Source organism: Ruegeria sp. SCSIO 43209, from assembly GCF_019904295.1.
Lineage (GTDB): Bacteria > Pseudomonadota > Alphaproteobacteria > Rhodobacterales > Rhodobacteraceae > Ruegeria.
Genome location: NZ_CP065359.1, coordinates 2,151,314 through 2,205,896 on the forward strand (window position 1 = coordinate 2,151,314; position 54,583 = coordinate 2,205,896).

A 54,583-nucleotide genomic window follows, 5' to 3' on the forward strand; every position below is an offset into this window, starting at 1 on the left:
CCGGTGCGACCGTCGCGCAGCGATGAAAACTCATCCTGCATCGCCTCGACCTGAGGCAGAATTTGTTCAGCGAGCCGCAGCAGCCGCAAACCAGCTGCCGACAACTTCATCGGCTTGGATCGACGTAAAAACAGCTCGACCCCGGCCTGATCTTCCAACCCCTTGATCTGGTGACTTAGTGCGGATTGCGTGATGTTTAGCTGATCAGCTGCACGCGCAAGCCCACCGCATTCGTGGATGGCTTTGATCGTCCGTAAGTGGCGAAATTCGATATGCATTACTCACGTGACTCATGTTGTTGTTGAACAATATGAGTTTGTCTCACAATGCATCTGATGGCACAAGGGCATAAATGACAGCTACGAGGCCACTATGACCAAGCCTGAGATTTCATTCGAGTTCTTCCCGCCGCAGACTCTGGAGGCCTCGTTTCGCCTTTGGGATACGGTTCAGACCTTGGCGCCGCTGAACCCACGGTTTGTATCGGTGACCTATGGTGCTGGTGGTACAACACGTGAGTTGACGCGTGATGCAGTTGCAACCTTGCACAAATCCTCGGGGCTGCCTGTTGCTGCGCATCTGACTTGTGTCGATGCCTCGCGTCAGGAGACGCTTGAGATTGCAGACACATTCGCGCGCGCAGGCGTTCAGGATATCGTTGCCCTGCGTGGCGACCCCCCTAAAGGTCAAGACCGGTTCGCCCCCCACCCTGATGGTTTCGCCAACTCGGTAGAATTGATTTCTGCACTGGCCGAGACCGAGATGTTCAGCATCCGTGTCGGCGCTTATCCGGATAAACATCCAGAAGCAAGCAATGCCCGCGCTGATGTGGATTGGCTAAAGGCCAAGCTGGATGCGGGCGCGGACGAGGCGTTGACCCAATTCTTCTTCGAGGCTGAAACCTTCTTCCGGTTTCGCGATGCCTGCGAAAAAGCGGGGATCGACAAGCCTATCGTACCGGGCATTCTTCCCATCGAGAACTGGAAGGGTGCGCGTAACTTTGCAAAACGCTGTGGCGCCCACATTCCCGACTGGATCGAGAACGCATTTGACAAAGCAATCCGGGACGATCGCGAAGATCTTCTGGCGACGGCGCTATGCACCGAACTCTGCTCGGACCTGATAGAAGGCGGCGTGGACAAACTGCATTTCTATACGCTCAACCGACCTGAGCTTACTCGGGATGTCTGTTTTGCCCTGGGCATTACACCCCAGACCGAATTGCAGAACGTCGCCTGATCCTACAGTTTTTGCGTTTGCCCTGTATCGCCGGGCGTGGCGGTCGTCTGATATGCTCATTTGCGACAACCGCTGCGCAGGCGACAATCTCGATATGCACCCATCAACTGTTGCCCTACCTCAGTCTAATTCCTGAAAAAATTTGACAAAAATGTGATCAATGGCAATCTGACCCCGTTGTAGTTTTAATGAGTGTTTTGAGTATGAAGCCAGTGAGCAAGGTACAGGCTCGGGCCGAAGCATTGCAGGTTCTTGGTCTGCCCCCAAATGCAAACGCAAACGAGATTCGTGAAGCCTGGCGCAAAATCGCGTTCCACGATCATCCTGATCATACCGACGGTGATTATTCCGGTTTTTCGGATGCTAAATCAGCCTATGATTTTTTGCGTAAAGAAGGGATGACACGCAAAAACGGTTTAGATTCTTCTACACCGCGTCGTCCTCGTTTGAAGAAACGCGTAATCGAACTGGCCGCAGATGAAATCAAAGCTTGTCACGATCTGTTAAAACCTGAACGCGCGCTGAAGGATTTATCGGAACTGGGTGAACCGGACGCCGCCAAAAGCGCCCGCGAATCTTCGGACCATGTTCCTGATGCAATCGGATGCTTCGGGCGCGATCTTACCTACTTCGTCGCATCGTCAGTCTGCGAAGGGTCTAACCGCGTTGCATTGCCAACCTCGGTCCTTTCCGGCTACCGCAAGTCAGAAACAGAGATTCTGACCTTTCGGTCCAAAGGCTCGGGCTCCGGTGAGATTGTCATTCCTGACCCGATACGCGAGAGAAAATTTCCCGGTGCCAAGAGTGTAACAATACGGTTCGAAGCGGATCAACACATGCGGGATATGTTCGAGTTGGCGGGGTGAGAGAACCCGCCAGCGAAAAAAGCCCGGCCTTAGTGGCCGGGCTTTCTTTCATTCATCGGAATCAGTTGGAAATCGGGCCTTCTGATGTGAATTTCGGGATCACGCTGGTCGAAGCGGCATCCCCTTCGATTCCGGGCCAGTTGCCTTCTGCCAGGTCGATGTTGGCCGGAACATCCTCTTCCCAGAAACCAACAACAACATCAGTGATGTTCAGATAAAGCTTGTCATCGACGATACGCCACAGATTTGGGTTGCCCGGAACCTTGCCGCCTTTCGACACGCCGTATGCACAATGGCCATCATATTGCGGTGCGTAAAAGGCCGGGTTTTCCAGAAACTTGTCACGGTTCTCTTCGGTCGCAAACGCCCAGGTAACACCATTATAGTCTGCGGTGATGTCGGCCCGACCGCGAACGGCCTCGGGTTGCGACTGGCCTACAGGAACCTGATCCAGGCTGCGGTAAGCAACAACGTCGTATCCCGATACGGCAAATCCGGTGCCATCAACATATTGTTCTCCGGCGAACGCGGGCACGGCAAAAGCCATCGTCGCGGCAAGGGTCAGCGCAAAGCGTTTCATGTGATTGGTCCTCATGTCCTTACGGTTTCTGGTCACCCGAACTGCGGGTCTGGTCAAACAATAGGTAATTTTGGCCCGGCGCGAAGACCCCCTCGCGCCGCTGTGAAAACCAGAGGGGTTTTGTGAGGTGAACGAGGTGCAATGTTACAAATATCTCGCCACATCCGGGGTTGGACTTTGAGTTTTGCAATATTAGCTGTGGAGGCGGCGCGTTTTGGCCAAATGATGCAGAAAGGCAAAAGATGAGCGAACAATCCACTTACACACCCCCAAAGGTCTGGACTTGGGACAGCGAAAGCGGAGGACGCTTTGCCAACATAAACCGGCCCATAGCTGGTGCGACCCACGAAAAGGATCTTCCGGTCGGGAAGCACCCGCTTCAACTGTATTCGCTCGCCACCCCGAACGGCGTCAAGGTTACGGTCATGCTGGAGGAGCTTTTGGCATTGGGCCATTCCGGGGCCGAATACAATGCGTGGCTGATCAACATCGGTGAAGGTGATCAGTTCAGCTCGGGCTTTGTCGGGGCCAATCCTAACTCGAAGATACCGGCGCTGTGGGATCATTCAGGTGAAACACCTGTGCGCGTTTTCGAGAGCGCCTCCATCTTGCTGCATCTCGCCGAGAAATTCGGTGAGTTTCTGCCCGCCAGCGGTGCCGAACGGACAGAAGTGATGAACTGGTTGTTCTGGCAAATGGGCAGCGCGCCATATCTGGGCGGTGGCTTTGGCCACTTCTACGCTTATGCGCCTGAGAAATGGCAATATCCGATCGACCGTTTCGCGATGGAGGCCAAACGCCAGTTGCATGTGCTGGAACTGGAACTTGCCGATAAGCCTTATATTGCAGGTCAGGACTATACGATCGCCGACATGGCGATCTGGCCGTGGTACGGGCAGCTTGTTCTGGGCCGTCTATACGATGCGGCAGAATTCCTGGATGTCGAAAGCTATGAAAACGTGATGCGGTGGGCCAAAGCCATCGATGCTCGCCCCGCCGTTCAGCGCGGCCGGATGGTCAATCGTGCGTTTGGAGAGCCGCATACGCAGTTGCACGAACGCCATGACGCCAGCGATTTTGAGACGCGCACGCAGGATAAACTGGAAGCGGCAGACTAACGTCCTGCGCTACTTCAATATTGGGGGCCGCTCGGGATCACTGCCCGGCGCGGCCCTTTCCATTTGGGGCGCTTGAGGCTGGGGCAAATCGAACCGCAGCCCAACCTTTGCCAAGGCAGAAGTAGCCGGATCCTGCACTTCAAAAAAGCCAACATCCAGCGCTCCGGCCTCGATCCCCGAAAAGGTCAATGCCTCGGATACGGCGCGTGCAAGCGCTGGCTGCGCGCCTTCGACCGCCGAAACAAAACCCAACAAATGACCCTGCCCCCCATCCTCGGTCCTTGTTCCAACCAGAAACGCCGCCGCAGCCAGACCTGCAGCCGTCGCCAGCTTTGCATCAAGCGCGGTTAACAGAACATCTGGCAAACCGGAGGGCGGATGGAATTCGGCAAGTCGCTGCTGCACCTCCTTAGGACCATGCTGCAGCGTGTCAGACAACCAACCGAGCGCTTCAGCGGGGATCAACATCGACGACGGTGCAACATCAAGGTTCAGACCCAGCCCGACCCCCTGCCCCGACAACACCCCTGAAAGAACACGACCCGACAGAGCGACATAGGGGACCGGTCGACCCGCAAATGCCGCCATTCGTTCCTCAAGATCAAACACCAGAACAAAACGACCATCCGCCACATCGAACAGCTCGGGCGAGATGTTTTCATCCTTCGCTTCCTCGGTCAGCATCAGGAAAAGCTCGCTATCGGCCAGTCTTTCGAAAAAGCGTAGTCGAGCGTTGTCGTCTTCCGGGGCCGCCTGCATGGCGTTATGTGCAGCATCCAAAGCTGTGGCTTCAGTCATTCAGAACCTCATTCACCCGTTTCTGTAGCACCGGCAACAGCTCGGCCTCGAACCAGGGGTTTTTCTTCAGCCAAGCCGTATTGCGCCAGGACGGGTGAGGCAAGGCAAAGACGCGCGGTGCATGGTCTCGCCAAAGACTAACAGTCTCGGTAACCGGTGTTTTTACGCCAAGATGATATTTATGGGCATGACCCCCGACGAGGATCGTCAACGGTACTTCTCCCAACGCAGCCATCACCTTGTCATGCCAGGTGCGCCCGCATATCGGCGGCGGAGGCAGGTCGGCCTTGCGCTCATTGTATCCGGGGAAGCAAAACGCCATCGGCACGATGGATACGCGCGAACGGTCATAAAATGCGTTCTCATCCAGTCCCAGCCAATCCCGCAACCGGTCACCCGAAGGGTCGGTGAAAGGCTTCCCTGAAGCATGGACGCGCGCGCCCGGTGCCTGACCTGCGATCAAAATGCGCGCACCGGGGCGAAACCAGACCACCGGGCGCGGCTGGTGCGCAGTCGTGGTCTGCGCGAACCTATCCGCGCACAAACGGCAGGCTTGGATGTCCTCAATCAGCGAATTCATCGGATCAACAGGCTTTTGCAATGTTCATCGATGAAGATAGGCATCATCTACCCTCGAGCCAATGAAACCGTCCTTGCAACACATCAATGTCATGAACTCGGATGCGCATTGATCATTTGTTTCATATTTCGACATAATGTGGCCAACATGGATCGGTAGCACACCGATCCTCAAACCGTCAAAACCCCGAGCGATCTGCAGGCCGCACATGCTGGAATTCGAAAATGTCAGCAAGTCTTTCTGGACCGGAACCCGCCGCAAGGTGATTCTGGATCGGGTCTCGTTCCGGGTCGAGCTTGGAACATCTCTTGGCGTGCTGGCCCCGAACGGAACCGGCAAGACCACGTTGATCAACATGATGGCAGGGCTGGAAAAGCCCGACGAAGGCGTGATTCGGCGCGACTGCCGCGTATCCTTCCCCATGGGCTTTGCAGGAGGTGTGGCCAAGCGCCTGTCCGCGCTGGAGAACGCACGCTATATCGCGAAGATCTACGGCATGGATCCCGACTATGTCGAAGCCTACTGCAAATGGCTGTGCAACTTGGGTGAGTATTTCGACCAGCCGCTCGGCACCTATTCGTCTGGAATGCGGGCCCGGTTTACCTTTGCGCTGATGTTGGCCCTGGATTTCGATATGTATCTGATTGACGAGGGGATGCCCTCGACAACCGATGTCGAGTTCAACAAGAAGGCGGGCGACATTCTGAAAGAAAAGCTGCGCACGACGACCTTGGTGATCGTATCGCACAACCCTTCGCTTCTTGAAAAATTCGCGCGGCAGGCTGCGGTTCTGGTGGACGGCCAGCTTTATATGTTTGAAACCTTGGAAGAGGCAAAGCAGCTCTATGACTACCAAACCCAAGGCTAGAAAATACAACCCCGAGCGCACCGCACGCGGTTCCGGCACTGCCGAGGCGCGCTCGGATGCCATTTCGCGCATCCGCAAGGCGACGCAGGGCACCGACACGGCTGGCGACGCCCAGCAACCGGGCACCGAGTTGGACGCGATCAAACGCGAAGGCCTGACAGGGCGGCAACTGCGCGTCGCGCGGCGATTGGCGCATAAGAACGGACTGGCGGCGACGTCCGACTACGATGCGGTCCGGTTGTTGCGCAAGAAAGGGATTGATCCATTTCAGCGCACCAACCTGCTTGATCTGGCTGCTCCTTCTCAGGACAAAACGACCGGTGATGACGCGGCGCAGGACAACATAAAGATTCACCTGCCTCAGACGACGAAGGACTCGCAGAAGAACCTGCCGGGGCCGGAACTCAGCCCGGCTGAACGCCGTGAATATGAAATCGGGCAGATCCAGAAAGATATCGCCCGCCGACGCCGCCGCAAGCTTGCCGGGCTATTCGCACGATTGGCGGTTTTCGTGATCATTCCAACCTTTGTCGTGGGCTACTATTTCTACCGCGTGGCGACGCCGATGTATGCCAGCGACTCGGTGTTTTCGATCCTGCAGGCCGATGGCGGCGGCGCCTCGTTTGGCGGATTTCTGGCAGGCACGCAGTTTGCTACGGCGCAGGATTCCGTGGCCACGCAGGAATTTCTGGAATCCAAGGATGCGTTGGAGCGGTTGGAGCGGGATGTCGGGTTTACTGAGTTTTTTCGGCAGGACTGGATCGATCCGATCCAGCGTTTGCCGGCCGATCCGACGCTTGAGGAAACCTACAAGCTTTATAAGCGTATGATCACAATCGGATATGACCCCAGCGATGGCGTCATCCGAATGGAGGTCGCGGCTCCAAGCCCCGAGATCGCGGTCGATTTGTCCAGGCGGCTTATTTCTTACGCCGAAGAGACCATCAATGGCCTGACCGAATTGAAACGCGAAGACCAGATGCGCGATGCCCTGGCGAGCTTTGAGGCCGCACAGGAGGCGCGCAGACAGGCGCAGGAAGACCTGATCGAACTGCAGCTACAGGGCGCGATACTGGACCCGCAAAGCGTGATCGCCAGCTTGCGAGCGCGGATAGATCAGTTCGAATTCGAGCTGCAGGATAAAGAACTGCAGCTGGCCGCGCTGCTCGACAACACGCGGCCCAACCAGGCCAAGGTCGATGGCACGCGTGCGGATATCGCACGGCTGCAAGCGGTCCTTGATGAGTTGAATGCCGAAATGCTCGACGTCTCGGCGGGCGATAATTCGCTGGTGCGTCTGAGCGTGCGAATCCAGATGGCACAGGCCGATCTGGCGGCCCGTGACATGATGCTGCAAACAGCAATGCAGCAAATGGAAGCCACACGGACCGAGGCCAACCGAAAAGTGCGGTATCTGACCGTCTCGGTGAACCCGGTCGCCAGCCAGGAACCCAGCTATCCGCGCAAGTTCGAAAATACGATTTTGGCATTCCTGTTATTTGCTGGTATCTACCTGATGATCTCGCTTACCGCGTCGGTCCTTCGTGAACAGGTATCCTCGTAAGACTCATGAAACATGTAAAAATCGCCGACCTGACGGTTGGCAACGACCTTCCGCTGACCATCATTGCCGGCCCTTGCCAGCTTGAAACCGCCGATCACGCCCAAATGATCGCCGGCACCATGAAAGAGGCATGCGACGCCGCAGGTGCGCAATATGTGTTCAAGGCCTCGTATGACAAAGCTAACCGGACCTCGCTGTCCGGCAAGCGCGGCATGGGCATTGATTCCGGGCTGCAGGTGCTGGAAGATATCCGCAAGACCATGGGCATACCGGTACTGACCGATGTCCATACCGAAGCGCAATGCGCGATTGCGGCTGAGGCCGTCGATATTCTGCAAATCCCTGCGTTTCTGTGTCGTCAGACGGACATGCTGCTGGCGGCGGGCAATACCGGCAAAGCGGTCAACGTAAAAAAAGGGCAGTTTCTTGCCCCGTGGGAAATGCCGAATATCGTCACTAAGATCGAAAGCACCGGCAATCAGAACATCCTGCTGACCGAGCGTGGAACTTCGTTTGGCTACAATACGCTGGTCGCGGACATGCGATCGCTGCCGCAGATGGCGCAAACCGGATATCCGGTCGTCATGGACGCGACCCATTCGGTGCAACAGCCCGGCGGCCAAGGTGGTTCCTCGGGTGGACAGCGTGAGTTTGCGCCAGTGATGGCGCGCGCCGCTGTATCTCTAGGCGTCGGGGCTGTTTTCATAGAAACCCATCAGGATCCCGACACCGCCCCCTCAGATGGGCCGAACATGATCCCTTTGGATCAGATGGGCCATCTGGTTGACACATTGATGCGATTTGATGCGCTGGCCAAAGAAAACCCAATTCAGATTTAACGATTGAGATTTGTGATGACCAAGCCTTTGCCTGAGGTGACCCCAAACACCTGGAGCTTTCTACGCGATCCGATGATCAAGCCCACGGGCTTTCGCGAATATGACGCGCGGTGGAAATACCCCGATGAGATCAATCTGCCAGGCATGACGGCCCTGGGTTTGGGTCTGGGCACACAGATGCTCAAACGCGGGATCGAACCCGTGATTGCAGTGGGAAATGACTATCGCGATTATTCCCTGTCGATCAAAAACGCTCTGATCGTTGGACTTATGCAGGCGGGTATTCAGGTGAAAGATATCGGCCCAGCGCTCAGCCCGATGGCGTATTTCGCGCAATTCCATCTGGACGTACCGGCGGTTGCGATGGTCACGGCAAGCCATAACCCGAACGGTTGGACCGGCGTCAAAATGGGCTTTGACCGCCCATTGACCCACGGCCCTGACGAAATGTCGGAACTGCGCGACATCGTCCTGAACGGGGAAGGTGTTGCACGCCCGGGCGGGTCATATGAATTCGTCGATGGCGTGAAGGAAGCCTATATCGATGATCTGGTCGGTGACTTCAAAATGTCGCGTCCGCTGAAAGTGGTTTGTGCCACCGGCAACGGCACCGCCGCCGCCTTCGCGCCCGAGATTTTCGAAAGGATCGGGGTTGAGGTTGTGCCCAGCCATACACGGCTGGATTACACCTTCCCCAATTACAATCCGAACCCGGAAGCCATGGAAATGCTGCATGACATGGCCGACACAGTCAAATCCAGCGGCGCGGACCTGGCGCTAGGGTTTGATGGGGATGGCGATCGTTGCGGTGTTGTGGATGACGAAGGCGAAGAGATATTTGCCGATAAGGTCGGCGTCATCATGGCCCGTGATCTGGCCAAGCTGCATCCAGGTTCGACCTTTGTAGCCGATGTGAAATCCACTGGGCTGTTCGCCAGCGATCCCGAGTTGCAAGCGCTTGGGGTCAAAGCCGACTACTGGAAAACCGGCCATAGCCATATGAAGCGCCGCGTCAAGGAAATCGGTGCGCTGGCTGGGTTTGAGAAATCGGGACACTATTTCTTGGCCGAACCGGTCGGGCGCGGATACGACTGCGGAATGCGCGTGGCGGTGGAAATCTGCAAACTGATGGACCGTAACCCGGATCAAAGCATGTCGGACCTGCGCAAGGCGCTGCCCAAGACGTGGTCAACACCCACCATGTCTCCTTACGCAGCGGATACTGAGAAATACGAAATCCTGCAGCGCTTGGTCGAAAGACTGGTCGCCAAAGCCGATGCGGGCGAACGCTTTGCGGGGCGGGCTATCAAAGAGGTCGTGACCGTCAATGGAGCCCGGGTCATTCTGGACAATGGCAGTTGGGGACTCGTCCGCGCGTCATCCAATACACCCAATCTGGTCGTCGTCTGCGAAAGCAGCGAAAGCGAGGATGAAATGCGCGCGATCTTCGCAGATATCGACGCCGTCATTCGAACTGAACCCGGCGTGGGCGAATACGATCAGACAATCTAAATAACACTATGAAGGGCACCCATTTCGGCGCCCTTTGTTATCGCGCTTAGATCAATCCCCGCCAAACAGCTTGAGCAGGCCTTTCTTGGCCTCATCCTCAAGCTTGTTCTTCAGCGCGTCTTCGATGTGATCGGAATCCGTCACCGTGGTATCCAGTTCTTTACCAACCTTTTCTAAAACCTTCTTCTTTGCGTCGTCTTCCAGTTCTTTAACTTTGCCTTCGGCTGCCGCCTCAATGACTTTGGTAAGGTCCGGCTTGATCGACGGGTCGCTCCACGGACCTTTAATTCGGACGGGTACCGATATCCCCTGCCCTGAGTTGGCGCGCAGGGCGACCGGTGTGAACAGATAATCGATATCGCGAGCTCCTAAGCCGATGCGGCCCGTACCGTCCGCCCGGAAATTATCCAGCTGCATCAACAGGTCCTTGTTGGTCAAGTCGCCATTCTTCATCGTAAAGCTGGCCGTAAGGCTGTTGAATACGGTCGTACCACCCGATCCCTTTCCCCGCCCCATAAGGCGGTCAAGATCCAGCCCCGAGATAACGCCCCGCCCGACCTCGATATCTCCTTTGCCGCTGAGCGATCGCATGATCTGATCTTCGCTCTGTCCGACGCCCAGAAATTCAAGATTGCCTGAACCGGTGCCCGAAAGCCGTTTGATATCCCCAAGCGTTTCGAGCGCTTCGTTGATATCGATATTGGCGGCTTTCAGATTTCCACCAACCGACAGACCGTTGCGATTATTGGCGACCACCTGGCCGTTCAATTGCCCCGAGAACAGCGAGGCCGGGTGCATCTGCAATACAGCCCGCGACCGATCAAGGCTGAGTGTCAGATCACTTTTGCCAAAGGTCATACCCGGAACCGCAATCGAGGTGGCTTGCAAGCGGATCTTGCCATTTGCCAGCGCCAGAAACGACGCATCAATTGGGGCTTTTGACCACCCTTCCGTATCTGAGGTGCCGTCAGAAGCGTTGCCTCCGCTTACCTTCGATAAGTCGAGATCACCTGCGTTCAGACGCGCAGTCATCTGGGGCGGATTTGAAATCTGGATATCAGCTTCGCCCTCAAGCCGGTTTTGATCCAGAACCGCGATCATGTTGCGCAATGAAATCCGCCCGTCCCGGGTATAGGTCATCTGCCCGGATACGCTCGCGACCTGTCCTAGTCCCTCCGGAACGGTGACTCCTCCCTGACCAAACGCGGCCAGCATCCTTTGGGTGTCCTTGGCCGTGACCGTCGTCTTGCCATCCATTTCGCCGGCCAGATTCACCCGGCCCGAGAACTGAATATCTCCGCCAGGCGCGGTTAGGCTCAGCTGCAACGGCGTGACAGCGCCGCTGGAAAATGCGGGCAAGTCGGGGATGGTAAGGTCCACTGCGACGCTGCCTCCGGGGACGGACATACTGGCTTGCATTTCCATTGGGGCCGTTACGTCAGGCCAGCGGGCCGAAAGATCGACATCGGCAAAATCCATACTAACCGCGCCATTCTCAAGATAGATTAGGCGCGCATTGGTCAGTTCCAACCGCTCGAGCGTGATGGGTCGGCTTTCAACGGCTTGCGCCGTAGCGCCCGTTTGCGAGGAGTTACCTGGCTGATGCAGCTCCCAGTTGCCGCGCCCATCGGCGCGTTCAAGGCGTAGAACCGGGCTATCGGCCAACACCCGTTTGATCCGGATATTCCCAGACAACAACGCCGAGGCATCGACCCCAACCGCGAGGCTTTGGGCGCTTAGCATCGGTTCCGGCCCGGCCCAAGGCGCATTGCCAAATGTCACAGGGCCGGTTTCCATCCCCAATACCGGCCAAAATGACAGTTTGACGTCACCGGTCAACGCGAGATCGCGGCCTGTTTGCGCCTTGACTTGTTCAGCAAGTATTGTCGCCAGTTTTTCGCCTGGCATCAGCAGCAAGGCACCAATGACCAGCCCGAAGGCTGCAACTATGAGAAATAGAAAACGAATGAGCCACTTCATGGGTCTGCCTTTCCGGCCTTTCTGCTCTGTTTCAAGTCAGCCCCGAGCGGGCGGGATTTGCAAGGGGAAGCTTTCCCCTCTATATGCCCGGCCATGAGCACGAACCCACCGAACCTCCGCCCCGATCTAGCCCCAGAGGCCCGGATCGCCGAGACGCCCCGCCGTGGCCAACCGACCCTTGGAATGGTGTCGCTGGGTTGTCCAAAAGCGCTGGTTGACAGCGAACGCATCCTGACCCGGTTGCGGGCCGAGGGGTACGGTATTTCGCCGGACTACACGGGTGCTGATGCCGTTATTGTGAATACCTGCGGGTTTCTGGACAGCGCCAAGGCCGAGTCGCTGGACGCAATTGGCGAGGCATTGGTTGAAAACGGCAAGGTCATTGTGACCGGCTGTTTGGGGGCTGAGCCTGACTATATCCGGGAACACCATCCGCGCATTCTGGCGGTTACAGGACCGCATCAGTACGAACAGGTGCTGGACGCAGTACATGCAGCCGTACCACCCGACCCAAACCCTTATGTCGATCTGCTGCCCGCTTCGGGCGTCAAACTTACCCCGCGCCACTATAGCTATCTCAAGATTTCCGAGGGCTGTAATCATAAGTGCAAGTTTTGCATCATCCCCGACATGCGCGGTAAACTCGCAAGCCGCCCGGCCCATGCAGTGCTGCGCGAGGCCGAGAAACTGGTCGACAGCGGCGTGCGCGAACTGCTTGTGATCTCACAGGATACCTCGGCCTATGGGCTGGATCGTAAGTATGACGTGAACCCATGGAAAGATCGGGAGGTGCGCAGCCATATCACCGATCTGGCGCGTGAACTCGGCCAATTCGATGCGTGGGTCAGGCTTCATTACGTCTATCCCTACCCCCATGTGCGCGATTTGATCCCGCTGATGGCAGATGCGGGTAGCAATGTGCTGCCGTATCTCGACATTCCATTCCAACATGCGCATCCCGATGTTCTGAAACGCATGGCCCGCCCTGCCGCAGGGGCAAAAACTCTGGACGAGATTGCCAACTGGCGCGCTATTTGTCCGGATATCACTTTGCGGTCCACGTTCATCGTCGGCTACCCCGGAGAAACCGAGTCAGAGTTCCAGACGCTTCTGGACTGGATGGACGAAGCGCAGTTGGATCGTGTCGGCTGTTTCCAGTACGAAAATGTCGATGGCGCCCGCTCGAACGACCTGCCGGATCATGTCCCGGCCGAGGTCAAGCAAGAGCGATGGGAGCGTTTCATGGAGAAAGCTCAGGCCATTTCTGAGGCCAAGCTGGCAGCAAAGGTTGGGCAAAAACTCGATGTCATCGTAGACGAGGTGGATGAAGAGGCCGCGACCTGCCGCACCAAGGCCGATGCTCCAGAAATCGATGGTAACTTGTTTATCGACGAAGGCTTCGAAGGCCTGAAACCCGGGGATATCGTCACGGTCGAGGTAGATGAAGCCGGAGAATACGACTTGTGGGGGCGTTTGCACCCCTCGGCGTAACGAAAGGCGTCTGTCCCTAGAACAAGCCGATCAAAATCACGATCCACGCCACTCCGGCAGCGACTGCAGACAACGCCACCGCTGCACTTGCTGCATCCTTGGCTTGCCCCGCCAACGCGTGGTGCTCGGTCGAGGTGTGATCGACGGCACGCTCGATGGCCGTATTAAATAACTCGGCCACCAAGACCAGAATGCCCAAAGCAAGGATCAGCGCCCGTTCTGCCGTACCTAGAGGGAGTGCAAGCGCCAATAAAGCCGAAATCAGGTTGGCCCAAACCCACCCACGAAACGAATACTCTTGCCGCCAGGTTGCAGCCAGGCCCTGCCAGCTCCAGCGGGTACGATCCTTTAGGTGGTCAAAGAATTTGCGCATGGGGTTTCCGATCAGTCGTCCTGCAAGAAGACGTCCGCGACCCACAGCAGAAAGGCAAGAAAAAACCGCCTCGAAGGCGGTGTTCTTTTTAGAGGTGCGCAGGCGGCCCTGCGATCAGAACCGCCTGCTTAATACTTATTGGGTGACCGGGTTACATACGGTCTGGCCTGCTTCGGTTGTGGCCAGTTCATAGCCTGCCGAGCAACTGGGTGTACCAAACTTGTCATAGTCGGGCTGGATGTAAACCGGGGTCGGTTCCTCTTGCTGCGAGCACGCAGTCAATACAACGGCCGTGGCGCAGATAGCAGCAAATTTCAGTTTCATGTCCATCAATCCTCTATTACTTTTCTGATATTGCCCAGTTTTTCGGGGCCGGTATCAGAATAGGACCAAGAATTTCATATGGCAACCGAATCGATAACGCATTCGTGAATAAAGGCGAAACCACGCTGGAAGGCGGGTTTTCATTCGCAGTCTACCTTTTTTGACAAAGAGCCTTAAACTTTGACTTCGACATCAGCCAAAGACGGAGTAGCCACATGTCAGACGCCCCGATCATCGCCCAGAAATCGCCCTATCCGGTCGAAGTGACCGAAGGAAAAACCTATTTCTGGTGCGCCTGTGGCAAGTCCAAGCGGCAACCATTTTGCGACGGTTCGCACAAAGATACGTCGTTCGAACCCGTAAAATATACGGCTGAGGCCAGCAAAAAGGTGTTTTTTTGTGGCTGTAAGCACTGCGCCAACCCGCCGTTATGCGACGGAACGCACAATAAGCTCTGAAGGTCAGGTCAAGTCGTTCAAAACCTGAGCATTGGCACAAAAATCAGGCGCTTTCTCAGCCAGTCCTTGTTGTGCAGCAAGCCATATCTGACAACGTTCGTCGCATATTGCGCCCCGGCATCGGGTCACCATCTGAGCGTAGTCGGCAGGTGTCAGTTTCCCTTCGGCCATTGCTTCGGTCAGAGAAATCCCTAAGGATCGCGCGACCGAGCGTGTCAGCCAAAAGTGCTTTTCGATCTCGCCCAGTGATGTTCGATTCATTTGATCACCTTTGCTTGCTGACCCTCAAGGTGGCGAACCTGTGTCGGTTTGGGCAGGTGCAGGGCGCGCTTTCCGCCGTTTCGTTCTCGTTCAACCAGTCTGGGCATGCCCGCGCCCATTCGCACCCGCGGCAGAGCTGAACCATATCTGCCCATTCCTGTTGGCTCAGGTGCCCGTCGCGATGTGCGGTGGCAAGGTCGGCTCCCGTCGCCTGTGCCATTCGCAATACAAGGCGAAGATGGGTCATGATCCGTCCAAGTCGTGGCACGGTACCCCCTTTGGCGTTACGGCTTGAGCCTGTTCAGCAGCTCGTGATTGCGGCAGTATTCAGGTGTGTCGGGCGCTGTCAGGTTCTTGGCCAGAAACGCCTTGCAATGGCCCGGATTCGGGCATTCCGTACACCGCAATACCGCGTCCGAGATTTCGTCGAACTGTAAGGCCCCTTCGATGGCAACTTCTTGCAAATCTACGCCCAGCGTCGTGGCCATCCGATCTACAAGGTCGGCGTGACGTCGCAGCGTTTCACGATCAGACATGCGGTTTCCTTTTCCATTCACTCTATGGAAAGGGTAACGCATGCCCCGCACAGTGCCCTTGACTCAGGTCAATGCCCGGTTGCCAGCTGGTCCAGATAGGCCCGCGTGGCGTCCTGCACGCGGCGAAAGCGGTCCCCGCCCAGCTTCTTGCCACCGTACCAGCGTGTCACGATGATTACGTGATCCGTCAGCTCGGCCCGCTCCATCATCCGCAAAATGACCATTGCCGCGCCAGACTCTCCGTCATCGGCCTTGAGCGCACCGTTTGGCAAGATGGCCGCCCACGTGTTGTGAGTTGCCTTCGCATATGCCTTGTCGGATTTCAGTTCCGCCAGTACCGCATCGACATCAGCACGACTGGTGACCCCCGCGCCCGTCACAGCATATTTCGACCCGCGATCACTGAGAACGACACCCAATCGGGTTAAGTTGACCATTATCGTAATCCCAGTTCCCGCGCCGTTTGCAACACAACTTCGACCCGCTGGGCATTGGGAGGGTGCGTGGCAAGGAAACGATCACCCGGATCAGGAATGCGTTGGAAGAAAGCCATCCCGACCAGCGGATTATACCCCGCCGCGTAAGTGATCTGTGTCCCCAGACGATCCGCTTCCAATTCGAACTCACGCGTGTAGTTCTGCACCCCGACCTCAGCACCCAGCGCCTGTGCGCGCTCAATCCCTGCATCGTCCGCGCCCTGATTGCGCGCGAGTTCACCGAATATCCGCGCGCTCTCTTTGGCGTTCTGCGCCTGCCGGGCGATGTGACCCAAAATATGGTGGGCGGCCTCATGGCTCATGACAAAGGCCATCTCGTCCGCGTTCTGCGTTGCATCGATCATCGGCTGTGTAAAAACGACTAGCGGCCGCCCATCCTTGTCCAAGGTCTGAAACGCATTCGCTGGGGCCTTTGACGAGAGATCAACCAAAATCACAAAATCACAATTGGCAGTCCTCGATTGGCGGCATTCCCGGCTTGCGGTCGTTCCGACAGCCCGGCTGACCTGCTCGAATACGCGCGCCTTGTCCTTTTGTTCTGATGACGATGGCTGCCATTGATCGGCCGGGATCGCGATAACAGGCGACATATCGCAAGCCGCCAACAGCATCACCAGCAACAGGGCAAGACGGCGCATTCACATTCCTTTCGGTCACTCTGTCGGCAGACAAGCATAGCGCGGCATTTAAGGCCGGGCCACAGCCGATTACAGCTTGCAGCGGGTTGCATTGCGATCTTATGCCCTGCACTCTGCACATATGTTTTCAATTGAACACGAATTCGACTCGACGGTGATTACGCTGGTGGACGAAGGCGCAAAGCCTTTGCAAGAGGATGTCGTCATCAACAACTTCGCTGAATGCGTCACACTTGAGCAGTTGGACCCGCGGACCGATCAGATTCAGAAGATTACCCTGTCACCAGAGCAGGTACGCGATCTGGCCGCTGCGCTGGATTTGCCCGAGGGCGTTTATCAGATACGTGAGTCCGAGAGCACCAAAGACTAATGGTTCCTTTTGGATCTTGCGTCTGATCACAAGCAGCAATTCAGATTGAATTTGTCGCCTTTTGATGAGCAGTTTGCCCTTGAAAGAGAACAGTATGCCTCCGACATACAGACTGCCATGTGAAGGAAGTTAACATATGACCCTGAAGAACCAAGCTGCGCTGGATTTTCTGCACGCGCGCCGGTCTCGTCCGGCCAAAACACTGGTAGCCCCGGCCCCGACCCGGGAAGAGCTGAGGCCGCTGCTGACTGCTGCAGCGCGCAGCCCGGACCATGGAAAGCTGGAACCCTGGCGTTTTGTTGTTGTCGAGCATGGGGCCATGCAACGCCTTGCATATCTTACAGAAACTTGTGGTCTCGCCTTGGGAAAATCGCCCGAAGATATCGCCAAGGCGCGCAGCCAATTCGAAATGGGCCATTTGGCGGTTGCTGTTATTGAGGTGCAGAAACCTTCTGACAAGATACCGGCAATTGAACAGACCTATTCAGCGGGTGCGGTATGTCTGGCTCTGCTGAACGCAGCGCTGGCCGCAGGTTGGGGGGCCAATTGGTTGTCCGGCTGGCAATCTCATGATCGCGAGTTTTGCGAACAGGGGCTCGGCTTGGCCGAAAACGAGAAGATTGCAGGCTTTATCCATATCGCAACCGAAGGTACGACCCCTCCCGAACGACCGCGCCCCAATGTCGCGGCACTAACCCAATGGGTATCCGAATGATCATCATCCAGTCGTTTCTACAGGCGCTGGGACAGATCGGCGACCCAAGATTCCGCAAGGTACTTCTGTTGGGTGTTGGCCTGACATTCGCGTTGTTGGTGGCTGCCTATGCCGGATTTTTGTGGCTGATCAACGCGCTGGTCGGCGATCAGGCCACCTTGCCAATACTGGGTGAGGTGACATGGCTGAACGACCTGCTAAGCGTGTCGTCATTCCTGCTGATGATGGTGCTGTCGGTGTTTCTGATGGTCCCCGTTGCGTCAGCCATCACCTCGATGTTTCTGGATGAGGTCGCACAGGCGGTTGAGGATAAGCATTACCCCGGTCTGCCGCCGGCTCAGCGCATCCCCTTTGGCGATGCGCTAAGGGATACGCTCAGTTTTCTGGGTGTACTGATTGTTGCCAACCTGTTGGCATTGATCCTCTATGCACTCTTCACGCCATTCGCGTTGTTTATCTTTTGGGGTATGAACGGGTTTCTTCTGGGGAGAGAATATTTCACCCTGGCTGCGATGCGCCGACTGGGGCGCGAGGGGGCGCGAAAGCTGCGCGCAAAGCACGCGACAACCATTTGGGTCGCCGGTATTCTTATGGCGGTCCCGCTCTCTGTGCCATTGGTCAACCTGTTGATCCCGATCCTAGGAGCGGCGACCTTCACGCACATTTATCACGGTCTATCGGGTAGCCGAACCTGAGCTACTCGCGCGGTTCCAGTTGGTTCAGCCAATCGAAATCGCGCACGCTGATTACGCCGGAGATAATGATGCCTGCAATGATCGCCCACAGCACCACCGATATCCCGGTGGTAATCCACAGCTTCTTCTTCATGTGATGGACTTCCGGCGCACCCGCATGAGTGCCCGGAACAATATCCCCCAGATCCCCCTGCGTTTTGATGCGCACAGGCAGAACAATCAGCAAGGTCAGAAACCAAATTACAGCGAAAAGAACCAGAGCGGCGGTAATGGTCATCGACTTCAGACCTGCTCCAGCTCAACGAGGCATCCGTTGAAATCCTTCGGGTGCAGGAACAACACCGGTTTGCCATGCGCTCCGATCTTGGGTTCACCCGATCCCAGAACGCGCGCACCGGTCTCTTTCAGATGATCGCGGGCCGCGATGATATCCTCGACCTCATAGCAGACATGGTGGATGCCGCCGGATGGGTTCTTTTCCAGAAACCCGTTGATCGGGCTGTTCTCACCCAGCGGATACAGCAATTCGATCTTGGTGTTGGGTAGTTCAATAAAGACCACGGTGACCCCATGATCCGGCTCATCCTGTGGAGCGCCGACTTTGGCGCCAAGCGCATTGCGATACTGGGCCGATGCGGCCTCCAGGTCGGGAACAGCAATGGCTACGTGGTTAAGGCGACCAATCATGGGACTCTCCTTCCTTCTGCGTTGCAGCGGTTATGGGGGCAGTATACCCAAAGGACAAGTGCGCCAAATCGTCGTTAACCCTGTATTAGCCAGAAGTTCCTAGCGTGAGGCATCTGCTAAACAGGAGTTCTGCCATGGACGATTCGGGACCTTTCGCCTCTCCAGCGCTGGCCACCAAGATGCGACCGCTGCTGGGCCAAACAATCCTTGTGGTCGAAGACAGCCGCTATGCATGCGATGCAATACGATTGATGTGCTTGCATAGCGGTGCGCGTATCCGTCGTGCGGATTGTCTGAAATCAGCGCGGCGCCATCTGCAAATCTATCGTCCCTCGGTCCTGATCGTCGATATGGGTCTTCCAGACGGGTCCGGCGCTGACCTGATAGCCGAAATGACCCACGCTGTACCCCGCATCGGTGTCATTCTCGGGCTGTCTGGCGATGACAGCATGCAGGTTATCGCCAGACGCGCAGGTGCAGATGGGTTTCTGGCCAAACCCCTGACCTCGGTCGCTTATTTCCAGACCTCGATACTTGAACTTCTGCCCGAAGATCGCCGCCCAGGAGGTCTGGATTCCGTCAGGGATAACATCGTTCAGCCCGATCCGCTGGCCTATCGGGACGACATGGCCCATATCGCCGACGTGCTTACCGGCCCCACTGATCAGCGCACATTGGATTATGCGGTACAATTCCTGCAAAGCGTTGCGCGAGACGCCGAAGATACTGTGCTTGCCGAAGCAGCCCGGGACCTTGCCCAATCTCGTGCGCGGGGGACACCGGTCACCGCCCAGGCTGCACGGATTGCGGGTCTGGTTCAGGATCGGCTCGAACGGCAAGAGGCGATCTGAGATGCTGACCGCTTACTTTATTACCGCATCGATCCTTTGCATCTGGGTCTACCGCCTGACACGACAGACGGCCAAGAGCATCCGCAATCGTCGGGATGCCGCAAATCCACTGGATTGAGTTGAGCTTGTTTTGAGACCACCACGCAACTCAGATTTGCGTGGCGCGGCGAATACACCGACTGTATTGCACTGCCCCAAACGTAAACCGCCCGCTCAGGGCGGGCGGCTAGATTTAGTCTTGCGGGATGATCCTGAGACCCAGTTCCATCAACTGATCCGAGGTCGGATCGGATGGCGCATCCATCATCAGGTCTTCGGCGCGCTGGTTCATCGGGAACATCATGACCTCGCGGATGTTGGCCTCATCCGCCAGCAGCATCACGATCCGGTCGATCCCTGCGGCACAGCCGCCGTGCGGCGGGGCGCCGTAGTGGAAGGCATTGAACAGTGCGCCAAAGCGGGACTTCACTTCGTCCTCACCATAGCCCGCCAGTTCAAAGGCTTTCAGCATGATCTCGGGTTTGTGGTTCCGGATGGCACCCGAAACCAATTCGTAGCCGTTACAGGCCAGATCATATTGGTACCCGCGTACGTCCAGAGGGTTGCCCTGCAAAGCTTCCATCCCGCCCTGCGGCATCGAGAAGGGGTTGTGTTCGAAATCAATCGCACCGGTTTCTTCGTCCTGCTCGTAGATCGGGAAATCGACGATCCAGGCAAAGGCAAAGCGGTCTTTCTCGGTGAGATTCAGTTCATCTCCGATCACGTCACGGGCCTTTCCGGCCACCTTTTCAAAGGCTTTTGGCTTACCACCCAGGAAGAACGCGGCATCACCGACGCCCAGACCCAATTGCTGACGGATCGCCTCGGTTCGTTCGGGGCCGATGTTCTTGGCCAGTGGACCTGCGGCCTCCATACCCTCGCCCTGATCACGCCAGAAAATGTAACCCATACCGGGCAGACCTTCTTTCTGGGCAAATGCGTTCATACGGTCACAGAATTTGCGGCTGCCACCGCTCGGCGCTGGGATAGCGCGGATTTCGGTGCCTTCCTGCTCCAACAGCTTCGCGAAAATCGCGAAGCCAGAACCGCGGAAGTGGTCAGAGACCACTTGCATCTTAATGGGGTTCCGCAGGTCAGGCTTGTCGGTGCCGTACCATAGGGCTGAGTCCTTGTAGGAAATCTGCGGCCACTCCTGATCGACCTTGCGCCCGCCCCCGAACTCTTCGAACACACCAGTCAGCACGGGCTGGATGGTGTCGAACACATCCTGCTGCTCGACAAACGACATCTCTAGATCGAGTTGATAGAAATCGGTGGGCGATCGGTCTGCACGCGGGTCTTCATCGCGGAAGCAGGGTGCAATCTGGAAATATTTGTCGAAGCCCGACACCATGATCAGCTGTTTGAATTGCTGCGGGGCCTGCGGTAGGGCGTAGAACTTGCCCGGATGTAGTCGCGAGGGGACCAGAAAGTCGCGTGCGCCTTCGGGCGACGATGCGGTAATGATCGGTGTCTGATATTCACGGAATCCCTGATCCCACATCCGGCGGCGCATAGATGCGACAACGTCCGAGCGAAGGGTCATGTTTTGCTGCATCGCCTCGCGTCTTAGGTCGAGGTAGCGATAGCGCAGACGTGTTTCCTCGGGGTATTCCTGATCGCCGAACACCATCAACGGCAATTCGTCGGCAGCACCAAGAACCTCCAGCTCACGCACATAAACCTCGATCTCGCCTGTCGGCAATTTCGGGTTAATGAGATCAGCGTCGCGGGCTTTGACAGTGCCGTCGATGCGGATGCACCACTCGGACCGTACCTTTTCCAGTTCAGCAAATGCCGCACTATCGCCGTCGCACAAAACCTGGGTCACACCGAAATGGTCGCGCAGGTCGATGAACAGTACGCCGCCGTGATCTCGGACACGATGCACCCAACCGGACAGGCGGACGGTTTCACCGACATTGGCGGCGGTCAGAGCGGCGCAGGTGTGGCTGCGATAGGCGTGCATGGATCATATCCCTTCGGGCGCAGAATTCGTCGCGCCGATACACCCCGTCAGGCTTGGAAAGTCAAGGCGGGTCGCGCCGTCAAAACGGCCTTTGCACGTTGCCCGAGTAGAAATAGACGCCCAGCCCTGCCGCAAAGATAATATTACCGGCAATTGCGTGCAGAAGAACTGCATAAAAGAATGATCCGCGCTTGCGGTAGGCCCAGGTGAACAGGAGGCCTCCGACGAAAGTCATGATGGCTACTACCCAGCTCCAGTACATGAGGTGCGCAAGCGAAAACAGGCCAGCGTTCAAAAGGTATGCGGCCCGCCCTTCAGGTAGGATCGCGTGATAGCGTCGGAAAAAGAGAGAGCGGAAAAGCAGCTCTTGTGGCAGAGCGGACAACAACGGGTAGCCGATACAGATGAATATCAACATCTCTGGCCGATGCAGCAGCAAAACAAAGGCTGCATCCGGTCGCGCCCACAGCACCAGGGCGGAACAGAAGGCAGCCATGAACAGGGTAAATGCAAAGACTTCGGTCCACGACCAGTTTCGCCAGCCATACCGAAGCTCCGCCCAGGAAAAACCGGGCGTATCCTGCAGCAGCAGTATGCCCAGTCCGGTAAACGCAAAAAGCGAGGGGAACATCCAGTTTGGCGGGAACATTGTCGCGATGGCTATGGGAACCGCCACAAAGAAGAGCACAAACTCAATCCTGAGGCGTGAGTTGGTAACAGGGGTCTCCACCCATTCGGTATTTTTGCTCAAGGTGCCACAAGCTCCGCACGGATCAGCCCGCGAAGGGAATTTCCACAGTGGATAGATTGCGCGTTTTTTAGATCGGTCAAGGTCAGAACGGATTCGGTAACTTCTTTATTATCCAACAATTCCTCGCGCAAAACCCCGGGAAGCAATCCGCATTGCAGTGAGGGCGTCAGTCGTCTGCCGTCGGGCATGGTCAGGAACAGGTTCGTGATAGTTCCCTCGCAAAGCTCATCCCGTTCGTTCAAAAACAAAAGCTCATCAACACTTAACGGCAAGCCCGCCCGCGCCATGTCATAGACGGCCCGTCGGGTCGTTTTGTAACCCAGCCAGATATCCGATGATGATAGTCTCTGTTTGGCCAAATCCACACGCCAGACGGGCGGATTGGCAGTCAATTCTCCGGACGTCAGTTCAAATTTGCCATCCGCGTCCAAGGTCAAACGGCAGCGCAATGCAATCTCACCCAAACTCGCATCCAAAATCGTCCAAGCGGCGGTTCGGTCAAAATCAATGCCGAACTTCTGTGCTGTGTGCGCCATGCGGGCCAAATGACGATCAAGCCTGACGAACCCCTGCCCCGGCCTGTAGGCCAAAGTTTCGATCAGACGGAAATCAGGCTCAGTTGGTGGGCGAAGCGGGCTTTCCATAGCGCCTCCTCATATTCCGATGGCGCGGTGCTGTCCCAGACCAGCCCGCCGCCTACGTTAAGGGTCGCCTTGCCGCCTTCAACCATGAGGGTCCGGATGGCCACGTTGAATTCCGACCGACCGTCCGGGGCCGCCCAACCGATGGTTCCGCAGTAAACATCGCGAGGCCAAGGTTCCAGTTCGGACAGGATCTCCATCGCGCGAATCTTTGGCGCTCCGGTGATTGATCCGCACGGGAACAAGGCGGTCAGAATATCAGAAAGGCCTACGCCAAGGTGTAACTGCGCCTGCACAAGCGAGACCATCTGATGGACAGTCGCATAGGTCTCAACCTTGAACAGCTCGGGGACTTTCACCGATCCGGCCAGCGCGACCCGGCTAATATCGTTGCGCAGCAGATCGACGATCATCAGATTTTCGGCCCGGTTCTTTTCATCCGAAGACAGGAAAGCGCGTCGACGCTCGTCTTCGACTGGGTCCTCGCTGCGCGGTTGAGTTCCCTTCATCGGGCGCGTTTCGATCCGGCCCTCGGCGTCGGTTCGGAAAAACAGTTCGGGCGAGCGGCTCAGCAGATCAGGCAGCCCCTCCTGCTCAACCAAGGCGCCGTGGCCGACGGGTTGACCAGCCGCAAGCGCCGCATAAAGCGCGACGCTGTCTCCGGTTACATCGAGATCAATTGGGAAGGTCAGATTTGCCTGATAAATGTCCCCCGCACCAATCGCCTCATGCACTGTACGAAAGGCCTGCGTATATCGCGCCTCGTCCCAGCGGGGCTGAAACGCAGTGACACTGCCCGACGCCTTTGGCAGTCCAACGCGATCCGGTGCGTCAAACACACCGAAACACAGTAGTGGCAGGCGTCGTCCTTCTGGCAGCCGGTCTGCCAGACGTGGTTCTAGCACGTAGCCCAGCTCATAACTTGCGTACCCTGCCAGCCAGACCCCATCCGCGCGCGCCTGATCCAGCGCCGCCAGAGCCTGGGGCACCTCCGCCGCGTTATCCGCGCGAATAATCCGGGACGGACGCTCAAACCGGGTTCCGCGCCCAGCTGGTCCTTGATCGAAACGAATACGCAATTGCATCCTCATTTGCCGTGCTGCGCGGTATAGAGAATAGCGCGCCAAGGGAAAGAGGGGAAAGCGGCAATTTCAAACCCGTTTCCGATACCTCTTGCACCTTTTCGCGCGGTCCCTATAACGCAGGACAATTTGGGCGCTGGGGCGGTGCCCTGACTCGCGGACAATTGAAGGGGCCAAGCCATGCCGAGAAGAACCGACATCCAGTCGATCATGATCATCGGGGCAGGCCCCATTGTTATCGGTCAGGCCTGCGAGTTCGACTATTCCGGCGCTCAGGCATGTAAGGCGCTACGCGAGGAAGGCTATCGGGTCATTCTGGTGAACTCGAACCCTGCAACGATCATGACCGACCCGGGGCTAGCCGATGCGACCTATATCGAGCCGATCACGCCCGAAGTTGTCGCCAAGATCATCGAAAAAGAACGCCCCGATGCCCTACTGCCCACTATGGGCGGACAGACCGGCCTGAACACCTCGCTGGCGCTGGAAGAGATGGGCGTGCTGGATAAGTTCAACGTCGAGATGATCGGCGCCAAGCGAGACGCGATCGAAATGGCCGAAGACCGCGCCCTGTTCCGCGAGGCGATGGATAGGTTGGGCATCGAAAACCCCAAGGCCGAGATCGTGACGGCCCCAAAGGATGAGAACGGCAAGAAAGATCTCGACGCCGGTGTGGCACTGGCGCTTGAAACCCTCGAAACAGTTGGTCTGCCCGCCATCATCCGCCCCGCCTTTACGCTGGGCGGCACCGGCGGCGGTGTCGCATATAACCGCGAGGATTATATCCATATTTGCCGCTCGGGTATGGATGCGTCCCCCGTCGGTCAGATCCTGATCGATGAAAGTCTTCTGGGGTGGAAAGAATACGAGATGGAGGTGGTGCGCGACACCGCTGACAACGCCATCATTGTCTGCTCAATCGAGAACGTTGATCCGATGGGCGTGCACACAGGTGACTCGATCACCGTGGCCCCTGCCCTGACGCTGACCGACAAAGAATACCAGATCATGCGCAATCACTCGATTGCCGTGCTGCGCGAAATCGGCGTCGAAACCGGCGGCTCGAACGTGCAATGGGCGATCAACCCGGTTGATGGCCGCATGGTCGTGATCGAGATGAACCCGCGTGTGTCCCGCTCTTCTGCGCTGGCCTCGAAGGCGACCGGTTTCCCGATTGCCAAGATCGCCGCAAAACTGGCCGTTGGGTACACGCTGGACGAGCTAGACAATGACATCACCAAGGTCACCCCGGCCTCGTTCGAGCCGACCATCGACTATGTTGTCACCAAGATCCCGAAATTTGCCTTTGAGAAATTCCCCGGTTCCGAACCCTACCTGACCACCGCGATGAAGTCGGTGGGTGAGGCCATGTCCATCGGCCGCACCATTCACGAATCGATGCAAAAGGCTCTGGCCTCGATGGAGTCGGGTCTGACAGGCTTTGATGAGATCGAAATCCCCGGTCTGAACGTCGGAGTCTGGGAAGAAGCCGACGACAAGGCCGCCGTGATCAAGGCGATCAGCCAGCAGACCCCCGATCGTCTGCGCACAATCGCGCAGGCCATGCGTCACGGCCTGACCGACGATGAGATTTTCGGCGTCACCAAGTTCGACCCGTGGTTCCTGGCCCGCATTCGCGAGATCATCGAGGCCGAGCGTCAGGTGCGCAAAGATGGTCTGCCGGTTACCGAGGACGGTATCCGCAAACTGAAAATGCTTGGATTCACCGACGCGCGTCTGGGCAATCTGACCGGCCGTGACGAAGACAACGTCCGCCGCGCCCGCCGCAATCTGGGTGTGAACGCCGTCTTCAAACGCATCGACACCTGTGCGGCTGAGTTCGAGGCGCAGACCCCCTATATGTATTCGACCTACGAAGCCCCGATGATGGGTGAGGTCGAATGCGAGGCACGTCCAAGCGACCGCAAAAAGGTCGTCATCCTTGGTGGTGGTCCGAACCGGATCGGCCAGGGCATCGAGTTCGATTACTGCTGCTGCCACGCCTGTTTCGCGCTGACCGAAGCCGGATATGAGACCATCATGGTCAACTGCAACCCCGAGACGGTCTCAACGGACTATGACACCTCGGACCGTTTGTATTTCGAGCCGCTGACCTTCGAACACGTCATGGAAATCCTGACGAAGGAACAGGAAGCCGGTACGCTGCATGGAGTGATCGTTCAGTTTGGCGGGCAGACCCCGCTGAAACTGGCCAATGCGTTGGAGGCTGAAGGTATCCCGATCCTCGGTACCACGCCCGACGCGATCGACCTCGCCGAAGATCGTGAGCGTTTCCAGGCGCTGGTCAATGAACTGGGCCTGAAGCAGCCCAAGAACGGCATCGCCTCGACCGACGAAAAGGCGCTGGAGATTGCCGAAGATATCGGCTTCCCGCTGGTCATCCGCCCCTCCTATGTTCTGGGCGGCCGCGCGATGGAAATCGTGCGCGATATGGATCAGCTACGCCGCTACATCAATGAGGCCGTAGTGGTCTCGGGCGACAGCCCGGTTCTTCTGGACAGCTATCTGGCCGGTGCGGTCGAACTGGACGTGGACGCGCTGTGCGACGGTAACGACGTGCATGTTGCAGGCATCATGCAGCACATCGAAGAAGCGGGCGTTCACTCGGGCGACTCGGCCTGTTCGCTGCCGCCTTATTCGCTGTCGAAAGAGATCATCGAACAGATTAAGGATCAGGCGTTCAAGCTGGCCAAGGCGCTGAATGTCGTCGGCCTGATGAACGTGCAGTTCGCCATCAAGGATGACGAGATTTACCTGATTGAGGTCAACCCTCGTGCCAGCCGCACCGTGCCTTTTGTGGCCAAAGCCACTGACAGCGCGATTGCCTCTATCGCTGCGCGTGTGATGGCCGGTGAGAAACTGGCGAATTTCCCGAAACGCCCTCCGTACAAAACTGTCGATGACACCAAAATCGCTGACCAGATGACGCTGGCCGACCCCGACATGCCGTGGTTCTCGGTAAAAGAAGCCGTTTTGCCTTTCGCCCGCTTCCCCGGCGTTGACACCATCCTGGGCCCTGAAATGCGTTCGACCGGAGAGGTCATGGGCTGGGATCGCGACTTCCCGCGCGCTTTCCTGAAAGCACAAATGGGGGCCGGTATGGTGCTGCCCAGCGCAGGTCGTGCGTTTATCTCGATCAAGGATGCTGACAAAGGGCCGGATATGCTCGAAGCAGCGCGTGTTCTGGTTGAGCAAGGCTTTGAGCTTGTTGCGACCCGCGGCACACAAGCCTGGCTGACTGAAGAAAGTGTGCCGTGCGGCGTGGTCAACAAAGTGTACGAAGGCCGCCCGGATGTGACCGACCTGATGAAGGACGGCGGCGTGCAGCTGGTCATGAACTCGACCGAAGGCGCACAGGCGGTGGAAGACAGCCGATCAATCCGGTCGATCGCGCTGTATGACAAGATCCCCTATTATACCACAGCCGCAGCAAGCTATGCCGCCGCGCTGGCGATCAAGGCGCAGGCCGAAGGCGATGTTGAGGTAAAATCGCTGCAGGGCTAAGCCCCGGCAACGGTATGAATGAATGGACCCCGGCCTCGGCCGGGGTCTTTTTTCTTCCCCTCCTTGCCCATCGCCCACATGATGGGCGGGGAAGGAGTGCTCATGGACCTCTACACCACATACGGAAGCAACGACCTGCCTCGGGCCATCCGCTTTTATGATGCGATCTTCGCGGTTCTTGGCCAGCCGCGCCTGCCCGGTTGGATTGATGGCTGGGCCGGATGGGGTTCCGACCCCGACAGCGGCACCGGGTTTTGGATCTGCAAACCTTTTGACGGAGCCCCCGCCAGTACCGGCAATGGCACGATGATCGCCTTTCCCGCCAGAAGTGCCGATCAGGTCCGGCGTTTCCATGCCACGGGTTTGAAAAACGGCGGTGCAGATGAAGGCAAACCTGGTGTCCGCCCCCATTACGAGCCCGGATTCTATGTGGCCTATCTGCGCGACCCCGATGGCAACAAGCTATCCTGTTTTTACTACCATTATGATCCAAAGGAGGATGCGGGCGGTTGATCAACCAGCAGCCAGACGTCGCTTTTCTTCACGGTTGAAAAACAACATGTAGAAGACAGGTGCGGCAACCATGGTCAGGATCGTGGCAAAGGCCAGACCGCCCATGATTGTGACTGCCATGGACACAAAGAACGCATCCGTCAGAAGCGGTGCCATACCCAGAATCGTCGTGATCGCCGCCAACATTACCGGGCGCAGACGCGAGACAGAGGCTTCAACAATCGCAGGACGCAGGGCTTTGCCAGTGGCGCGGACCAGATCGATTTCTTCGACCAGTACAATGCCGTTCTTGATCAGCATCCCTGACAGACTTAACAGCCCCAACAGCGCTGTGAAGGTGAAGGGCAGGCCTGTTCCAAGCAGACCGATAACCACGCCATTTACGGACATCGGGACCAATAGCCAGATGATGACCGGTTGCCGGATAGCATTGAACAGCAATACGGAAATCAACACCATAATCAGCAAGCTCAGCGGCAACTGCCGCCCAAGGCTGGCCTGCGCGTCGCCTGAATCCTCGAACTCGCCCCCCCATTCCATACGATAGCCGATCGGCAGTTCCATCGCTTCAATGGCACTGCGTACTTCGGAGTGGACCTGCGCGGCGGTCATGTCAGGGGGGATGTCCGCGCCAACGGTGATGGTCAAAACCCGGTCGCGGCGATGAACCAGCGTATTGAGCGCCTTGTATTCGAACCCATCCACCATCTGCTCGATTGGAACGAAACGTTCCGACTGATCGGAGTAAACCACCTGATCGACGATCGAATAGTCCCCATCCGCCGGACGGCGCAAGATGATCGGGATCTGGCGGTCGCGCTCGCGCAAAACGCCGCCCGTGATGCCATCGGTCGAAAACTGCAACGTAGCCGCAATGTCTTCGCGCGATACGCCTGCTGTTTGGGCGCGCTCCGTGGCATAGATCGGCTGCACGGCCAATTCCTGCTCACGCCAGTCGTGATGCACATGTAGCGCATTCGGAGATGCGGCTGACATGCGCTGTACCGCTTCTTCGGCCAGTTGACGCAGAACAACCGGATCACTACCCGAGAACCGAGCCTGGATTGGATCGCCGCCACCGGGACCAAAAATCAGGCGTTTGGTGCGGAACTCGCCTTCGGGGAACTGGGCTGAACCGAACTCCTCAAGATCGGCTTGCAAGGCAGGAATGTCGTCCAAAGACTCGGTGCGGATGATCATATGTCCATAGCTTGGGTTTGGCTTCTCGGCAGCGTAGGTCAACATGAACCGCGTGGCACCCTGCCCGACGAATGTGGCAACCGAGACGACGTCATCACGTTCGGCCAGCCAGTCCTCGAATACGGCCATATCTTCCGCCGTGCGGGCGATCGGCGTGCCTTGTGGCAGCTTGTAGTGCACGAAGAACAACGGCGTGTTCGAGTTTGGGAAGAATTGCTGTTTCATCAGTCCAAAGCCCGCAAAACAGACGACTGTGACCCCGATCAACCCGGCCACTACCAGCCATCGGAACCGAAGCGCCCAGTTCAAGATTGCACCGTAGACGCGGAACAGGATGCCGCCATAGGCATCCACCTCACCCACTTTGCCCTGCTTGAAGAAATAGTGCCCAAGCAAAGGTGTCACCGTGATGGCCAGAACCCAGCTCAGCAGTAGTGAAATGCCGATCACGGCAAATAACGAGAACAGGAATTCCCCGGTCGCGTCAGGACTGAGCCCGATCCCGGCGAAAGCCATGATCCCGATCACCGTCGCGCCCAGAAGTGGGATCTGCGTTTTTGACGCAACCTCTTCCGCAGCATCGCGCGAGGATTTTCCCCGCAACATCGAAATCTGCATTCCTTCGGCCACCACGATGGCGTTGTCGACCAGCATCCCCATGGCGATGATCAGAGCGCCCAGCGAGATCCGTTCCATCTCGATCGAGAACATCGACATGAAGAGCAAAGTACCCACAACGGTCAGCAACAAGGTGGACCCAACGACAATTGCGGCGCGCCAGCCCATGAAAATGCCCAGAACCGCAACCACGATGTTGACTGACATGGCGAGGTTCAGCAGGAAGGCGTTCGAGGCCTCATCGACAACAACATGCTGCTGATAGATGGGCAGGATTTCGACACCAAAGGGGATTTCGGAATCCAGTTCGGCCAGTTTGGCATCTGCACGCTGCCCGACTTCGACGATGTTTTCAGTGGCCAGCCCAGCGATACCCAGCGTGAAAGCTTCAGCGCCGTTGAATCGGATCATGATATCGGGATCATTCTGCCGCCCGCGATAGACATCTGACATATCAAACAGATTGATCACCTGCCCCTGCGATCCAACCGACAGGCCGGCGATCGCCGACACGCTGTCCGAGCCCTCGGCCGTCAAGATCGTGGTGCGGTCACTATTGGATCGCAGCGAACCCGAGGCGTTGACAGAGTCCGCGTTTGCGATAGCTTCGTTGATCGCCTGCAGCGGAACGTTCTGATTGACCGAGATCGACAGGTCCGGCTCAATAAAGATCGCCTCATCCGGCAAACCCTGAACCTCGACATCTGCAACACCGCTTACCGTCAGCAATTCGCGGCGAAGGAAGGTCGCCAGTTCGTGCTTCTCGGCGTCAGAAAACCCTTCTGCCGTAACGGCATAGAACAGGCCGAACACATCCCCGAACCCGTCATTCACATAAGGCGCACCCACGCCCGAAGGCAGACCGCGTGCTGCATCGCGCACCTTGGCGCGCAGACGGGTCCAGATGTCGGGCAACTCACTGCCGTCATAGGTGGATTTAATCTCAACCTCGATCAGCGACTGTCCCGGCTGGTTGACCGAGGTGATGACATCCACCTCGCCCATCTGCTGAATGGCAGATTCCAGCGGTTCTGAAACCTCCAGCGCCACCTGTTCGGCAGTCGCACCGGGATATTGCGTGGCGATCACCGCCTGTTTGATGGTGAAGGCCGGGTCTTCAAGGCGACCTAGCGACGTGAAACCCCAAATGCCGCCGAACAGGGCAATCAGGATGAACAGCCACGTATAGAGAGGCCGGTCGATCGAAGCGCGTGCGATGCTCATGAAACCGCCCTCAGTTCGAGAAGCCGACAAAGCGGCGGACAGTTTGACCATTGGTCAATGCACCCCCACCCGCGACGACGATTTCTTCGCCATCGGTCAGGCCGGTCAGCACGCGGACATCGCCGCTCTGCGTAGGTTCTACAGTCACGGGAACCCGGCGGACGGTGCCTTCGTCGGCGCCAGCCGGCGAGAAGACCAGAACGCCCAGCGCGCCGCTGGCATCAGCAACTACAGCCGTTGGCGGGATGATGATACCGGTGCGTTCATCCTGCACCTGCACCGTGACGGTTACGGAGGAACCGGGAAGAATCTGCAATCCCTCCGGCGGTGTCAAACCGAACTGGATGCGAAAGGTCTGGCCCACGCTTGAGGATTCAGCATCGAATTCCCTTATTTCCAGCGGAAAGATCTCATCGCTGACAGGGAACTTGGCAGTAATCGTGATGTCGTCCTGCTGTCCGGACCGCTGAAATAGGATTTCGGGCACATCCACCTCGATACGCAGTTCAGACATATCGTGAATCCGCACGATCGGAGTACCCGCAGAAACAGTTGTAAACGCCTCAACTGCACGGCTTGAAACCAGCGCGTCGAACGGAGCGGTCAGCGTCGCATGCTCCAGTTCATATTCTGCATCTCGAACAGCAATCGCAGCCAATTGCGCAGCTGTTTCGGCATCATCGACGGCAACCTGGCTGGCTGCGGTTCCACGCAGACGCGACAGGCGGGCGAGTGTTCGATCCGCCTGATCTTTTTGCAAGCGCGTCCGGTCGCGCTGCAGTTCGAACGGTTCCTGATCGAGACGGGCAATCAGTTCACCCTTGGGGATCACAAAACCTTCGGTCACAGGCATCTCGACGATCTGCCCCGCGACCTGAAACGCCAGATCAACGGTCTGGCGCGCGGCGATCCGCCCAAAGAACTGGCGCGAAAAGCCGGGTGAAGTTTCGCTGACCTGCATCAGTTTCACAGGCTTAGCGGGCTCTTGCGCCATGGCAGGCGCAGTCAACAAGGACAGTGCGAGGCAAACAGAGGTCAGGAGTTTCATTTCGTCAATCCCTCGGGAATTCCGGTTTTCAGAATGTTGTCACGGATTTTGTGAGCCAGCCGTGCGAACTCGGCGGTTTCTTCGGTGTTCAGACCCGATGCGCTGTGGAAAAGCTCACCCGCCACGGCCACCAGCATATTGCGGGCCTCTTCGCCCTGTTCGGTCAGCACCAAAAGCCAGGCGCGACGGTCTTCGGGATCACGCTGTCGGGTCAGGTGCCCCGCCAGTTCAAGTGCATCGGCGGTCGCCGTAATCGTTGACGGCACTGTCAACATATCTGCGGCCAGCACTCCCATACGTTTGGGCACATCGAGCTTGATTAGCATGTGGCATTCCTGATGGCTCAGGTCTGTTTCGATGCTGTCAAAGCTCTCTTCCAGTTTCCAATAAAGCGCGTAGACCCCCATCATCGCCTGAATCTCAGGGCTGAGGCGTCCTAACCGCATGCTGATATCGTCTGACATGAATCTTTTCCGTGCGAGTCGCGGCGAAATATACTTCGAATTTTGAACTATTCAAGTTATGAAGCGAGAGGCGATACATTCCCTTGGGTCAACACATCTTGATCAATACTAATAGGGACTGCATTTTGTGCAGATCATGAACTCAGGGCCAGCCATGTACACTCCTGCCATCACCGGGACTGGTGTCTATACACCAGAAAACATCATCACCAACGCCGAATTGGTGGAAGCGTTCAATGCCTATGCCGACCGGATGAACGTCGAAAACGCGGATGCGATTGCAGCGGGCGACATGGAACCGATGCAGCATTCCTCGGAAGAGTTCATCCTGAAGGCCTCAGGGATCGAAAACCGGTATGTGATGGACAAGACCGGTGTTTTGAACCCCGAGATCATGCATCCCGCGCTGCGCCAGCGTAGCGACGACGAGCCTGGGATCATGACCGAGATGGCGGTGGATGCGTGCCTTAAGGCGCTAGCACAAGCGGGGCGCAGCGCCGAGGATGTCGATTTGGTGATCTGCGCCGCTTCGAACCATGAACGTGCTTATCCTGCAATTGCGATCGAGATTCAGCAGGCACTGGGGATCAGCGGATTCGGGTTTGACATGAACGTGGCCTGTTCCTCGGCCACATTCGGCATTCAGGCGGCGGCGGATATGGTGCGCTCGGGCTCGGTCCGGGCGGCGCTGGTCGTCAACCCCGAGATCTGCTCGGGTCATCTCGAGTGGCGCGACCGGGATTGCCATTTCATATTTGGCGATGTCGCGACCGCGACGCTGATCGAGCGAATCGAAGACGCTCAAGGCCCACATTTCGAGATTGTCTCGACCCGGTGCGCAACTGTGTTTTCCAACAATATCCGCAACAACAACGGCTTCCTCCGCCGATCGCGCCCCGATGGTCTGGTGGATCGCCGCGACATGCAGTTCATGCAGAATGGTCGCAAGGTGTTCAAAGAGGTCCTGCCCATGGTCAGCAAACATATCAGCGACCATATGCAGGCAGAGGGCATCAGTAGTGATGATCTCAAACGCCTCTGGCTGCATCAGGCCAACAAGACGATGAACGACTTCATCGGTAAGAAGGTTCTGGGGCGTGAGCCCGAACCGGGTGAGCAACCCAACATTCTGCAGGACTACGCCAATACCTCATCCGCCGGGTCGATTATCGCCTTCTCAAAGCATTCCGATGATCTGGATGCGGGCGATGTGGGCCTGATTTGTTCGTTCGGAGCCGGGTATTCGGTGGGTTCCGTGATCGTCAAACGGCATCAATAAGCGCGCGCCTTAACTGCGCTGCTGGAATCGCTGCAAGACCAAACCGCTTTCTCAAGAATTATTCAGACGGGCTCAACCGCTCCTTCATCTCTGACCGACACATCGAGATCCGGATGCCCTGCGCATCCGAGTGATGTAGTTATGGGAGCCCGCTGTTATGGGAAATAATACTCGCGTTGGACTGGCCGCCTTGGTCGCCGCACCTTTCATTGGGGTCATGGCGACCGGCGCGGCAATCGCAGAACCGCAAACCTGTACAGTCAACACCGCGCGTGTTGCCGCCAATGAAGGCGATTTTGACACGCTCTGCAGCTGTTCGCAGGTAACGCGAGGGTTTGTATCACATCTGCAAAATCGTTCTGATTTTGCTTCGATCCTGCAGAACACTTCGGCGCAATGCCCCGGTCTGACTCAGTTGTTGAGCGATCTGCCCACTGCGTCGATCTCTAACACGAATGCCGGGGAAGATCGCAGCAGCGATCCATCCTCCAACTCGGGTGACGCAAACGGAAGCGGAAGTTCGGACAACAGTGGAGGTAGCCCAGGCAACAGCGGAGGAAACTCTGGCGGCAGTAGTGATCCGGGTGATGACGGAAACAGTCCAGGCGACGGTGGAGGCAAAGGTGGCCACGGCGGCGGCGACAAACCTGGTAAAGGAGGCGGCAAAGGCGGTCACGGCGGAGGTGACAAACCCGGTAAAAGCGGTGGCAAAGGTGGTCACCACGGGGGTGACAAGCCCGGAAAAGGCGGTGGCAAGGGAGGTGACAAGCCCGACAAAGGTGGGGGAAAGGGTAGTAAGTAACCCGAAACCAAGACAGAAATGAAAGGATCTGTGCCGCGTGAGTGGCCCAGGTCCCATTATTGGCCGCGAATGGGGACGACTTACCGAGATAGCGCTCTCCCATTTGCCCTGTGCGGGACAGTCAGCTAACGCTTTCTTCTTCCAGGTGTAGCTTCATCTCAATCAGCACCTGCTGCAGCATACTGGTTTCTTTCAACAGTCGCTTCGCCTCGTTCACCGTGATGATGCCATCTTCTATCGCCGACTGATATTCCGTCATCAGCATGGCAAACCGCTGGCTCAGCGCAATGACATCGGAATTTACCCCGCCCGTACGTGGGCTGTCCGAGTTTCGTCCATCGTAAGAAAGCGTGATATTCTTCAAATCCGCCAATGCCGCAGTCACGTGCGGATAGGCAGCCGCGTTTTCCAACCGGGCAACAGCATCCACCGGCATGAACCGGTCAGCATGTTCTGCGTTGTCTGAATAGTACCTGCCCAGCGTGGCTTTGGATTTCCCGGTAATCTCGCACGCGGCTTCGATTCCGACATCCTTAACCAATGCCTCGGTATGCTTTTTCAGATAGGCCCCGATATCTGCCATTTTGCTACCCTTGTTACCTGCGCCCTGCCCCCTCTGCCTGTCCATGCTGGGGGAAAGGGTAGGGAAATTTCCCATATTCGATTCATAATTGAAATGGCAATAATTGACTATCCCTCAGATATGCAGGGATTTTGTGAGTGAGTGGCGGCCGTTCGAGCCGGTAAAGAGTGTATGCGGGGCAGGTTTTTAGCCTTGCATTGTATAGGCCACTTGTAGGCCGACGACGCCACTGTCGCGAAGGCGAGGTAATCCATCCCCAAGAGCATTTGCTCAACCTCAGCTGTAGCGATGGTGGCGTCGATTTACCTCCATGAGACGGCTTGCCCAGGCAGCACATGCGAATTAGACCCACGGCATGGCAAAGCTCTATTTCAACTATTCGACTATGAACGCGGGCAAATCGACCGTGTTGCTGCAGGCCTCGCATAACTATCGCGAACGCGGCATGGATACCTACCTGATGACAGCCGCCATTGACGGACGCGCCGGTGAGGGGCGGATCGCATCAAGAATCGGAATCTCGGAACGAGCGGACATGTTTCGTCCCGACGACAATGTGTTTGCCATGATCGAAAACCGCCTGACACAAGGGGGCATCGCCTGCGTATTCATTGATGAAGCCCAGTTTCTTTCGGAAGAGCAGGTCTGGCAACTTGCGCGCGCCGTAGATGATCTGAAGGTCCCAGTGTTGACCTACGGGTTGCGGGTGGATTTTCAGGGTAAACTATTCCCCGGGTCAGCAGCATTGTTGGCTCTGGCCGATGAGATGCGCGAAGTACGCACCATCTGCGAATGCGGGCGCAAGGCGACGATGGTGATTCGTCAGGATGAAAACGGAAACGCCATCACTGAAGGTGCGCAGGTCCAGATTGGAGGGAACGAGACTTATGTCTCGCTCTGCCGCAAACACTGGCGCGAGGCGGTGGGTTCCTAAACCGGGTTGGGTAACGTTCGCCCGGCCACGAACGCCGCGACATTGTCCAACGCCATGTGACCCATATCGGTGCGCACCTCTTCGGTCGCGGTGCCGAGGTGGGGCAGCAGAGTCACATTTCCCATGTCACACAAGGCCTGCGGCACCTTGGGCTCGAACTCGTAGACATCCAGTCCAGCGCCAGCAATCCGACCAGCATTAAGCGCTTGGATTAAGGCGGCTTCGTCCACAACTTCACCGCGCGCAATGTTTATCACAATGCCCGAGGGCTTCATCGAAGCCAAAATCTGCGCGTTGACCAAGTGTCGTGTTTCAGCTCCTCCGGGGACGGCTATGACAAGAAAATCCACTGCCGCAGCTAATGCACTGAGATCCGGAATATACTCTGCTTGGAGGTCCAGCTGCTTTGGATTGCGTGATTGATAGGCAACGGTCATGTCGAATCCGAAATGACACCTCCGGGCAATGGCCTGACCTATGCGGCCCATTCCGATGATGCCCACCTTTTTGCCGGTCACATGTTGGCCTAGCATCTGTGTAGGATGCCACCCCTGCCACTGGCCTGACCTGACCAACCTTTCCCCCTCACCTGAACGGCGGGCCGTCGTGAGCAAAAGTGTCATGGCAACATCGGCGGTGGCATCGGTGACGGCACCCGGCGTGTTGGTTACCGCTACCCCGGCAGCGTGCGCGGCGTCCACGTCGATATGATTGTACCCAACTCCGAAATTTGCCAGCAGTTTACAGCGAGGCTCTGGCACCTTAGCAAAGATCTCTGCCGAAAACTGATCGCCCAACGTTGGGACCACAACGTCAAACTCAGTCAGCGCCCGCAACATTTCTTCATGCGTCATAGGCGTGGTTTCACTGCGGAATTCCACATCGAATTCGGCACGGGCGCGCACTTGCACAGCCGAAGTCATCGGTCGGGCAATCAGCAGTTTCATCAATGCATCCTTCCACCGATGGGCACAGCGCCATCGGGGCCTATCAACACGATCTCACCGTTTTCGTCGGGAAGACCCAACACCAAAACCTCGGACATGAATTTACCGATTTGGCGCGGGGGAAAGTTGACCACGGCCATCACCTGCTTGCCCACCAGCGTCGCCGGATCGTAGTGCGCGGTGATCTGGGCCGAAGTTTTGCGCTCACCGATCTCATCGCCAAAATCGACCCACAGCTTGATCGCGGGCTTGCGGGCTTCCGGGTACGGCTCGGCGCGTATCACCTCACCTACACGAATGTCGACTTTGAGAAATTCGTCGAATGAAATCTCACTCACGAGACAACTCCTTAGATCGGTCGGTTGCAGCTTTGACGGCACGATGTAGCAGGTCTGGGAAACCCTCTTCTTCATGCATCAACACCTCCAGTGCGGCCTGAGTGGTGCCGTTGGGAGAGGTGACGTTGACCCGCAATTGAGACGGATGCTCGTCAGCGGCCATCGCCAACGCCCCTGCCCCAGCGACGGTTGATTTGGCTAGCTTCATCGCCAGTTCCGGCGGTAAGCCGTGCGCTTCGCCAGCTTGCGCCAGTGTTTCGATTAGGTGGAATACATAGGCCGGGCCCGAACCGCTGACCCCGGTGACGGCATCCATCTGCGTCTCATCATCCAATCGAACCGTCTCACCAATGGCCGAAAGCAGGTCTTCAGCCAGTAGGATATCCGCGTCCGAGGTGTTGGCATTCCCAATCAGCGCCGTGATCCCCTGCCGAACCGCCGCAGGCGTATTTGGCATCGCACGGATGATCGGCGTATCTGCCCCAATGACGTTCTCGAAAGTGGCCAGCGATGTACCCGCTGCGACCGATATGAAAAGACTGTCACCATTGCCCAGAGCTTGAATGGCTGGCAGGGCTTCGCCCATCATCTGTGGTTTGACCGCTACGAGTACAACTGCGGGTGCCTCGGGGAGAGGAGTGTTGATGTTGACGCCCTGCGCCTTCAGCCAATCCGAGGGAAATGGATCGATCACCCAGACCGATGCGGCAGGAAGGCCATGTTCCAACCAGCCTGCAAGCATCGCTGAGCCCATCTTGCCGCATCCCAGAAGCACAAGCCCCTGTTCCGCAACTCGCGAGATATCCATGATTGCCCCTCCCCTATGGTTCGGGGCAAAGCTTTACGCGCGGCCGTAGGCCTCTGCAATGGCGACTTGCATCGCCTCTTCGGGGTCTCGGTTTCCCCAGGTCACCAGTTGGATCGCGGGGTAATAGCGCTCGGCGCTCAGTACCGCTGCGGTGATCATGGTATCGATCTGTTCCGGGCTGGCCGTCTGACCACCGGCCAGCACCAAGCCATAGCGATAGACCATCAATTTCTGATTGGCCCAGTAGGTAAACGCCCCGGCCCAACACTGATCATTCATCTTGTTCAGTAGCGCATAAAGCTCGGTTTCGCGCTCGGCCGGAGGCTCCATCTCAAAGGAACACACCATGCGGAGCGTTTCATCGTAATTCGACCAGGCCAAAGTTATCGAATATGTGCGCCACTGTCCTTCGACAGCCATGGCAATCTGATCATCCCCGATCCGGTCAAAATCCCAGTCGTGATGTTCTGCAAGATGTTCAACAATGTCGATCGGATGAAGGTCTTCTTCGAGATACTGCTCGGAAAGGGCCATAATGCCACCTCACTAATCTCTAGCATTTTGGGGCTGGCAGCGCCCCAGCGCTAGTTGCCTGCTCTACAAGCCGGGCTTCCCCAGTCTGCCTGTACTAAATATGGTGCGATGTGAGCACAGCTCTGGCAACCCTATTTATTGGGGATAACAGCAATAAGTTGTGGACAGTTGGCAACGCCGATCAAAATATTGGCATTGGATGCAGCTTTGTCTTGATAAATTTCTGCAGAGCGGCAAAATGCACAACACCGCACAATCCAAGTTCGGATTGCGCGGCGGACGCTTTTACCCAAAATCTTAAATTCCTGCGGACGTTACTTGTCCAGCTTCGCCTCGAGCGCGGCAATTCGCTGTTCAAGTGCACCGTTCTCTTCGCGCGCTTTCTGCGCCATGGCACGCACAGCATCAAATTCTTCACGGGTTACGAAATCCCGGTCGGCCAGCCAGCGGTCCATCATGGATTTCATCGCATTCTCGGCCTCTTCTCGTGCCCCCTGCGCCACACCCATGGCATTGGTCATCAGTTGAGACATATCGTCCAGAATCTTGTTACGGGTTTGCATGGGCTTTCTCCGATTTCGCGATTGCTCTCTATATGGGTAAAGATTGGCCCGGGCTCAAGGTTGACTTGCCACGCAAACCCCGGGCAATGAGACGCACATGCAGGCTGTTTTGAATTTCCCCGATCTGTCACCCGAAATTTTCTCGATCTCTCTGTTCGGGATGGAGTTTGCGCTCAGGTGGTATGCGCTGGCCTATATCGTTGGCATCCTGATTGCTTGGCGCATGGCGCTGATGGCGCTTAGGCGGCCTGTGCTTTGGGCTGATGACACACCACCGATGCAACCCGATCAGCTTGAGGATTTGGTCACCTGGATCATACTGGGTGTAATTCTTGGTGGTCGATTGGGGTTCGTCCTTTTCTATCAACCCGCATATTATTTTGCGTATCCACTGGAAATTCTGATGGTTTGGCAGGGTGGCATGGCCTTCCATGGCGGCCTGTTGGGCGTGGTGATCGCCACGTATCTGTTCGGCAGGCGCCACGCTACACCGATTCTTTCGCTGGGTGATCTGGTTGCCTACACAGTGCCGCCCGGGTTGTTGCTGGGACGATTGGCGAATTTCACTAATGCCGAGCTTTGGGGTCGACCCAGTGAATTGCCATGGGCGGTGATCTTTCCCGGAACCACGGCCCAAGATTGTCCCGGCGTTATTGCAGGGATGTGCGCTCGCCACCCTTCGCAACTGTATGAGGCAGCACTCGAGGGTCTGATCCTCGGGGCGGTTCTGATATGGCTGGCCTACCGGCGCGGCGCGTTTCGAAACCCAGGTCTGGTAATGGGCGTATTCCTGGCTGGCTACGGCGCATCGCGGTTTTTTGTCGAATTCTTCCGTCAACCCGATGCGCAATTTGTATCGCCCGGTAATCCGCTAGGGCTGGCATGGCATGTTGGCGGATATGGATTGACGATGGGGCAACTCTTGTCGCTTCCAATGATTGCACTTGGCCTTTGGTTCGCATTTCGGGCACAACGCAGATCATGAACCTGAAGGATCGTCTGCTCCTGCGCATCCAGAATGATGGCCCTATGACCATCGCTGACTACATGACCGAGTGTCTGATGCATCCGGAACATGGATACTACACAACCCGCGATCCGCTGGGCGCTCAGGGCGATTTTATCACAGCGCCTGAAATCAGTCAGATGTTCGGAGAGCTAATAGGACTGTGTCTGGCGCAATGCTGGCTGGTACAAGGCAAACCCGAAAAGTTTGTTCTGGCCGAGCTTGGCCCTGGTCGTGGCACCCTGATGGCAGACATCCTGCGCGCCACTCAGAGTGTGCCTGGCTTTCACAAAGCGGCCGAGATCGCGTTGCTCGAAGCTTCACCTGTTTTGCGCGACGTACAAGCCAAGGCACTGCAAGGGTATGAACCTCAGTGGATCGAGGCAATTTCTGATTTTGAAGATCTTCCTCTGTTTCTGGTGGCAAACGAGTTCTTTGACGCCCTGCCCATCCGCCAGTTCCTGCGCGAAGGCAAAGGTTGGCGCGAGAGGTTAGTTGGCAAAAATGGTGCATCGCTTGCGTTCGGTCTTGGTGCGCAATCGGCACAAGCTGCGCTCAGCGAACGTGTCGAGGATACGCAGGACGGAGATCTGGTAGAACTGTGCGCTGCTGCCAGTTCCATTATGTACTCTGTTGCCGGGCAGATCGCTCGCAACGGCGGAGCCGCGCTGATCATCGATTATGGTGACTGGCGCTCGCTTGGCGACACATTGCAGGCGTTGCAAGCGCATGAACGTGTCGATCCCCTGGATCAGCCCGGTCAGGCGGATCTGACCACACATGTCGACTTTGAGGTCTTGGCGAAGGCGTCTCATGCTTCGGGCTGCGCATATACAAAACTGACCCCGCAGGGGGTGTTTCTTGAACGGCTCGGGATCACCGCGCGCGCGCAATCGCTTGCCGCCCCTCTCAGCGGGTCACAGCTTGAGGCGCTGGTCTCTGCACATCGACGGTTGACGCACCCCGACGAAATGGGAAACCTGTTCAAAGTACTGGGCCTTTATCCGCCAAACGCCACGCCGCCACCGGGACTCGAACCATGACACTGGAAATCATTACCTCAGACATGCTGTCCCCCGTACGACACGGGTTCTTCAGCCGCCGCGGTGGCGCATCTTCTGGTATCTTCGAAGGACTCAACTGCGGAACTGGGTCGACAGATTTGACTGAGGCCGTAGCTTTGAACCGTCGGCGCGTCGCCGACGCGATGGAAGTGGCACCTGAGGCGATGATCGGTGTGCATCAAGTGCATTCACCGACCGTGATTGCAGTCGATGGGCCGATGACGGGTGACAAACCCAAAGCTGACGCGGTTGTCACATCAACGCCGGGTTTGGCGCTTACAATATTAACCGCTGATTGTCAGCCGGTGCTGTTCGCGGATCCTGACGCAAATGTGATCGGGGCCGCACATGCCGGTTGGCGCGGCGCGTTGGACGGTGTGCTGGAATCAACACTGGACGCGATGGAAGCGCTCGGAGCCAACCGGGATAACACAGTTGCCGTAATCGGCCCCACGATTTCACAACGCGCTTACGAGGTCGGCTCAGAGTTTCTGGACGACTTCCTTGCTGACACGCCAGAGAACGCGCGTTTTTTTGCAAATGGCAAAGGTGACCGGATGCATTTCGACCTGCCCGCCTTTGGCCTGCATCGTCTGCGCGAAGCTGGTATCGGCCAGGCCGAGTGGGTCCGTCACTGCACCTACTCCGACCCCGACAGGTTTTATTCCTACCGGCGATCGACCCATGCCAACGAGGCCGACTACGGCAGATTGATTTCCGCTATCAGGTTGTAAATCTGGCCCAGATTAAGGCAGCTTTGCCCAGTTTCCGCCACATTTCTTGTGTTTATCAGAGTCAGAATCGTCTCAAATTTTCGCCAATGCACAGACGGTTACCCCAAGTGGGGTCGTCATGGCATGGGCGGAAGCAACTAAGAGGTACCTGAAACCTTCAATTTGTCCTCAATTCAACCCGGATCAGCCTTATAGGCGCCGCAAATCAGCGTCACATTGGCTTCATAAACGGGAACAGGGCGACCGCCCTATCGAAGCAGGACAATGGATATGAAATCGAAATCACGCTTTCTCAGCGCCGTTTTTGCGGCTGTCAGGGATCAAGAACCAGAAATGCCCTGGAAGCGGGTTTCAAGTCACTCAGTCAGAGTTGCACGCCGTCTGGCGGCGCGACGCTGACACAGCAACCCCAAGAGACCAGCTGCCGGTCTCAGAGGGCAAACGCATACCGGATGAAGCTCCGGTTCGGTGTGTGGGGTCGCAATCAGGACTGCGACCAGGGTTCGGAGCGCGTGTGTGCAGGCAATTGCAGCCTGCGGTTTACGAGTTTGTCTGGGGGGTCAAGAACTTGACCAAAACACTGGTGTTTTCTGATGCGGCGCTGTGCATTCGCGGCGACCGGCCTGTGTTTACCCATCTGATTACAGACAAAGAACAAGGTCGTCCGGCGATATTGCACGGGGGTTCAAGCCGTCGGACGGAATTTAGAGGGGACGGAATACCATGACTATTCCAAATTCTCTGGCCCGCGCTGCCAGAAACGCGGTCGAGACGTCAGCGCTATTGCGCGATGCGCCTCGTCCCGCGACAAAACAAAAAGCACAGCTTCGACGCTATGAAGTGTGCAGTCTGCTGAAAAACGGGGATATTTCACAGACACGCCATATCGCGCCAGCTTTGCCGATGTTTGAAGATGCATTTTGTGCGTTCACGCGCGGATCGTTGGTCGAGACGCCGCAAGGCCAGATGGCGATCGAAGATCTGCTGCCGGGTGATGATGTCCTCACTCAGGACGGATCATCGGAAACCGTGCTTTGGAAAGGGTCTGTCACGCTGATACCCGGACGCGAGGATACGCGCGGGCGAACCCGGCCGCTGACACGGATCATGGCCGACACGTTCGGGATGCAAAAACCGATGTCGGGCGTCATCACGGGCCCCGCCGCACGTCTGCTGGGTACGCCTACGCACATGCGTCATTTGAACGGCGGGCAGCCCATGCTGACACCCGTCAGTGAGTTTCAGGATGGAATGGGTATCATTGAAACGCTGCCGCCGACTCCGGTCGAGCTGTTTCACATCTGTGTCGCCCGACATTCCGTGATTCGGGTCGATGGCCTGCAATTCGAGACCTATCATCCGGGCATCAACGCAGTCCGAATGATCAGTCACTCTTTGCGTTCGATCTATTTGAATCTATTCTCACATATCGAATCATTGAATGATTTTGGGCCGTTGCTCTTGCCAAGAGCCGGCGATGGTGAAATTGACGCTATGACAGCGTGAACTGGTTAACTATTACTGCAAGCGTGGGGCATTATGCAGATTTTACTGAGTTGGGTTTTAACCCTTGCACTGGCAGCGATGCTGCCACCCTGTCCTGTGGATCAAACAAGAGGTAGGTTCAGGCCGTCCGGTTCATCCGGTCTTCCAGTACGTCAAATGGTACGCCTGGCTCGTCTTTTGCGCCTCGGATAACAAGCGAAGTCTTGACGCTGGCCACGTTTGGCGTGGTCAGCAACTCGCCTGTCAGAAATTGCTGAAAACTGCTGAGATCCGGTGCGACGCACTTCAGGATGAAATCAACCTCGCCATTCAGCATGTGGCATTCGCGAACCAATGGCCATTCCCGACACCGGTCTTCAAAAGCGCTGAGCTCGGATTCGGCCTGACTTTCAAGTCCGACCATGGCAAAGACCTGCACTTCAAACCCAAGCTCGCGGGCGTTCACCTCGGCATGATAGCCGCGAATGTACCCCGAATCTTCCAGCGTCCGCACCCGTCGCAGGCAAGGAGGAGCGGATATTCCTACGCGCTTGGCAAGCTCAACATTGGTCATACGGCCATCGGCCTGCAGTTCCGCAAGAATTTTGCGGTCGATTTCATCCAACCGGGTCGTGACCATCGAATGCTCCTGAGTTTTTCAGTTGTTATATCAGCAGCCCCGAGAGGCGCAATAATATTTCACAGCCACGCAATTTTCGTTATTTCAGATACATAATTGGCCGCAATGCCAATCATTAGGCACATCACGGACCTGCAATATGAAGGGGCTTTAAGCCCTGCCCTGCGGTCGCTATATCGATCCGCACCGGACAACATGTCCGCCGAGGCAGTTTGAGTGAGGATACCATGGCCGAAACACGACACACCAAGGTTCTGATCATCGGGTCGGGACCTGCAGGATACACCGCGGGCGTTTATGCAAGCCGGGCCATGTTGGAACCGATCCTGGTGCAGGGTATCGAACCCGGTGGACAACTGACCACCACAACCGAGGTGGAAAACTGGCCGGGTGACACCGAGGTTCAGGGGCCAGACCTGATGGTTCGGATGCAGGATCACGCCAAGGCAATGGGATGCGAAGTGATCGGCGATATCATCAGCGATCTCGATCTAAGCCAGCGTCCCTTCACAGCCAAAGGCGACAGTGGCACCGTCTACACCGCCGACGCGGTGATTCTGGCAACGGGCGCACGAGCCAAGTGGTTAGGCATTCCCTCGGAAGAGAAATTTAAAGGGTTTGGCGTATCAGCCTGTGCCACCTGTGACGGCTTCTTCTATCGCGGTCAGGAAATCGTTGTGATCGGCGGCGGAAATACTGCCGTAGAAGAAGCGCTGTTCCTGACCAACTTCGCAAGCAAAGTCACTCTGATCCACCGCCGCGATGAGTTGCGAGCTGAAAAGATCCTTCAGGATCGGCTGTTCAAGAACGAAAAGATCGAGCCGCTTTGGTTTCACGAACTGGATGAGGTGATCGGAACCGATGCCCCACTGGGTGTGGAAGGCGTCAAGGTCAAGAATGTAAAGACCGGCGAAATCACGGAGATTCCGTGCAAAGGCGTATTTGTCGCTATCGGCCACGCCCCGGCAAATGAGCTGGTCAAAGATACGCTGGAAACCCACATGGGTGGCTACGTCGTGACCAAGCCGGGCACGACGCAAACTTCGGTTCCGGGAGTTTTCGCTGCCGGAGACCTGACCGACCACGTATACCGTCAGGCTGTGACAAGCGCCGGTATGGGCTGCATGGCCGCGCTGGATGCAGAACGATTCTTGGCGGAGAACGACTAAGATGATCACAGAATTCTCCGGCCTCGTCTGGAGAATTCTGTTCCGCACCCAATCGGGTGACCCGCTCTCATCGGCCCGTGCCCCCGAAGGACGGTTTCATCATTCTGGCCAATTCGCGCTTTACGCGTCGCTTAGCGCTGAAGGGGCCGGGATCGCCATTCGGCGCTATGTCTCGCAGTGCGACCCTCCACGGACGATCCATCGCTTGAAGATATCCAAGGCGCAAGTATTGGATTTGCGGGGGCAACCTTCTGCCTCGATCGTCTGGCAAGACATGCGGGCAACCGGCATACCCTCTCCAACATGGCGATTTTCGGACAAGGCCCGCACATACGGCGCGGATGGACTGCTATACAGTTCGCGCTCGCGTCCTAAACTGAGCCATTTGGTGTTGTTCAACGCAGAACACCAGATGATACAAACCGCAGGTGCCCCCTGCGACTGGTTCCCCGAAAGGTGACCGCGCCTATCTTGACCGGCACCCGGCACCGTATCAGGATCAACCATAGTAACGCGAAGAACAGGTGAGCTTTTGGAAAACGTTCTTTGGCGCGGCGGATGGATGAGCCGGCTCAGAATCGCAAGCGGCCTCGTGCTGTTTGTCTTTGCGTTCTTTCATTTCATCAATATCGGCCTTGGTCTGTTTCACACTGATTTGCTGCACGGGATGCAGGGCGGACGTAAAGCTGTCAGCCGTAATGAGATCGGCAGCGTCGTGATATATGGCGCATTGCTGATGCACATGGGACTGGCGCTTATCTCACTCGCGCAGCGCCGGACGCTCAGAATGCCTTTCAGCGTCGCGCTTCAGGTTATTCTTGGCCTGTTGATCCCGCTGCAGCTTATCTCACATTTGGTTCAGACCCGATACGCGCATGAGATTTTTGGGGTGAATGATGAAATGGGTTACATCATCATTCTGATGTGGCCCAGCACCGCGATCTGGTTCCAAAGCCTATTACTTCTGCTGGTGTGGGTCCACGGATGTATTGGGCTGCACATGTGGTTACGGTTGACCACATGGTGGCGCGCGATGGTTCCATATCTGATCGGTCTCGCCGTCTTTGTACCGGGCTTCGCCTTCGCAGGCCTTCTGACCGAGGGGCGGCGTATCTGGGCCGATTTTGCCGACCCCGATCTACGAGAACAGTATGTCGAATACTATAACTGGCCTTCGCAAGAAGAGTTTCAGTCTTTGTTTTCCGTCACAGACTATGCGCAGTGGGTATTCTGGGCCGCGCTTGCACTAACAGGCTTGGTCTATCTCGGGCGCAGGCTTTGGCGGCGGCGGCATTCGGTGCGGGTGCGCTATGTCAACGGTCCAGAAGTTGTTTCGGAGAAGGGCATGACCCTTTTGGAGATGTCGCGCGCAAACGGCATCCCACATACCGCGCTGTGTGGCGGCAAGGGGCGCTGCACGACCTGTCGCGTTGTGGTTGAAGATGGCGCCGATCAGTTGCACCCACCAACCGAAGTTGAAGCCCGCAGCCTGAAAGCGATCAGCGCGCCAGAGGGGACCCGCCTGGCCTGCCAGATGCGGCCGTCCGACCCGCTCACTGTATTTCGTGTTTTCCGCCCCGACGGCGCGCGTGATCGTGCGCATGCGAGCCAGGGGCAAGAACGGCAGCTGGCGGTTCTGTTTCTGGACATGCGCGGGTTCACCGCCCGCACAACGGGGCAATTGCCGTATGATATCGTTTTTCTGTTGAATCGTTTCTTTGACGCAATTGTCCCAGCAATCACGGCACAAGGCGGGGTTGTCGACAAATACATGGGCGATGGGTTGCTGGCGATGTTCGAAACAGCCAACGCCGCAAGTTCGGCAAGTGCCGGTCTGAGGGCAGCGGCCGGGATCGGACACGCATTGGAGCGTTTCAACCAGCAGCTCCAAGCAGAAGGCAGCCAACCTGTGCGCATTGGTATGGGTCTACATCTTGGTGATCTTGTGCTGGGCGAAATCGGAGCGGCTAAACACGCGCCACGCACCATCATTGGAGACGCTGTAAACGTTGCCAGCCGTTTGGAGGCTGAAACCAAAGCACTGGGGGTCGAACTCCTTGTATCGGACAAGGTTTTGGACGCGGCTGGATTACAATGTGATCCCCGCGATCTGCGGGAATTCAGCCTGCGCGGTGTCTCTGAACCTGTCCCCGCCCTGCCCGTCAGGCACGCAGCCGACCTTGAGTCGCAAACCTCACCACTGGAACAGATTGCCTGAGAATGCGCCTAATGAGCCTGAGCGGCGGGATTTTTTCAATAACCTGAAACAAAAAACAGAAAACCGTTCCATTTCGAGAAAAAACCACGCATTTCATCCTTAGTTTTTGCAAGTCTATGGACTTCACCCTCAGGCCGAGGCACATGCCCTGCAAACACCCTTGAAACAAATGCCAACAGAACTGCGATAAGAGTTTTCCGATGACGATGTTAAGCAATCTGGCCCCTATCTCCGAACTGTATGTTTCCTACGAGTCTGCGCAGAAACTCAAGATAGAAGCCGCTGATCTGACCAGCTGGGATCTTAAGCCCCGGCAGATTTGCGATCTGGAACTGCTTATGAACGGCGGGTTCAATCCGCTCAAAGGTTTCCTGAGCGAAGCGGACTATGACAACGTGGTCGAAAACATGCGCCTCGCCGATGGAACACTTTGGCCAATGCCGATCACCTTGGATGTTGATGAGGATTTTGCCGCATCGATCGAGCTGGGCCAGGATATTGCCCTGCGCGATCAGGAAGGCGTGATCCTCGGCACCATGACCGTGACCGACCGCTGGACACCAGACAAGGCGCGTGAGGCGGAAAAGGTCTTTGGCGCTGATGATGATGCGCACCCGGCTGTGAATTACCTGCACAATGTAGCGGGCAAAGTTTATCTGGGCGGCCCGGTCACTGGCATCCAGCAGCCCGTGCATTACGATTTCAAAGCCCGCCGCGACACGCCGAACGAGCTACGCGCCTATTTCCGCAAAGTGGGCTGGCGCCGGATCGTTGCGTTCCAGACCCGTAACCCTTTGCACCGTGCGCATCAGGAATTGACCTTCCGTGCTGCAAAAGAAGCACAGGCCAACTTGCTAATTCATCCCGTGGTTGGCATGACCAAACCGGGCGATGTGGATCATTTCACCCGCGTGCGTTGCTACGAAGCCGTGTTGGATAAATATCCGGCCTCGACTACGTCGATGTCGCTGCTGAACCTTGCGATGCGCATGGCTGGCCCGCGCGAGGCAGTCTGGCACGGGTTGATCCGCGCAAACCACGGCTGCACCCATTTCATCGTCGGTCGTGACCACGCAGGTCCGGGCAAAAACTCTGCCGGTGAGGATTTCTACGGCCCCTATGATGCGCAAGACTTGTTCCGAAAATATCAGGACGAGATCGGCGTCGAGATGGTCGATTTCAAACATATGGTCTACGTGCAGGAACGCGCGCAATACGAGCCGAATGACGAGATCCTGGACAAGGACAACGTCACGATCCTCAACATCTCGGGAACTGAACTGCGCCGCCGTCTGCGCGAAGGGCTGGAGATTCCTGACTGGTTTTCGTTCCCCGAAGTTGTTCAGGAACTGCGCAACCGCTTCCCGCCGCGCTCGCAACAGGGATTCACCGTGTTTTTCACCGGTTTTTCAGGCTCGGGCAAATCCACCATTGCCAACGCCTTGATGGTCAAGCTGATGGAGACCGGGGATCGTCCGGTTACCCTGCTGGACGGGGATATCGTGCGTAAGAACCTGTCTTCGGAACTGGGCTTTTCGAAGGAACATCGCGATCTGAACATCCGCCGCATCGGTTATGTCGCGTCTGAGATAACCAAGAACGGCGGTATTGCCATTTGTGCTCCTATCGCGCCTTACGCAACTACCCGTCGTGCTGTGCGTGAAGAGATCGAACAATTCGGTGCATTTTGCGAGGTGCATGTCGCGACCAGCATTGAAGAATGCGAGCGCCGAGACCGCAAGGGTCTGTACAAACTGGCACGTGAGGGCAAGATCAAAGAGTTCACGGGGATTTCCGACCCTTACGACGCCCCTGAAGACCCAGAGCTGCGCGTCGAGACCGAGAATGTCGAGGTTGACAACTGCGCACATCAGGTTCTGCTTAAGCTGGAAAGCATGGGGCTGATTGCAGCATCCTGATCACTTAAGACGAAAAAATACATCAAAGGCCCTCAGATTTCTGAGGGCCTTTTTCGCAGGTGCGGGTCTGGTTCAGTCGGGCAAATTCACCTGCCCGCGCATCAGGACATGGCCGCGCCCGGCAACTTTGATCCCCGTCATCGCATCCGAAGGTCCAACGCGTGTCACGGTCGCCTGACCGGGGCGGCCCATGTCATGGCCCTGTTCGGCGATGAATGTCTCTTTGTCCATCAGTCCGTGTTTCCAGAGATAGGCCGCCATCGCACCGGTGGCCGATCCGGTGAACGGGTCCTCGGGCGGGCTGGGGGGCGCCATCATCAGGCGCGAGAATGTGTCGCCCGTAGTCGTTGCGCCTTTCAGTGTTACAAGAAACGGTTCAGCCATGTCCGACCCCGAGAAACCGGCCTTTTCGGTAATATGACTGAGCAAAGCAACATCCAGCTTGGCAGCGCGCAGCGCCTCGTGATCGCGCAGGACCGTAATGCAAAAGGGCAGACCGGTTGAAACGAACTGCGGTGGAGAAATTACCAACTCTTCCGGCAGGCTGATGGCGGTGGCAACCAGATCTGCGGGCACATGATCGCCGAATCGCGGGGCGACCTGCGTCATTTCGATGTCATCACCATTTAGTTTGATCGATACAATCCCTGCTCCGGTCTCAAGCGTCAGAGCATCACCCTGAAACAACCCCCGTGATCGCATCGCCGCAACGGTTGCGATGGTCGGGTGCCCGGCGAAAGGGATTTCCCGGCTGGCCAGGAAGTACCGGACCCGGATATCGGCCACATCGGATGGCCCGGTAAATGTGCATTCAACCAGAGACGTTTCGCGCACATATGCCATGCAAACCGCTTCCGACAGCCCTGCGCCCCTATGCACAACTGCGCAGCCGTTGCCACCAAAGGCCTGATCGCTGAACGCATCCACCCAATCGAAATCATACCAGCTCATCGCGCACTCCTGCGTTTCGATCAGCGGCACGATCACCGCTGAGGCAGAAAATGTCACGTCAATTCGGCGGAATGTTCGGTGGCCTAGTGAACGGCCACCGGGGACAGGTCATGTTCGCGTGCCAGTACAAAGGCCAGCTTGCGGTCGGCAACCAGTGCCAATTGCTGCCCATCGGAATCGTGGACAGCATACAGCTGATCCAGATCGCCTGCCTGCTCTCGCAGATCCTGCGGAAGGTCTGCCACATCAACGGCCTTTACATAGACAATCCGATTGCCTTCGGCGTTGATCTCAATCGGTGTATTCATTGCTCTTACCCCTTCTTGATGTTGATTGTCTGAACCACGGTTTCAGGCACGGCGCGGGTCAGGTCCACATGCAGCAGACCGTTTTCCATGATCGCCTCGCCCACCTCGACCCCGTCAGCCAGCACAAACATGCGCTGGAATTGACGCGCCGCGATGCCACGGTGCAGGAATATGCGCCCCTCGCTGTCGTCGCGCTGACGGCCCCGGATCACCAACTGGCGATCCTCGATGGTAATCGACAGGTCCTCTTCCGCGAACCCGGCCACCGCCAAGGTGATGCGATAGGAAAAATCCGAGGTCTGCTCGATATTATAAGGCGGGTATCCTTCATTTCCGGCCTTTGCAGACCGTTCCAAAAGGCGTTCCAACTGCTCGAACCCCAAAAGATGCGGGTATGAGCCTAAGGTAAGTTTCGACACGTATTTTCGTCCTTCATTGTCAAAGCGACGTATTCTGCGGTCCCGATGTCGGCAACCGCGTGATATAGAATATGGGAAGATACAGGGATGTCCACAAGGTCTGGCCGGATAAACCCTGACACACTATCTTGTGTTAGAAGCACCACTTGAAACACTGAGTCGTCCATGAACGCACCCACCGATCTTTCGATGAAAACCGATGAAGTCCTGCGGGTGGAATTAGAGGTCTTTCGACGCCAGCACCGTGATTTGGACGAAGCGATCGAGGCCTTGCAGGCCAAGGGGACCTCGGACCAATTGACGATCAAGCGGCTAAAAAAGCAGAAACTGCGCCTGAAAGACATCATCCGTCTGATCGAAGACAGATTGACCCCCGATATCATCGCCTGAGACGCGCGTACCGCATTGCCACATATGCGGATTTGGCTATAGTGCGCGCTCTTTCCGATGGCAGGGGCGTAAGCGGATGAGCGATGTGAAAGTAGGGATCATCATGGGCAGCCAGTCGGACTGGCCTACGATGAAAGAGGCCGCCGATATTCTGGATGAGCTGGGCATCGCTTATGAGGCGCGGATCGTCTCGGCCCACCGCACGCCGGATCGCCTCTGGGATTATGGTAAAACCGCCGTGTCGCGCGGCTTGCAGGTCATTATCGCGGGCGCGGGTGGCGCGGCGCATTTGCCCGGCATGATGGCGTCGAAAACACGTGTGCCCGTGATTGGCGTTCCGGTGCAAACCCGCGCGTTGTCGGGCGTAGATTCTCTCTATTCCATTGTGCAGATGCCCAAAGGTTTTCCGGTTGCGACCATGGCTATCGGTTCGGCCGGCGGGGCCAATGCGGGCCTGATGGCCGCAGGCATTCTGGCGCTGCAGGATGCCGCGCTTGCGGAACGGCTGGATGCCTGGCGCGAGGCCCTCTCTGCTTCGATCCCGGAAGAACCTCAGCAATGAGCCGTATCGGTTTCATCGGCACAGGCCACATCGCTGCGCCAATCGCGCGGCTGATGGCCGCAAAAGGTCATGATCTTCACGTCACAGAACGCAATGCCCAGGTATCCTCGGCCCTGCAGGCCGAACTTGGGGTCCAAGTTGGCACTCCGCAAGACGTGATTGATGCGTCCGAGATCGTGTTTCTCTGCTTGCGCCCCCATGTGGCCGAGGACGTTCTGGCCCCGCCAAGCTTTCGCGCAGATCAGAAGATTGTTTCGGTGATGGCCGCCGTCTCTGAGGTGCAGCTTGCCAGCCTGTGCGCGCCAGCATCGGATTTCGTGCAAACCATCCCGCTGGGGTTCCTTCAGACAGGGGGTTGCCCGCTGGCCGCTTACGGCAACGATCGCCTTTTGGCTGATTTGTTCGAACCCGAAAACCCTGTGGTCAAGGTTGCCAATGAGGCCGCGTTGAACGCCCACTTCGCCATCTGCGCCATGGTGCCAGGTATCCTGGACCTTATGGCAACAGGCACCGAATGGTTGGCTGATCAGACCGGCGACAAAGACCGGGCCGAATTCTACACCACGCAGCTTGTGTCAGGGTTTCTGACATCAATGCACAAAGAGCATGCGGGCCAATTGGCAGCCGAGCGTGACGCGCTTGCGACCGAGGGCACACTGAGCCTTCAGATGACGGATGTTTTGCAATCCGAGGGCGCGCATGATGCCTTGCGTGCTGCACTGAGTGCGATTGGCAAGAGATTGGAGACATGACGATGTCAGATATGCTTACGCCCGGTGCGACAATCGGGATATTGGGGGGCGGTCAACTGGGCAGGATGCTCTCGATCGCGGCTGCACGGTTGGGGTTCAAGTCAAACATATTCGAGCCGGGCGCAAATCCTCCGGCCGGTCAAGTTGCAAATCAGGTCACGACCGCAGCCTTTGATGACGCCGACGCATTGAAGGCCTTTGCTGAGTCGGTCGACGTGATCACCTACGAGTTTGAAAACATCCCCACCCAGGCGCTGGATCTGCTTGAGGCACACCGCCCCATTCACCCGGGTCGAGAGGCGTTGCGGGTCAGTCAGGACCGCTTGACCGAAAAGACATTTCTACAAGGCTTAGGCCTGCAAACCGCGCCCTTTGCAGACATCTCCGATTTGGACAGCTTGCGCGCCGCAATTGATGACATTGGCACCCCCGCCATCCTGAAAACCCGCCGCTTCGGCTATGACGGTAAAGGTCAGGCCCGGCTGCGCGCACCCGAAGATGCCGGGGCGGCACTGGCCGATATGGCGGGCGCGCCGTCCATACTGGAAGGGTTTGTGGACTTCAGCCACGAGGTTTCGGTCATCGCAGCACGCGGTCTGGACGGGCAAGTTGCCTGTTTCGATCCTGGAGAGAATGTCCATCGCGATGGCATCCTGCACACGACCACAATACCGGCACGCCTGTCTCCGGCGCAGCGGACAGATGCGGTATTGCTGGCCGCCAACATTCTCAACGCGCTGGATTATGTCGGCGTCATGGGTGTCGAATTGTTTGTGACGCCACAAGGATTGATCGTGAATGAAATCGCGCCGCGCGTTCATAACTCGGGTCACTGGACCCAGAACGGCTGCGCCGTGGATCAGTTTGAACAACATATTCGCGCCGTGGCCGGTTGGCCTTTGGGCGACGGTCAGCGCCACTCGGACGTCGTGATGGAGAATTTGATCGGGCATGACATGGACCGCGTACCCGAGCTTTCACGCGAACGGGACGTAGCACTGCATCTCTATGGCAAGGCCGAGGTCAAGGCCGGCCGCAAGATGGGGCATTTCAACCGGATTTCGCGATGAGGTAATCGCGCTTAAGCGCGATGCCTCCGGCGGAGGTATTTTTAGCCAGATGAAGCCGGGATCAGCTCAAGAAACGTGTTGCGATACTACCGGACATATAGCTGACACACCCGCCTGATAGTGTGGCGGCGACTTTGTGGGTTGTCGCATCGAGTATCACCAGATCAGCACGATATCCGGGCTGTAACGTTCCG

62 protein-coding genes (2 of these 62 cut by a window edge) are annotated in these 54,583 nt (G+C 57.0%); 30 read left to right on the forward strand and 32 right to left on the reverse strand.

Features of this window, described 5'->3' with window-relative positions:
- A protein-coding gene (locus I5192_RS10780) for a LysR family transcriptional regulator (RefSeq protein WP_170420656.1) crosses the window boundary here: on the reverse strand, nt 1–278 show its 5' end (the start). It extends 628 nt beyond the left edge of the window; only the first 278 of its 906 coding nucleotides appear in the window; the start codon lies at nt 276–278; the stop codon falls past the left edge of the window.
- A gap of 94 nt (nt 279–372) precedes the next feature.
- Here I5192_RS10780 and metF point away from each other — a divergent pair, with 94 nt between their 5' ends.
- Complete coding sequence (gene metF / locus I5192_RS10785; protein ID WP_170564047.1) at nt 373–1,239, forward strand: methylenetetrahydrofolate reductase [NAD(P)H]; 867 nt, start codon at nt 373–375, stop codon at nt 1,237–1,239.
- A 203-nt stretch (nt 1,240–1,442) separates the two neighbouring features.
- Nucleotides 1,443–2,105, forward strand: a complete 663-nt coding sequence (locus I5192_RS10790; RefSeq protein WP_170401705.1) for a J domain-containing protein — start codon at nt 1,443–1,445, stop codon at nt 2,103–2,105.
- Nucleotides 2,106–2,166: 61 nt separating this feature from the next.
- Here the strand turns inward: I5192_RS10790 and I5192_RS10795 are convergent, their stop codons facing one another.
- Nucleotides 2,167–2,685: a YHS domain-containing (seleno)protein gene (locus I5192_RS10795; protein WP_170392303.1), complete on the reverse strand. Its 519-nt coding sequence runs from the start codon at nt 2,683–2,685 to the stop codon at nt 2,167–2,169.
- A 242-nt stretch (nt 2,686–2,927) separates the two neighbouring features.
- Here I5192_RS10795 and yghU point away from each other — a divergent pair, with 242 nt between their 5' ends.
- Complete coding sequence (yghU, locus tag I5192_RS10800; protein ID WP_170625217.1) at nt 2,928–3,803, forward strand: glutathione-dependent disulfide-bond oxidoreductase; 876 nt, start codon at nt 2,928–2,930, stop codon at nt 3,801–3,803.
- A gap of 9 nt (nt 3,804–3,812) precedes the next feature.
- On the opposite strand, the gene I5192_RS10805 is transcribed toward yghU, so the two are convergent.
- The gene (locus I5192_RS10805; RefSeq protein ID WP_223116833.1) at nt 3,813–4,601 is read right to left on the reverse strand and encodes an SseB family protein; all 789 of its coding nucleotides are present in this window, start codon (nt 4,599–4,601) and stop codon (nt 3,813–3,815) included.
- Nucleotides 4,594–5,181, reverse strand: coding sequence for a uracil-DNA glycosylase family protein (locus I5192_RS10810; RefSeq protein ID WP_170636042.1), 588 nt, complete (start codon nt 5,179–5,181; stop codon nt 4,594–4,596). Before I5192_RS10810 ends, I5192_RS10805 begins: the two co-directional genes overlap by 8 nt.
- Nucleotides 5,182–5,389: 208 nt before the next feature.
- Here I5192_RS10810 and I5192_RS10815 point away from each other — a divergent pair, with 208 nt between their 5' ends.
- Genes I5192_RS10815 through I5192_RS10830 form a run of 4 tightly spaced genes read left to right on the forward strand, consistent with a single transcriptional unit; the run spans nt 5,390 to nt 9,964 of the window.
- A complete protein-coding gene (locus I5192_RS10815; protein WP_170392311.1) occupies nt 5,390–6,049 on the forward strand; it encodes an ABC transporter ATP-binding protein in 660 nt (219 codons plus the stop codon).
- A complete protein-coding gene (locus I5192_RS10820; RefSeq protein WP_223116834.1) occupies nt 6,027–7,613 on the forward strand; it encodes a capsule biosynthesis protein in 1,587 nt (528 codons plus the stop codon). Before I5192_RS10815 ends, I5192_RS10820 begins: the two co-directional genes overlap by 23 nt.
- A gap of 5 nt (nt 7,614–7,618) precedes the next feature.
- Nucleotides 7,619–8,452: a 3-deoxy-8-phosphooctulonate synthase gene (gene kdsA / locus I5192_RS10825; protein WP_170564054.1), complete on the forward strand. Its 834-nt coding sequence runs from the start codon at nt 7,619–7,621 to the stop codon at nt 8,450–8,452.
- Nucleotides 8,453–8,467: 15 nt separating this feature from the next.
- Nucleotides 8,468–9,964 carry a phosphomannomutase/phosphoglucomutase gene (locus I5192_RS10830; RefSeq protein WP_223116835.1) on the forward strand — a complete coding sequence of 499 codons (1,497 nt, stop codon included), beginning with the start codon at nt 8,468–8,470 and terminating at the stop codon, nt 9,962–9,964.
- 51 nt (nt 9,965–10,015) lie between these two features.
- Here the strand turns inward: I5192_RS10830 and I5192_RS10835 are convergent, their stop codons facing one another.
- Nucleotides 10,016–11,944 (reverse strand): AsmA family protein, encoded by a 1,929-nt coding sequence (locus I5192_RS10835; protein ID WP_170647865.1) that lies wholly within the window; start codon nt 11,942–11,944, stop codon nt 10,016–10,018.
- A gap of 93 nt (nt 11,945–12,037) precedes the next feature.
- On the opposite strand from I5192_RS10835, the gene rimO reads away from it, so the two are divergent.
- Nucleotides 12,038–13,435, forward strand: coding sequence for a 30S ribosomal protein S12 methylthiotransferase RimO (gene rimO, locus I5192_RS10840; protein ID WP_223116836.1), 1,398 nt, complete (start codon nt 12,038–12,040; stop codon nt 13,433–13,435).
- A 16-nt stretch (nt 13,436–13,451) separates the two neighbouring features.
- On the opposite strand, the gene I5192_RS10845 is transcribed toward rimO, so the two are convergent.
- Entirely contained in the window at nt 13,452–13,808 is a 357-nt protein-coding gene (locus I5192_RS10845) for a diacylglycerol kinase (RefSeq protein ID WP_170420629.1), read from the reverse strand.
- Between the two features lie 135 nt (nt 13,809–13,943).
- Nucleotides 13,944–14,132, reverse strand: a complete 189-nt coding sequence (locus I5192_RS10850) for a hypothetical protein (protein WP_255611743.1) — start codon at nt 14,130–14,132, stop codon at nt 13,944–13,946.
- 215 nt (nt 14,133–14,347) lie between these two features.
- Here I5192_RS10850 and I5192_RS10855 point away from each other — a divergent pair, with 215 nt between their 5' ends.
- Complete coding sequence (locus I5192_RS10855) at nt 14,348–14,590, forward strand: CDGSH iron-sulfur domain-containing protein (protein ID WP_010441831.1); 243 nt, start codon at nt 14,348–14,350, stop codon at nt 14,588–14,590.
- Nucleotides 14,591–14,593: 3 nt separating this feature from the next.
- On the opposite strand, the gene I5192_RS10860 is transcribed toward I5192_RS10855, so the two are convergent.
- From I5192_RS10860 to I5192_RS10880, 5 genes are all read right to left on the reverse strand, one after another.
- Nucleotides 14,594–14,851: a DUF6455 family protein gene (locus tag I5192_RS10860; protein ID WP_170512492.1), complete on the reverse strand. Its 258-nt coding sequence runs from the start codon at nt 14,849–14,851 to the stop codon at nt 14,594–14,596.
- A gap of 4 nt (nt 14,852–14,855) precedes the next feature.
- A complete protein-coding gene (locus tag I5192_RS10865) occupies nt 14,856–15,119 on the reverse strand; it encodes a DUF6455 family protein (RefSeq protein WP_370644304.1) in 264 nt (87 codons plus the stop codon).
- 16 nt (nt 15,120–15,135) lie between these two features.
- A complete protein-coding gene (locus tag I5192_RS10870; RefSeq protein WP_170420623.1) occupies nt 15,136–15,387 on the reverse strand; it encodes a DUF6455 family protein in 252 nt (83 codons plus the stop codon).
- A gap of 68 nt (nt 15,388–15,455) precedes the next feature.
- Nucleotides 15,456–15,824 (reverse strand): YigZ family protein, encoded by a 369-nt coding sequence (locus I5192_RS10875; RefSeq protein ID WP_170392333.1) that lies wholly within the window; start codon nt 15,822–15,824, stop codon nt 15,456–15,458.
- Nucleotides 15,824–16,522, reverse strand: coding sequence for a M48 family metallopeptidase (locus I5192_RS10880; RefSeq protein WP_223116837.1), 699 nt, complete (start codon nt 16,520–16,522; stop codon nt 15,824–15,826). Before I5192_RS10880 ends, I5192_RS10875 begins: the two co-directional genes overlap by 1 nt.
- A gap of 121 nt (nt 16,523–16,643) precedes the next feature.
- On the opposite strand from I5192_RS10880, the gene I5192_RS10885 reads away from it, so the two are divergent.
- The 3 genes from I5192_RS10885 to I5192_RS10895 all read left to right on the forward strand — a co-directional run bounded on the left by I5192_RS10885 (nt 16,644) and on the right by I5192_RS10895 (nt 18,302).
- Nucleotides 16,644–16,892: a hypothetical protein gene (locus tag I5192_RS10885; protein WP_170392337.1), complete on the forward strand. Its 249-nt coding sequence runs from the start codon at nt 16,644–16,646 to the stop codon at nt 16,890–16,892.
- 136 nt (nt 16,893–17,028) lie between these two features.
- The gene (locus I5192_RS10890) at nt 17,029–17,607 is read left to right on the forward strand and encodes a nitroreductase family protein (RefSeq protein WP_223116838.1); all 579 of its coding nucleotides are present in this window, start codon (nt 17,029–17,031) and stop codon (nt 17,605–17,607) included.
- A complete protein-coding gene (locus I5192_RS10895) occupies nt 17,604–18,302 on the forward strand; it encodes an EI24 domain-containing protein (protein WP_170401754.1) in 699 nt (232 codons plus the stop codon). The genes I5192_RS10890 and I5192_RS10895 overlap by 4 nt, the downstream gene beginning before the upstream one ends.
- A gap of 1 nt (nt 18,303) precedes the next feature.
- On the opposite strand, the gene I5192_RS10900 is transcribed toward I5192_RS10895, so the two are convergent.
- Entirely contained in the window at nt 18,304–18,579 is a 276-nt protein-coding gene (locus I5192_RS10900; RefSeq protein ID WP_170392343.1) for a DUF1467 family protein, read from the reverse strand.
- Between the two features lie 5 nt (nt 18,580–18,584).
- Nucleotides 18,585–18,989 (reverse strand): methylmalonyl-CoA epimerase, encoded by a 405-nt coding sequence (mce, locus tag I5192_RS10905; RefSeq protein WP_010441821.1) that lies wholly within the window; start codon nt 18,987–18,989, stop codon nt 18,585–18,587.
- Nucleotides 18,990–19,123: 134 nt separating this feature from the next.
- Here mce and I5192_RS10910 point away from each other — a divergent pair, with 134 nt between their 5' ends.
- The gene (locus tag I5192_RS10910) at nt 19,124–19,840 is read left to right on the forward strand and encodes a response regulator (protein ID WP_170392345.1); all 717 of its coding nucleotides are present in this window, start codon (nt 19,124–19,126) and stop codon (nt 19,838–19,840) included.
- Nucleotides 19,841–20,072: 232 nt separating this feature from the next.
- Here I5192_RS10910 and aspS read toward each other — a convergent pair whose 3' ends face one another.
- The 4 genes from aspS to I5192_RS10930 form a co-directional block, all read right to left on the reverse strand.
- Nucleotides 20,073–21,848 (reverse strand): aspartate--tRNA ligase, encoded by a 1,776-nt coding sequence (aspS, locus tag I5192_RS10915; protein ID WP_170392347.1) that lies wholly within the window; start codon nt 21,846–21,848, stop codon nt 20,073–20,075.
- Between the two features lie 79 nt (nt 21,849–21,927).
- The gene (locus I5192_RS10920; protein ID WP_223116839.1) at nt 21,928–22,599 is read right to left on the reverse strand and encodes a CPBP family intramembrane glutamic endopeptidase; all 672 of its coding nucleotides are present in this window, start codon (nt 22,597–22,599) and stop codon (nt 21,928–21,930) included.
- Nucleotides 22,596–23,243 (reverse strand): aminotransferase class IV family protein, encoded by a 648-nt coding sequence (locus I5192_RS10925; protein WP_170420611.1) that lies wholly within the window; start codon nt 23,241–23,243, stop codon nt 22,596–22,598. The genes I5192_RS10920 and I5192_RS10925 overlap by 4 nt, the downstream gene beginning before the upstream one ends.
- Nucleotides 23,198–24,325 carry an aminodeoxychorismate synthase component I gene (locus tag I5192_RS10930; protein ID WP_170564080.1) on the reverse strand — a complete coding sequence of 376 codons (1,128 nt, stop codon included), beginning with the start codon at nt 24,323–24,325 and terminating at the stop codon, nt 23,198–23,200. The genes I5192_RS10925 and I5192_RS10930 overlap by 46 nt, the downstream gene beginning before the upstream one ends.
- Nucleotides 24,326–24,502: 177 nt before the next feature.
- Here I5192_RS10930 and carB point away from each other — a divergent pair, with 177 nt between their 5' ends.
- Both carB and I5192_RS10940 read left to right on the forward strand, forming a co-directional pair.
- Nucleotides 24,503–27,847, forward strand: coding sequence for a carbamoyl-phosphate synthase large subunit (gene carB / locus I5192_RS10935; protein ID WP_170401770.1), 3,345 nt, complete (start codon nt 24,503–24,505; stop codon nt 27,845–27,847).
- Between the two features lie 102 nt (nt 27,848–27,949).
- Nucleotides 27,950–28,360, forward strand: a complete 411-nt coding sequence (locus tag I5192_RS10940) for a VOC family protein (protein ID WP_170636053.1) — start codon at nt 27,950–27,952, stop codon at nt 28,358–28,360.
- On the opposite strand, the gene I5192_RS10945 is transcribed toward I5192_RS10940, so the two are convergent.
- From I5192_RS10945 to I5192_RS10955, 3 genes are read right to left on the reverse strand one after another with little or no spacing between them, the layout of a single operon-like run.
- Nucleotides 28,361–31,402 (reverse strand): efflux RND transporter permease subunit, encoded by a 3,042-nt coding sequence (locus I5192_RS10945; RefSeq protein WP_223116840.1) that lies wholly within the window; start codon nt 31,400–31,402, stop codon nt 28,361–28,363.
- Nucleotides 31,403–31,412: 10 nt separating this feature from the next.
- The gene (locus I5192_RS10950) at nt 31,413–32,450 is read right to left on the reverse strand and encodes an efflux RND transporter periplasmic adaptor subunit (RefSeq protein WP_223116841.1); all 1,038 of its coding nucleotides are present in this window, start codon (nt 32,448–32,450) and stop codon (nt 31,413–31,415) included.
- Nucleotides 32,447–32,914: a MarR family winged helix-turn-helix transcriptional regulator gene (locus I5192_RS10955; protein ID WP_170420601.1), complete on the reverse strand. Its 468-nt coding sequence runs from the start codon at nt 32,912–32,914 to the stop codon at nt 32,447–32,449. Before I5192_RS10955 ends, I5192_RS10950 begins: the two co-directional genes overlap by 4 nt.
- 154 nt (nt 32,915–33,068) lie before the next feature.
- Between I5192_RS10955 and I5192_RS10960 the strand changes: the two genes are divergently transcribed.
- Together I5192_RS10960 and I5192_RS10965 are read left to right on the forward strand one after the other, a co-directional pair.
- The gene (locus I5192_RS10960; protein WP_223118293.1) at nt 33,069–34,193 is read left to right on the forward strand and encodes a beta-ketoacyl-ACP synthase III; all 1,125 of its coding nucleotides are present in this window, start codon (nt 33,069–33,071) and stop codon (nt 34,191–34,193) included.
- A 157-nt stretch (nt 34,194–34,350) separates the two neighbouring features.
- On the forward strand, nt 34,351–34,995 hold the full coding sequence (locus I5192_RS10965) for a hypothetical protein (RefSeq protein WP_170564096.1): 645 nt from the start codon (nt 34,351–34,353) through the stop codon (nt 34,993–34,995).
- Between the two features lie 121 nt (nt 34,996–35,116).
- On the opposite strand, the gene I5192_RS10970 is transcribed toward I5192_RS10965, so the two are convergent.
- A complete protein-coding gene (locus tag I5192_RS10970) occupies nt 35,117–35,578 on the reverse strand; it encodes a hypothetical protein (RefSeq protein ID WP_170564099.1) in 462 nt (153 codons plus the stop codon).
- Nucleotides 35,579–35,933: 355 nt separating this feature from the next.
- Here I5192_RS10970 and I5192_RS10975 point away from each other — a divergent pair, with 355 nt between their 5' ends.
- A complete protein-coding gene (locus I5192_RS10975) occupies nt 35,934–36,512 on the forward strand; it encodes a thymidine kinase (RefSeq protein WP_170401790.1) in 579 nt (192 codons plus the stop codon).
- Here I5192_RS10975 and I5192_RS10980 read toward each other — a convergent pair.
- The 5 genes from I5192_RS10980 to I5192_RS11000 form a co-directional block, all read right to left on the reverse strand.
- The gene (locus I5192_RS10980; protein WP_170512480.1) at nt 36,509–37,459 is read right to left on the reverse strand and encodes a D-glycerate dehydrogenase; all 951 of its coding nucleotides are present in this window, start codon (nt 37,457–37,459) and stop codon (nt 36,509–36,511) included. The genes I5192_RS10975 and I5192_RS10980 overlap by 4 nt on opposite strands.
- On the reverse strand, nt 37,459–37,797 hold the full coding sequence (locus I5192_RS10985) for a tRNA-binding protein (protein ID WP_170392371.1): 339 nt from the start codon (nt 37,795–37,797) through the stop codon (nt 37,459–37,461). The genes I5192_RS10980 and I5192_RS10985 overlap by 1 nt, the downstream gene beginning before the upstream one ends.
- Nucleotides 37,790–38,605, reverse strand: coding sequence for a pyrroline-5-carboxylate reductase (gene proC, locus I5192_RS10990; protein WP_170512482.1), 816 nt, complete (start codon nt 38,603–38,605; stop codon nt 37,790–37,792). Before proC ends, I5192_RS10985 begins: the two co-directional genes overlap by 8 nt.
- A gap of 33 nt (nt 38,606–38,638) precedes the next feature.
- Complete coding sequence (locus I5192_RS10995; RefSeq protein WP_170647827.1) at nt 38,639–39,139, reverse strand: YbjN domain-containing protein; 501 nt, start codon at nt 39,137–39,139, stop codon at nt 38,639–38,641.
- 314 nt (nt 39,140–39,453) lie between these two features.
- A complete protein-coding gene (locus tag I5192_RS11000) occupies nt 39,454–39,702 on the reverse strand; it encodes an accessory factor UbiK family protein (RefSeq protein ID WP_170512483.1) in 249 nt (82 codons plus the stop codon).
- Between the two features lie 97 nt (nt 39,703–39,799).
- Between I5192_RS11000 and lgt the strand changes: the two genes are divergently transcribed.
- From lgt to I5192_RS11020, 4 genes are all read left to right on the forward strand, one after another.
- Complete coding sequence (gene lgt / locus I5192_RS11005; protein WP_223116842.1) at nt 39,800–40,687, forward strand: prolipoprotein diacylglyceryl transferase; 888 nt, start codon at nt 39,800–39,802, stop codon at nt 40,685–40,687.
- Complete coding sequence (locus I5192_RS11010) at nt 40,684–41,751, forward strand: class I SAM-dependent methyltransferase (RefSeq protein ID WP_223116843.1); 1,068 nt, start codon at nt 40,684–40,686, stop codon at nt 41,749–41,751. The genes lgt and I5192_RS11010 overlap by 4 nt, the downstream gene beginning before the upstream one ends.
- Entirely contained in the window at nt 41,748–42,506 is a 759-nt protein-coding gene (gene pgeF / locus I5192_RS11015; RefSeq protein WP_170401812.1) for a peptidoglycan editing factor PgeF, read from the forward strand. Before I5192_RS11010 ends, pgeF begins: the two co-directional genes overlap by 4 nt.
- A 723-nt stretch (nt 42,507–43,229) precedes the next feature.
- Entirely contained in the window at nt 43,230–44,012 is a 783-nt protein-coding gene (locus I5192_RS11020) for a Hint domain-containing protein (RefSeq protein ID WP_170392383.1), read from the forward strand.
- A 118-nt stretch (nt 44,013–44,130) separates the two neighbouring features.
- On the opposite strand, the gene I5192_RS11025 is transcribed toward I5192_RS11020, so the two are convergent.
- Nucleotides 44,131–44,631 (reverse strand): Lrp/AsnC family transcriptional regulator, encoded by a 501-nt coding sequence (locus I5192_RS11025; RefSeq protein ID WP_170392385.1) that lies wholly within the window; start codon nt 44,629–44,631, stop codon nt 44,131–44,133.
- 227 nt (nt 44,632–44,858) lie between these two features.
- On the opposite strand from I5192_RS11025, the gene trxB reads away from it, so the two are divergent.
- The 4 genes from trxB to I5192_RS11045 all read left to right on the forward strand — a co-directional run bounded on the left by trxB (nt 44,859) and on the right by I5192_RS11045 (nt 49,937).
- Complete coding sequence (trxB, locus tag I5192_RS11030; protein WP_170512491.1) at nt 44,859–45,800, forward strand: thioredoxin-disulfide reductase; 942 nt, start codon at nt 44,859–44,861, stop codon at nt 45,798–45,800.
- Nucleotide 45,801: 1 nt separating this feature from the next.
- Entirely contained in the window at nt 45,802–46,260 is a 459-nt protein-coding gene (locus I5192_RS11035; RefSeq protein WP_170392389.1) for an RES family NAD+ phosphorylase, read from the forward strand.
- Between the two features lie 102 nt (nt 46,261–46,362).
- On the forward strand, nt 46,363–48,018 hold the full coding sequence (locus I5192_RS11040) for an adenylate/guanylate cyclase domain-containing protein (protein ID WP_255611752.1): 1,656 nt from the start codon (nt 46,363–46,365) through the stop codon (nt 48,016–48,018).
- 200 nt (nt 48,019–48,218) lie between these two features.
- Nucleotides 48,219–49,937, forward strand: coding sequence for a bifunctional sulfate adenylyltransferase/adenylylsulfate kinase (locus I5192_RS11045; protein ID WP_170801983.1), 1,719 nt, complete (start codon nt 48,219–48,221; stop codon nt 49,935–49,937).
- A gap of 72 nt (nt 49,938–50,009) precedes the next feature.
- Here I5192_RS11045 and I5192_RS11050 read toward each other — a convergent pair whose 3' ends face one another.
- The 3 genes from I5192_RS11050 to I5192_RS11060 all read right to left on the reverse strand — a co-directional run bounded on the left by I5192_RS11050 (nt 50,010) and on the right by I5192_RS11060 (nt 51,615).
- Nucleotides 50,010–50,888 (reverse strand): PhzF family phenazine biosynthesis protein, encoded by an 879-nt coding sequence (locus I5192_RS11050; protein WP_223118294.1) that lies wholly within the window; start codon nt 50,886–50,888, stop codon nt 50,010–50,012.
- Between the two features lie 83 nt (nt 50,889–50,971).
- Nucleotides 50,972–51,196, reverse strand: coding sequence for a DUF1150 family protein (locus I5192_RS11055; RefSeq protein WP_170392397.1), 225 nt, complete (start codon nt 51,194–51,196; stop codon nt 50,972–50,974).
- Nucleotides 51,197–51,201: 5 nt separating this feature from the next.
- The gene (locus tag I5192_RS11060; protein ID WP_010441788.1) at nt 51,202–51,615 is read right to left on the reverse strand and encodes an Hsp20 family protein; all 414 of its coding nucleotides are present in this window, start codon (nt 51,613–51,615) and stop codon (nt 51,202–51,204) included.
- A 165-nt stretch (nt 51,616–51,780) separates the two neighbouring features.
- Between I5192_RS11060 and I5192_RS11065 the strand changes: the two genes are divergently transcribed.
- From I5192_RS11065 to I5192_RS11080, 4 genes are all read left to right on the forward strand, one after another.
- The gene (locus tag I5192_RS11065) at nt 51,781–52,005 is read left to right on the forward strand and encodes a YdcH family protein (RefSeq protein ID WP_010441787.1); all 225 of its coding nucleotides are present in this window, start codon (nt 51,781–51,783) and stop codon (nt 52,003–52,005) included.
- 76 nt (nt 52,006–52,081) lie between these two features.
- Nucleotides 52,082–52,567 (forward strand): 5-(carboxyamino)imidazole ribonucleotide mutase, encoded by a 486-nt coding sequence (gene purE, locus I5192_RS11070; RefSeq protein ID WP_170392399.1) that lies wholly within the window; start codon nt 52,082–52,084, stop codon nt 52,565–52,567.
- Complete coding sequence (locus I5192_RS11075; protein ID WP_223116845.1) at nt 52,564–53,319, forward strand: NAD(P)-binding domain-containing protein; 756 nt, start codon at nt 52,564–52,566, stop codon at nt 53,317–53,319. The genes purE and I5192_RS11075 overlap by 4 nt, the downstream gene beginning before the upstream one ends.
- A gap of 2 nt (nt 53,320–53,321) precedes the next feature.
- Nucleotides 53,322–54,389, forward strand: a complete 1,068-nt coding sequence (locus I5192_RS11080) for a 5-(carboxyamino)imidazole ribonucleotide synthase (protein WP_223116846.1) — start codon at nt 53,322–53,324, stop codon at nt 54,387–54,389.
- Nucleotides 54,390–54,450: 61 nt separating this feature from the next.
- On the opposite strand, the gene I5192_RS11085 is transcribed toward I5192_RS11080, so the two are convergent.
- Nucleotides 54,451–54,583, reverse strand: the final stretch of a protein-coding gene (locus I5192_RS11085; RefSeq protein ID WP_170401837.1) for an alpha-D-ribose 1-methylphosphonate 5-triphosphate diphosphatase. It continues 1,019 nt past the right edge of the window; only the last 133 of its 1,152 coding nucleotides appear in the window; its start codon lies beyond the right edge, outside the window — the gene reads right to left on this strand; its stop codon occupies nt 54,451–54,453.

What these genes read in the sequence shown, in the direction of transcription:
- metF (WP_170564047.1), top strand. Translation starts at nt 373, where the DNA reads ATGACCAAGCCTGAGATTTCATTCGAGTTCTTCCCGCCGCAGACTCTG.
- I5192_RS10790 (WP_170401705.1), top strand. Translation starts at nt 1,443, where the DNA reads ATGAAGCCAGTGAGCAAGGTACAGGCTCGGGCCGAAGCATTGCAGGTT.
- I5192_RS10795 (WP_170392303.1), bottom strand. Translation starts at nt 2,685, where the DNA reads ATGAAACGCTTTGCGCTGACCCTTGCCGCGACGATGGCTTTTGCCGTG.
- yghU (WP_170625217.1), top strand. Translation starts at nt 2,928, where the DNA reads ATGAGCGAACAATCCACTTACACACCCCCAAAGGTCTGGACTTGGGAC.
- I5192_RS10805 (WP_223116833.1), bottom strand. Translation starts at nt 4,601, where the DNA reads ATGACTGAAGCCACAGCTTTGGATGCTGCACATAACGCCATGCAGGCG.
- I5192_RS10810 (WP_170636042.1), bottom strand. Translation starts at nt 5,181, where the DNA reads ATGAATTCGCTGATTGAGGACATCCAAGCCTGCCGTTTGTGCGCGGAT.
- I5192_RS10815 (WP_170392311.1), top strand. Translation starts at nt 5,390, where the DNA reads ATGCTGGAATTCGAAAATGTCAGCAAGTCTTTCTGGACCGGAACCCGC.
- I5192_RS10820 (WP_223116834.1), top strand. Translation starts at nt 6,027, where the DNA reads ATGACTACCAAACCCAAGGCTAGAAAATACAACCCCGAGCGCACCGCA.
- kdsA (WP_170564054.1), top strand. Translation starts at nt 7,619, where the DNA reads ATGAAACATGTAAAAATCGCCGACCTGACGGTTGGCAACGACCTTCCG.
- I5192_RS10830 (WP_223116835.1), top strand. Translation starts at nt 8,468, where the DNA reads ATGACCAAGCCTTTGCCTGAGGTGACCCCAAACACCTGGAGCTTTCTA.
- I5192_RS10835 (WP_170647865.1), bottom strand. Translation starts at nt 11,944, where the DNA reads ATGAAGTGGCTCATTCGTTTTCTATTTCTCATAGTTGCAGCCTTCGGG.
- rimO (WP_223116836.1), top strand. Translation starts at nt 12,038, where the DNA reads ATGAGCACGAACCCACCGAACCTCCGCCCCGATCTAGCCCCAGAGGCC.
- I5192_RS10845 (WP_170420629.1), bottom strand. Translation starts at nt 13,808, where the DNA reads ATGCGCAAATTCTTTGACCACCTAAAGGATCGTACCCGCTGGAGCTGG.
- I5192_RS10850 (WP_255611743.1), bottom strand. Translation starts at nt 14,132, where the DNA reads ATGAAACTGAAATTTGCTGCTATCTGCGCCACGGCCGTTGTATTGACT.
- I5192_RS10855 (WP_010441831.1), top strand. Translation starts at nt 14,348, where the DNA reads ATGTCAGACGCCCCGATCATCGCCCAGAAATCGCCCTATCCGGTCGAA.
- I5192_RS10860 (WP_170512492.1), bottom strand. Translation starts at nt 14,851, where the DNA reads ATGAATCGAACATCACTGGGCGAGATCGAAAAGCACTTTTGGCTGACA.
- I5192_RS10870 (WP_170420623.1), bottom strand. Translation starts at nt 15,387, where the DNA reads ATGTCTGATCGTGAAACGCTGCGACGTCACGCCGACCTTGTAGATCGG.
- I5192_RS10875 (WP_170392333.1), bottom strand. Translation starts at nt 15,824, where the DNA reads ATGGTCAACTTAACCCGATTGGGTGTCGTTCTCAGTGATCGCGGGTCG.
- I5192_RS10880 (WP_223116837.1), bottom strand. Translation starts at nt 16,522, where the DNA reads ATGCGCCGTCTTGCCCTGTTGCTGGTGATGCTGTTGGCGGCTTGCGAT.
- I5192_RS10885 (WP_170392337.1), top strand. Translation starts at nt 16,644, where the DNA reads ATGTTTTCAATTGAACACGAATTCGACTCGACGGTGATTACGCTGGTG.
- I5192_RS10890 (WP_223116838.1), top strand. Translation starts at nt 17,029, where the DNA reads ATGACCCTGAAGAACCAAGCTGCGCTGGATTTTCTGCACGCGCGCCGG.
- I5192_RS10895 (WP_170401754.1), top strand. Translation starts at nt 17,604, where the DNA reads ATGATCATCATCCAGTCGTTTCTACAGGCGCTGGGACAGATCGGCGAC.
- I5192_RS10900 (WP_170392343.1), bottom strand. Translation starts at nt 18,579, where the DNA reads ATGACCATTACCGCCGCTCTGGTTCTTTTCGCTGTAATTTGGTTTCTG.
- mce (WP_010441821.1), bottom strand. Translation starts at nt 18,989, where the DNA reads ATGATTGGTCGCCTTAACCACGTAGCCATTGCTGTTCCCGACCTGGAG.
- I5192_RS10910 (WP_170392345.1), top strand. Translation starts at nt 19,124, where the DNA reads ATGGACGATTCGGGACCTTTCGCCTCTCCAGCGCTGGCCACCAAGATG.
- aspS (WP_170392347.1), bottom strand. Translation starts at nt 21,848, where the DNA reads ATGCACGCCTATCGCAGCCACACCTGCGCCGCTCTGACCGCCGCCAAT.
- I5192_RS10925 (WP_170420611.1), bottom strand. Translation starts at nt 23,243, where the DNA reads ATGGAAAGCCCGCTTCGCCCACCAACTGAGCCTGATTTCCGTCTGATC.
- I5192_RS10930 (WP_170564080.1), bottom strand. Translation starts at nt 24,325, where the DNA reads ATGCAATTGCGTATTCGTTTCGATCAAGGACCAGCTGGGCGCGGAACC.
- carB (WP_170401770.1), top strand. Translation starts at nt 24,503, where the DNA reads ATGCCGAGAAGAACCGACATCCAGTCGATCATGATCATCGGGGCAGGC.
- I5192_RS10940 (WP_170636053.1), top strand. Translation starts at nt 27,950, where the DNA reads ATGGACCTCTACACCACATACGGAAGCAACGACCTGCCTCGGGCCATC.
- I5192_RS10945 (WP_223116840.1), bottom strand. Translation starts at nt 31,402, where the DNA reads ATGAGCATCGCACGCGCTTCGATCGACCGGCCTCTCTATACGTGGCTG.
- I5192_RS10950 (WP_223116841.1), bottom strand. Translation starts at nt 32,450, where the DNA reads ATGAAACTCCTGACCTCTGTTTGCCTCGCACTGTCCTTGTTGACTGCG.
- I5192_RS10955 (WP_170420601.1), bottom strand. Translation starts at nt 32,914, where the DNA reads ATGTCAGACGATATCAGCATGCGGTTAGGACGCCTCAGCCCTGAGATT.
- I5192_RS10960 (WP_223118293.1), top strand. Translation starts at nt 33,069, where the DNA reads ATGTACACTCCTGCCATCACCGGGACTGGTGTCTATACACCAGAAAAC.
- I5192_RS10965 (WP_170564096.1), top strand. Translation starts at nt 34,351, where the DNA reads ATGGGAAATAATACTCGCGTTGGACTGGCCGCCTTGGTCGCCGCACCT.
- I5192_RS10970 (WP_170564099.1), bottom strand. Translation starts at nt 35,578, where the DNA reads ATGGCAGATATCGGGGCCTATCTGAAAAAGCATACCGAGGCATTGGTT.
- I5192_RS10975 (WP_170401790.1), top strand. Translation starts at nt 35,934, where the DNA reads ATGGCAAAGCTCTATTTCAACTATTCGACTATGAACGCGGGCAAATCG.
- I5192_RS10980 (WP_170512480.1), bottom strand. Translation starts at nt 37,459, where the DNA reads ATGAAACTGCTGATTGCCCGACCGATGACTTCGGCTGTGCAAGTGCGC.
- proC (WP_170512482.1), bottom strand. Translation starts at nt 38,605, where the DNA reads ATGGATATCTCGCGAGTTGCGGAACAGGGGCTTGTGCTTCTGGGATGC.
- I5192_RS10995 (WP_170647827.1), bottom strand. Translation starts at nt 39,139, where the DNA reads ATGGCCCTTTCCGAGCAGTATCTCGAAGAAGACCTTCATCCGATCGAC.
- I5192_RS11000 (WP_170512483.1), bottom strand. Translation starts at nt 39,702, where the DNA reads ATGCAAACCCGTAACAAGATTCTGGACGATATGTCTCAACTGATGACC.
- lgt (WP_223116842.1), top strand. Translation starts at nt 39,800, where the DNA reads ATGCAGGCTGTTTTGAATTTCCCCGATCTGTCACCCGAAATTTTCTCG.
- I5192_RS11010 (WP_223116843.1), top strand. Translation starts at nt 40,684, where the DNA reads ATGAACCTGAAGGATCGTCTGCTCCTGCGCATCCAGAATGATGGCCCT.
- pgeF (WP_170401812.1), top strand. Translation starts at nt 41,748, where the DNA reads ATGACACTGGAAATCATTACCTCAGACATGCTGTCCCCCGTACGACAC.
- I5192_RS11020 (WP_170392383.1), top strand. Translation starts at nt 43,230, where the DNA reads ATGACTATTCCAAATTCTCTGGCCCGCGCTGCCAGAAACGCGGTCGAG.
- I5192_RS11025 (WP_170392385.1), bottom strand. Translation starts at nt 44,631, where the DNA reads ATGGTCACGACCCGGTTGGATGAAATCGACCGCAAAATTCTTGCGGAA.
- trxB (WP_170512491.1), top strand. Translation starts at nt 44,859, where the DNA reads ATGGCCGAAACACGACACACCAAGGTTCTGATCATCGGGTCGGGACCT.
- I5192_RS11035 (WP_170392389.1), top strand. Translation starts at nt 45,802, where the DNA reads ATGATCACAGAATTCTCCGGCCTCGTCTGGAGAATTCTGTTCCGCACC.
- I5192_RS11040 (WP_255611752.1), top strand. Translation starts at nt 46,363, where the DNA reads ATGAGCCGGCTCAGAATCGCAAGCGGCCTCGTGCTGTTTGTCTTTGCG.
- I5192_RS11045 (WP_170801983.1), top strand. Translation starts at nt 48,219, where the DNA reads ATGACGATGTTAAGCAATCTGGCCCCTATCTCCGAACTGTATGTTTCC.
- I5192_RS11050 (WP_223118294.1), bottom strand. Translation starts at nt 50,888, where the DNA reads ATGAGCTGGTATGATTTCGATTGGGTGGATGCGTTCAGCGATCAGGCC.
- I5192_RS11055 (WP_170392397.1), bottom strand. Translation starts at nt 51,196, where the DNA reads ATGAATACACCGATTGAGATCAACGCCGAAGGCAATCGGATTGTCTAT.
- I5192_RS11065 (WP_010441787.1), top strand. Translation starts at nt 51,781, where the DNA reads ATGAACGCACCCACCGATCTTTCGATGAAAACCGATGAAGTCCTGCGG.
- purE (WP_170392399.1), top strand. Translation starts at nt 52,082, where the DNA reads ATGAGCGATGTGAAAGTAGGGATCATCATGGGCAGCCAGTCGGACTGG.
- I5192_RS11075 (WP_223116845.1), top strand. Translation starts at nt 52,564, where the DNA reads ATGAGCCGTATCGGTTTCATCGGCACAGGCCACATCGCTGCGCCAATC.
- I5192_RS11080 (WP_223116846.1), top strand. Translation starts at nt 53,322, where the DNA reads ATGTCAGATATGCTTACGCCCGGTGCGACAATCGGGATATTGGGGGGC.